General features: G+C 48.2%; 50 protein-coding genes (2 of these 50 only partly in view). 22 read left to right on the top strand and 28 right to left on the bottom strand.

The window, feature by feature from the left end:
• Positions 1 to 1,296, top strand: partial view of a DNA ligase D gene (gene ligD / locus FN124_RS13700; protein WP_142685269.1) — the final stretch only. The gene continues 1,314 nt to the left of window position 1, outside the view; only the last 1,296 of its 2,610 coding nucleotides appear in the window; its start codon lies beyond the left edge, outside the window; the stop codon is at positions 1,294 to 1,296.
• Between the two features lie 73 nt (positions 1,297 to 1,369).
• Here ligD and FN124_RS13695 read toward each other — a convergent pair whose 3' ends face one another.
• On the bottom strand, positions 1,370 to 2,284 hold the full coding sequence (locus FN124_RS13695) for an SDR family NAD(P)-dependent oxidoreductase (RefSeq protein ID WP_142685268.1): 915 nt from the start codon (positions 2,282 to 2,284) through the stop codon (positions 1,370 to 1,372).
• Between the two features lie 133 nt (positions 2,285 to 2,417).
• Between FN124_RS13695 and FN124_RS13690 the strand changes: the two genes are divergently transcribed.
• The 4 genes from FN124_RS13690 to FN124_RS13675 all read left to right on the top strand — a co-directional run bounded on the left by FN124_RS13690 (position 2,418) and on the right by FN124_RS13675 (position 6,108).
• On the top strand, positions 2,418 to 2,936 hold the full coding sequence (locus FN124_RS13690) for a CinA family protein (protein WP_142685267.1): 519 nt from the start codon (positions 2,418 to 2,420) through the stop codon (positions 2,934 to 2,936).
• 147 nt (positions 2,937 to 3,083) lie between these two features.
• Positions 3,084 to 3,338, top strand: coding sequence for a hypothetical protein (locus FN124_RS13685; protein ID WP_142685266.1), 255 nt, complete (start codon positions 3,084 to 3,086; stop codon positions 3,336 to 3,338).
• Between the two features lie 56 nt (positions 3,339 to 3,394).
• The gene (locus FN124_RS13680; protein WP_142685265.1) at positions 3,395 to 5,119 is read left to right on the top strand and encodes a carbamoyltransferase family protein; all 1,725 of its coding nucleotides are present in this window, start codon (positions 3,395 to 3,397) and stop codon (positions 5,117 to 5,119) included.
• A 2-nt stretch (positions 5,120 to 5,121) separates the two neighbouring features.
• Complete coding sequence (locus FN124_RS13675) at positions 5,122 to 6,108, top strand: glycosyltransferase family 2 protein (RefSeq protein WP_142685264.1); 987 nt, start codon at positions 5,122 to 5,124, stop codon at positions 6,106 to 6,108.
• On the opposite strand, the gene FN124_RS13670 is transcribed toward FN124_RS13675, so the two are convergent.
• From FN124_RS13670 to FN124_RS13650, 5 genes are all read right to left on the bottom strand, one after another.
• A complete protein-coding gene (locus FN124_RS13670; protein WP_142685263.1) occupies positions 6,083 to 7,192 on the bottom strand; it encodes a glycosyltransferase family 9 protein in 1,110 nt (369 codons plus the stop codon). The two genes, FN124_RS13675 and FN124_RS13670, sit on opposite strands and share 26 nt — an antisense overlap.
• A gap of 8 nt (positions 7,193 to 7,200) precedes the next feature.
• On the bottom strand, positions 7,201 to 8,679 hold the full coding sequence (gene rfaE2, locus FN124_RS13665) for a D-glycero-beta-D-manno-heptose 1-phosphate adenylyltransferase (RefSeq protein ID WP_142685262.1): 1,479 nt from the start codon (positions 8,677 to 8,679) through the stop codon (positions 7,201 to 7,203).
• Positions 8,663 to 9,247, bottom strand: coding sequence for a D-glycero-alpha-D-manno-heptose-1,7-bisphosphate 7-phosphatase (locus FN124_RS13660; RefSeq protein WP_142685261.1), 585 nt, complete (start codon positions 9,245 to 9,247; stop codon positions 8,663 to 8,665). Before FN124_RS13660 ends, rfaE2 begins: the two co-directional genes overlap by 17 nt.
• Positions 9,244 to 10,512: a glycosyltransferase family 4 protein gene (locus FN124_RS13655; protein ID WP_142685260.1), complete on the bottom strand. Its 1,269-nt coding sequence runs from the start codon at positions 10,510 to 10,512 to the stop codon at positions 9,244 to 9,246. The genes FN124_RS13660 and FN124_RS13655 overlap by 4 nt, the downstream gene beginning before the upstream one ends.
• Before the next feature lie 325 nt (positions 10,513 to 10,837).
• Positions 10,838 to 11,095, bottom strand: coding sequence for a hypothetical protein (locus tag FN124_RS13650; protein ID WP_142685259.1), 258 nt, complete (start codon positions 11,093 to 11,095; stop codon positions 10,838 to 10,840).
• 83 nt (positions 11,096 to 11,178) lie between these two features.
• Here FN124_RS13650 and FN124_RS13645 point away from each other — a divergent pair, with 83 nt between their 5' ends.
• Both FN124_RS13645 and FN124_RS13640 read left to right on the top strand, forming a co-directional pair.
• Positions 11,179 to 12,576, top strand: a complete 1,398-nt coding sequence (locus FN124_RS13645; protein WP_185937188.1) for an MmgE/PrpD family protein — start codon at positions 11,179 to 11,181, stop codon at positions 12,574 to 12,576.
• On the top strand, positions 12,573 to 13,577 hold the full coding sequence (locus FN124_RS13640) for a glycosyltransferase family 9 protein (RefSeq protein WP_260607422.1): 1,005 nt from the start codon (positions 12,573 to 12,575) through the stop codon (positions 13,575 to 13,577). The genes FN124_RS13645 and FN124_RS13640 overlap by 4 nt, the downstream gene beginning before the upstream one ends.
• Before the next feature lie 52 nt (positions 13,578 to 13,629).
• Here FN124_RS13640 and FN124_RS13635 read toward each other — a convergent pair whose 3' ends face one another.
• Together FN124_RS13635 and FN124_RS13630 are read right to left on the bottom strand one after the other, a co-directional pair.
• Entirely contained in the window at positions 13,630 to 14,631 is a 1,002-nt protein-coding gene (locus FN124_RS13635) for a glycosyltransferase family 4 protein (RefSeq protein WP_142685257.1), read from the bottom strand.
• Positions 14,632 to 14,690: 59 nt separating this feature from the next.
• A complete protein-coding gene (locus tag FN124_RS13630; RefSeq protein ID WP_142685256.1) occupies positions 14,691 to 15,197 on the bottom strand; it encodes a low affinity iron permease family protein in 507 nt (168 codons plus the stop codon).
• 246 nt (positions 15,198 to 15,443) lie between these two features.
• Between FN124_RS13630 and FN124_RS13625 the strand changes: the two genes are divergently transcribed.
• The gene (locus FN124_RS13625) at positions 15,444 to 17,180 is read left to right on the top strand and encodes an ATP-binding response regulator (RefSeq protein WP_142685255.1); all 1,737 of its coding nucleotides are present in this window, start codon (positions 15,444 to 15,446) and stop codon (positions 17,178 to 17,180) included.
• Here the strand turns inward: FN124_RS13625 and FN124_RS13620 are convergent.
• Positions 17,177 to 18,130, bottom strand: a complete 954-nt coding sequence (locus FN124_RS13620; protein WP_142685254.1) for a terpene synthase family protein — start codon at positions 18,128 to 18,130, stop codon at positions 17,177 to 17,179. The genes FN124_RS13625 and FN124_RS13620 overlap by 4 nt on opposite strands.
• Before the next feature lie 422 nt (positions 18,131 to 18,552).
• Here FN124_RS13620 and FN124_RS13615 point away from each other — a divergent pair, with 422 nt between their 5' ends.
• Entirely contained in the window at positions 18,553 to 20,313 is a 1,761-nt protein-coding gene (locus FN124_RS13615; RefSeq protein WP_142685253.1) for a hybrid sensor histidine kinase/response regulator, read from the top strand.
• Here the strand turns inward: FN124_RS13615 and FN124_RS13610 are convergent.
• From FN124_RS13610 to FN124_RS13600, 3 genes are all read right to left on the bottom strand, one after another.
• Entirely contained in the window at positions 20,298 to 21,245 is a 948-nt protein-coding gene (locus tag FN124_RS13610; protein WP_142685252.1) for a terpene synthase family protein, read from the bottom strand. The genes FN124_RS13615 and FN124_RS13610 overlap by 16 nt on opposite strands.
• A 403-nt stretch (positions 21,246 to 21,648) precedes the next feature.
• Entirely contained in the window at positions 21,649 to 22,929 is a 1,281-nt protein-coding gene (gene fucP, locus FN124_RS13605) for an L-fucose:H+ symporter permease (RefSeq protein ID WP_142685251.1), read from the bottom strand.
• Positions 22,930 to 23,039: 110 nt separating this feature from the next.
• Entirely contained in the window at positions 23,040 to 23,996 is a 957-nt protein-coding gene (locus FN124_RS13600; protein ID WP_142685250.1) for a bifunctional helix-turn-helix transcriptional regulator/GNAT family N-acetyltransferase, read from the bottom strand.
• 141 nt (positions 23,997 to 24,137) lie between these two features.
• Here FN124_RS13600 and FN124_RS13595 point away from each other — a divergent pair, with 141 nt between their 5' ends.
• A complete protein-coding gene (locus tag FN124_RS13595; protein WP_142685249.1) occupies positions 24,138 to 25,172 on the top strand; it encodes an aldo/keto reductase in 1,035 nt (344 codons plus the stop codon).
• A 30-nt stretch (positions 25,173 to 25,202) separates the two neighbouring features.
• Here the strand turns inward: FN124_RS13595 and FN124_RS13590 are convergent, their stop codons facing one another.
• Complete coding sequence (locus FN124_RS13590) at positions 25,203 to 26,129, bottom strand: AraC family transcriptional regulator (RefSeq protein WP_142685248.1); 927 nt, start codon at positions 26,127 to 26,129, stop codon at positions 25,203 to 25,205.
• A 345-nt stretch (positions 26,130 to 26,474) separates the two neighbouring features.
• On the opposite strand from FN124_RS13590, the gene FN124_RS13585 reads away from it, so the two are divergent.
• Positions 26,475 to 27,704 (top strand): thioredoxin family protein, encoded by a 1,230-nt coding sequence (locus tag FN124_RS13585; RefSeq protein ID WP_142685247.1) that lies wholly within the window; start codon positions 26,475 to 26,477, stop codon positions 27,702 to 27,704.
• Positions 27,705 to 27,999: 295 nt separating this feature from the next.
• On the opposite strand, the gene FN124_RS13580 is transcribed toward FN124_RS13585, so the two are convergent.
• From FN124_RS13580 to FN124_RS13565, 4 genes are all read right to left on the bottom strand, one after another.
• Positions 28,000 to 28,599: a DNA alkylation repair protein gene (locus FN124_RS13580; RefSeq protein ID WP_142685246.1), complete on the bottom strand. Its 600-nt coding sequence runs from the start codon at positions 28,597 to 28,599 to the stop codon at positions 28,000 to 28,002.
• 85 nt (positions 28,600 to 28,684) lie between these two features.
• The gene (locus FN124_RS13575; RefSeq protein WP_142685245.1) at positions 28,685 to 29,056 is read right to left on the bottom strand and encodes a VOC family protein; all 372 of its coding nucleotides are present in this window, start codon (positions 29,054 to 29,056) and stop codon (positions 28,685 to 28,687) included.
• A gap of 84 nt (positions 29,057 to 29,140) precedes the next feature.
• Positions 29,141 to 29,935, bottom strand: a complete 795-nt coding sequence (locus FN124_RS13570; RefSeq protein WP_142685244.1) for a helix-turn-helix transcriptional regulator — start codon at positions 29,933 to 29,935, stop codon at positions 29,141 to 29,143.
• A 56-nt stretch (positions 29,936 to 29,991) separates the two neighbouring features.
• Positions 29,992 to 31,590: a beta-N-acetylhexosaminidase gene (locus FN124_RS13565; protein ID WP_142685243.1), complete on the bottom strand. Its 1,599-nt coding sequence runs from the start codon at positions 31,588 to 31,590 to the stop codon at positions 29,992 to 29,994.
• A gap of 221 nt (positions 31,591 to 31,811) precedes the next feature.
• On the opposite strand from FN124_RS13565, the gene FN124_RS13560 reads away from it, so the two are divergent.
• The 5 genes from FN124_RS13560 to FN124_RS13540 are packed head-to-tail and all read left to right on the top strand — an operon-like array spanning position 31,812 to position 36,083.
• On the top strand, positions 31,812 to 32,447 hold the full coding sequence (locus FN124_RS13560; RefSeq protein ID WP_142685242.1) for an START domain-containing protein: 636 nt from the start codon (positions 31,812 to 31,814) through the stop codon (positions 32,445 to 32,447).
• Positions 32,434 to 33,237: an SDR family NAD(P)-dependent oxidoreductase gene (locus FN124_RS13555; RefSeq protein ID WP_142685241.1), complete on the top strand. Its 804-nt coding sequence runs from the start codon at positions 32,434 to 32,436 to the stop codon at positions 33,235 to 33,237. Before FN124_RS13560 ends, FN124_RS13555 begins: the two co-directional genes overlap by 14 nt.
• A 9-nt stretch (positions 33,238 to 33,246) precedes the next feature.
• Positions 33,247 to 34,221 carry an NAD-dependent epimerase/dehydratase family protein gene (locus FN124_RS13550; RefSeq protein WP_142685240.1) on the top strand — a complete coding sequence of 325 codons (975 nt, stop codon included), beginning with the start codon at positions 33,247 to 33,249 and terminating at the stop codon, positions 34,219 to 34,221.
• Positions 34,222 to 34,239: 18 nt separating this feature from the next.
• Positions 34,240 to 35,316, top strand: a complete 1,077-nt coding sequence (locus tag FN124_RS13545; protein WP_142685239.1) for a sensor histidine kinase — start codon at positions 34,240 to 34,242, stop codon at positions 35,314 to 35,316.
• Positions 35,313 to 36,083, top strand: a complete 771-nt coding sequence (locus tag FN124_RS13540; RefSeq protein ID WP_142685238.1) for a LytR/AlgR family response regulator transcription factor — start codon at positions 35,313 to 35,315, stop codon at positions 36,081 to 36,083. Before FN124_RS13545 ends, FN124_RS13540 begins: the two co-directional genes overlap by 4 nt.
• Before the next feature lie 23 nt (positions 36,084 to 36,106).
• Here the strand turns inward: FN124_RS13540 and FN124_RS13535 are convergent, their stop codons facing one another.
• The 5 genes from FN124_RS13535 to FN124_RS13515 all read right to left on the bottom strand — a co-directional run bounded on the left by FN124_RS13535 (position 36,107) and on the right by FN124_RS13515 (position 45,925).
• Entirely contained in the window at positions 36,107 to 39,319 is a 3,213-nt protein-coding gene (locus tag FN124_RS13535) for a chemotaxis protein CheB (RefSeq protein WP_142685237.1), read from the bottom strand.
• Between the two features lie 122 nt (positions 39,320 to 39,441).
• Complete coding sequence (locus tag FN124_RS13530; RefSeq protein WP_142685236.1) at positions 39,442 to 41,226, bottom strand: SGNH/GDSL hydrolase family protein; 1,785 nt, start codon at positions 41,224 to 41,226, stop codon at positions 39,442 to 39,444.
• A gap of 24 nt (positions 41,227 to 41,250) precedes the next feature.
• Positions 41,251 to 42,165 (bottom strand): TIM barrel protein, encoded by a 915-nt coding sequence (locus FN124_RS13525; RefSeq protein WP_142685235.1) that lies wholly within the window; start codon positions 42,163 to 42,165, stop codon positions 41,251 to 41,253.
• A gap of 33 nt (positions 42,166 to 42,198) precedes the next feature.
• A complete protein-coding gene (locus FN124_RS13520; RefSeq protein ID WP_142685234.1) occupies positions 42,199 to 44,340 on the bottom strand; it encodes an outer membrane protein assembly factor BamB family protein in 2,142 nt (713 codons plus the stop codon).
• Positions 44,341 to 44,473: 133 nt separating this feature from the next.
• Positions 44,474 to 45,925: an alpha-L-fucosidase gene (locus FN124_RS13515; RefSeq protein ID WP_142685233.1), complete on the bottom strand. Its 1,452-nt coding sequence runs from the start codon at positions 45,923 to 45,925 to the stop codon at positions 44,474 to 44,476.
• A 208-nt stretch (positions 45,926 to 46,133) separates the two neighbouring features.
• Here FN124_RS13515 and FN124_RS13510 point away from each other — a divergent pair, with 208 nt between their 5' ends.
• The 5 genes from FN124_RS13510 (at position 46,134) to FN124_RS13490 (ending at position 50,878) form a co-directional block, all read left to right on the top strand.
• Positions 46,134 to 47,156 carry a sensor histidine kinase gene (locus FN124_RS13510; protein WP_142685232.1) on the top strand — a complete coding sequence of 341 codons (1,023 nt, stop codon included), beginning with the start codon at positions 46,134 to 46,136 and terminating at the stop codon, positions 47,154 to 47,156.
• Positions 47,153 to 47,845 (top strand): LytR/AlgR family response regulator transcription factor, encoded by a 693-nt coding sequence (locus tag FN124_RS13505; RefSeq protein ID WP_142685231.1) that lies wholly within the window; start codon positions 47,153 to 47,155, stop codon positions 47,843 to 47,845. The genes FN124_RS13510 and FN124_RS13505 overlap by 4 nt, the downstream gene beginning before the upstream one ends.
• Positions 47,846 to 47,942: 97 nt before the next feature.
• The gene (locus FN124_RS13500; RefSeq protein WP_142685230.1) at positions 47,943 to 49,949 is read left to right on the top strand and encodes a TonB-dependent receptor plug domain-containing protein; all 2,007 of its coding nucleotides are present in this window, start codon (positions 47,943 to 47,945) and stop codon (positions 49,947 to 49,949) included.
• Positions 49,950 to 49,968: 19 nt separating this feature from the next.
• Positions 49,969 to 50,604, top strand: a complete 636-nt coding sequence (locus tag FN124_RS13495) for a hypothetical protein (protein ID WP_142685229.1) — start codon at positions 49,969 to 49,971, stop codon at positions 50,602 to 50,604.
• 19 nt (positions 50,605 to 50,623) lie between these two features.
• The gene (locus FN124_RS13490) at positions 50,624 to 50,878 is read left to right on the top strand and encodes a hypothetical protein (RefSeq protein WP_142685228.1); all 255 of its coding nucleotides are present in this window, start codon (positions 50,624 to 50,626) and stop codon (positions 50,876 to 50,878) included.
• Positions 50,879 to 50,916: 38 nt separating this feature from the next.
• On the opposite strand, the gene FN124_RS13485 is transcribed toward FN124_RS13490, so the two are convergent.
• Genes FN124_RS13485 through FN124_RS13475 form a run of 4 tightly spaced genes read right to left on the bottom strand, consistent with a single transcriptional unit; the run spans position 50,917 to position 53,288 of the window.
• On the bottom strand, positions 50,917 to 51,732 hold the full coding sequence (locus tag FN124_RS13485) for a mechanosensitive ion channel family protein (RefSeq protein ID WP_142685227.1): 816 nt from the start codon (positions 51,730 to 51,732) through the stop codon (positions 50,917 to 50,919).
• A gap of 46 nt (positions 51,733 to 51,778) precedes the next feature.
• Positions 51,779 to 52,519: a metallophosphoesterase family protein gene (locus FN124_RS13480; protein ID WP_142685226.1), complete on the bottom strand. Its 741-nt coding sequence runs from the start codon at positions 52,517 to 52,519 to the stop codon at positions 51,779 to 51,781.
• A 1-nt stretch (position 52,520) separates the two neighbouring features.
• Complete coding sequence (locus FN124_RS31420) at positions 52,521 to 52,745, bottom strand: hypothetical protein (RefSeq protein ID WP_260607421.1); 225 nt, start codon at positions 52,743 to 52,745, stop codon at positions 52,521 to 52,523.
• A 3-nt stretch (positions 52,746 to 52,748) separates the two neighbouring features.
• Positions 52,749 to 53,288 (bottom strand): nucleotidyltransferase, encoded by a 540-nt coding sequence (locus FN124_RS13475; protein ID WP_260607420.1) that lies wholly within the window; start codon positions 53,286 to 53,288, stop codon positions 52,749 to 52,751.
• Positions 53,289 to 53,409: 121 nt separating this feature from the next.
• On the opposite strand from FN124_RS13475, the gene FN124_RS13470 reads away from it, so the two are divergent.
• Positions 53,410 to 54,156 (top strand): hypothetical protein, encoded by a 747-nt coding sequence (locus FN124_RS13470; protein WP_221887772.1) that lies wholly within the window; start codon positions 53,410 to 53,412, stop codon positions 54,154 to 54,156.
• 34 nt (positions 54,157 to 54,190) lie between these two features.
• Here the strand turns inward: FN124_RS13470 and FN124_RS13465 are convergent, their stop codons facing one another.
• On the bottom strand, positions 54,191 to 55,687 hold the full coding sequence (locus FN124_RS13465) for a RagB/SusD family nutrient uptake outer membrane protein (protein ID WP_142685225.1): 1,497 nt from the start codon (positions 55,685 to 55,687) through the stop codon (positions 54,191 to 54,193).
• Positions 55,688 to 55,698: 11 nt separating this feature from the next.
• Positions 55,699 to 57,671: the 3' portion of a TonB-dependent receptor gene (locus FN124_RS13460; protein WP_185937187.1), read on the bottom strand. It continues 1,198 nt past the right edge of the window; only the last 1,973 of its 3,171 coding nucleotides appear in the window; its start codon lies beyond the right edge, outside the window; its stop codon occupies positions 55,699 to 55,701.

Here is a 57,671-nt window from a genome sequence, read left to right as displayed (position 1 = left end):
AACAGCCGCAAACATTTTGGCGCCGTGATACTGGGAAAATATGAAGGAAAGGAATTGAAGTATATTGGTCATACCGGTGGCGGGTTTAACGATCAGCTGTTAAAAGATCTTTTTGCAAAGTTCCAGCCGCTTATTACATCCAAACATCCGTTTAAAACAAAGCCACAGACCAACATGCCGGCTACCTGGCTGAAACCGGTGCTGGTATGTGAAGTAAAGTTTGCAGAAATAACACGGGAAGGCATCCTGCGGCAGCCGGTGTTTATGGGATTAAGGGAAGATAAAAAAGCGGCAGACGAAAAAGATGTAAAGATTGTTAACCCGCCTGCCGTGAAAAAAACAAGCTCACGTAAAAAGGATACAGCGCCATTTTTACCGGAGGGAGATAAACAGGCAACAATAAAAGTAGACGGGCAGTTGCTGAAATTCACGAATCTCGATAAACTATACTGGCCCGATGAAGGTATTACCAAGCGCGATATGATCAATTATTACGCAGCCGTGGCCGATACGATCCTGCCCTACCTGAAAGACCGGCCACAATCGCTCAACAGGTTTCCCGAAGGCATAAAGGGTTTTAATTTTTACCAGAAGAACGTGGAAGATAAAGTGGCAGACTGGATCCCCACTTTCCCATATACCAGCGAATCGGATGGGGAAACAAAATCATTCCTGGTATGTAAAGATAAGGCGACACTGTTGTACATGGCCAACCTTGGCTGTATTGAGCTAAATCCCTGGCATAGCAGGATACAGCATCCTGATGAACCGGACTATTGCCTGATAGATCTTGATCCGGATACCAACTCCTTTAATGAAGTAATTGACACCGCGCTGGTGATCAAAGATATTTTAGAGGAAATAGGCGCACCGTCTTTTGTAAAAACATCCGGGGCTACGGGCATGCATATACTTATTCCGCTGGGGGCCAGGTACAGCTTTGATCAATCGCGTATGCTGGCTGAACTGATCGTGAATATTGCCAATAAACAATTACCGGACAGCACCAGTGTGCTGAGAACTCCATCCAAAAGAAAAGGCCAGATCTATCTTGATTTTATGCAGAACCGGCAGATACAAACAATGGCGGCGGCGTACTCGCTGCGCCCCAAACCGGGAGCAACCGTATCTGCCCCGCTGCGTTGGGAAGAAGTGAAGAAGGGATTGAAAGTAGCCGATTTTAATATTCACAACATGCCGCGACGCATAGCCGAAGAAGGCGACCTGTTAAAAGGGCTGTTGGGGAAAGGCATTAACATGAAAACAGTGCTGGGCAAGCTGCAGCATTTACTATAATAAATGGGCCTGCATGGTTGCAGACCCATTTATTTATCAGGGTTTAAGGATCACATCTTCCTTATGTTAGAGATCAGTTTACATCCTGGTTCAGATCACCATCGCTTCGGCGGCTTTCCTCATTGATATATTCCCGTTCTTTCCGGGAAGCAGCATGCCCCGGTTTTTTTTCACCGAGCGCTTCTTTACTGGGCTCATTCAGTTTGCGCGCATTGGCCGCTGCTTTGGTAGTACCCAGCAGGTCGCTCATCCATACATGCATCTTTGTTTTTGCACCGGAGATGATCTTCCGTTCTCCATTCATCATCGCATTGTAACCATCCTTCGCTACTACCTCCGGCGGAGCCAGTGTTTTCTCACGGTATGTGACGGTGTCTTCCTGGTGGGCCTTGTGGAAGAAATCTGTATCCGTTGCGCCGGGGAGCAATACGGTAACGGTTACATCGGTATCGCGTAATTCTTCCGACAGCGCTGCACCAAAGGAAATAACGAAGGCCTTTGTAGCGGCGTACACAGACAGCAGCGGCATGGGCGTGGTTCCTGCCTCTGAGCCCAACAGCAGGATACGGCCCTTGTTGCGCTGTTGCATGTGCTTCAGATAAAATTTTGTGAGCGACAGCAATGAAATAATATTCAGCTGGATAATGTCTACATCCCTGTTAAGATCTGTTTCAAGAAAAGGTCCCCATTCTCCCTGGCCGGCATCATTGATCAGCACATCCACATTAATACCCATGTCCTGGGTCTGTGCATAAATTTCAGCAGCGGAAGAAGGTATGAACAGGTCTTTTACAATGGGTGTTACTTCTATACCGTACGCGGTTTTCAGTTCATCGGTTACTTCCTGCAAACGGTCCTCGTTCCTCGCTACAAGAACAAGATTGTAGCTGTCGGCCGCCAGCAGTTTAGCCAGCTCATAGCCAATACCGCTGGTAGCACCGGTAATTAGTGCATATTCATTCCTGTTGTTAACATTCACGGTTGCCATAGAAAAAAAATTTGAGCGTGTGGAGAAATGATTTCATTAACTGGCAGCAAAGACGGGGCCGGGTAATTTAGTGAGGTTACTGTTCAGCGTGCTGTTGGCACAGGATTTAGTATGATAAAGAAAACACTTAAAAATGTATCCATCAGAAACTGATACTGAATTACTACGCGATATCCGGCAACTTCTTACCGGCAACCAGCAAACGGTAGCAGTGGCTGAAAGCGTTACTGCCGGCCATCTGCAGGTAGCGCTCTCGCTCGCTGAAAAAGCCATGGAATTTTTCCAGGGCGGCATTACCACCTACAACCTGGGGCAAAAAACCAAGCATCTGAATATTGATCCCATTCATGGACAGTTGTGTGATTGTGTATCTGAAAAAGTTGCCCTGGAGATGGCGGTGGCCGTAGGGCCTTTGTTTGCGGCAGACTGGGGCATTGCCATTACCGGTTATGCCTCCCCGGTGCCTGAGCTGGGAATCCAGGACCTCTTTGCCTATTATGCTTTCAGCTTTAAAGGGCACCCCGTATCACAGGGGATTTTAAGAGCCGGCCACAACGATGATCCGGTAGCGGTAAGGCAGTATTATACCCATGAGCTGCTGGTGCTTTTTAAGGAAGCTTTACATCTTCCTTATTCTCCCGTAAAAAAATAATACAAGCGGTTACATGCTGAAAAATAACTCCCACACTGTAACCGGATTACCCAACGAATGGGTAACACTTTCCGCAGGTACAGAACAATCGCTTTGGAGGGATGGCATGGCGTAGTCTTTGAACCAGCCTTTAAAAAAACTCAGACTATGGAAAAGCAAACATCAAAACAAGCCTCTCCCAACAAACAGGTAAGCGGAGGATTCAGCAGCCATGCTAATACACAAAACGCTGCCCGTGAAGAAGAAGACCAGGATACAGGATTAACTGCTGATGAAGAAGCAGACCAGGAAGTGGAAGACACTGATCCTGTTTTAGATGCAAATGACCTGGAAGAAAATAATCTTTCAGATGAGGAAGCTGATAACATCGACTGGGATGAAGAAAATTCCGCCAGCCAGTGATCCTCAGCGTTCCCCCCTTGCTAACCCATTTTTTATTTTCAATTTAATTTCCGGAGATGTATACATTAGGTATAAATGCCGCGTTTCACGACTCGGCTGCCTGCCTTGTAAAAGACGGGCAGCTGATAGCCGCGGCAGAAGACGAACGGTTCACGCATATCAAGCACGGGAAAAGACCCATTCCTTTTGCAGCTTACGAGCTGCCTTTTCATGCCATAGACTATTGTTTGCGCACCGCCGGTATTCATATTAACGAGGTGGATCATTTTGCTTACTCTTTTGATCCCTACCAGCTCATGGAGCCGGAGGTAGCCAGCTCAGAAGAAATAAGGCTGCCGCTGTTTCCTGCGGGAACACTTACCGCAGAGAAATGGCAATCGCCCTGGGACCCGCTGTTCCTGCAGGCTATTGTAAACGCCAGGGGACAGCTGAACGACGGGTATCCCCATCACCTGCAGTCCAGCTTTTACCAGGGTAACAGCAAACCTGAACAGTGGCACTATATCGACCACCATCTCTGCCATGCTGCCAGCGCGTTCCTTCCTTCTCCTTATCATGAAGCGGCCGTAATGACCATCGATGGCCGGGGAGAAAGAGCTACCACTACTTTCAGCAACGGCTTCGGGAACACCCTGGAAAGGATCAGCCAGGTAAATATGCCGCACTCACTGGGACTACTATACGAAAAGATCACGACGCACCTCGGATTCCTGCATTCTTCCGATGAATACAAAGTGATGGCACTGGCATCCTATGGCAAACCTATTTTTGTAAACGTATTGCAGGATATTATTTCCCTTTCCGTTAACGGGCAGTACCAGGTGAAAGATGTAGACCTCGAAGAGATACTGGGCCCTAAACGGAAAAAGAATGATCCCTTCACTGCGCACCATTTCAACATTGCCCACTCCATGCAGCAGGTGCTGCAGGAGAGTGTGCTGACACTTGCTTCCTGGCTGAAACAGGAAACAAAGAGCGATACCCTTTGCTTTGCCGGCGGCGTAGCCTTTAATTGCGTATTGAATGCCACCATCCGTGATGCCGGTATCTTCAAAAATATGTGGGTGCAGCCGGCAGCCGGGGATGCAGGCACCGCGCTGGGCGCAGCCCTGTGGCTGGATGCCAGGAAGCGGAACCCGGAGGGAAAGGATTTTGTGATGGATCATGCCTATTGGGGACCAGCGTACGGGGATGAAGAGATTGAGCAGTTCCTCAAATGGACCAAAACGCCTTACCGCAGGCTGAATAATATTGCGGAAGAAGCCGCAGAACTGCTGGCCGCCGACAAGATTATCGGCTGGTTCCAGGGGCGGATGGAATTCGGCCCCAGAGCACTGGGAAGCCGTTCCATTCTTGCCTCTCCCTTGCATGAAGATATGCAGGCGAGGCTGAATGAAGTGAAAGACCGGGAGGATTTCCGGCCTGGAGCGCCGGTGGTGACAGAAGAAGATGCCGCCGAATGGTTTGAAAATGCAAAACAATCGCCCTACATGTTGTTTGTATACCCTGTGCGAAAAGACAAGCGGGCCCTTATCCCGGCCGTTACCCATGTGGATGGCACCGCACGTATCCAAACCTTGAATGAGGCCCAGCATCCGGCTTATTACCAGCTGCTGCAGGCTTTTAAAAAGAAAACCGGCGTGCCTGTGCTGATCAATACTTCTTTTAACACATTGGGCAAACCCATTGTATGTACACCGCGGGATGCACTCGAATGTTTCTGGTCGTCCCCTTTTGATGCACTGGTAATTGGTTCTTTCCTTGTTGAAAAAAAACAATAACGATGACAAAAGATATAAAGATCTCCGTAGTGATCCCTACGTATTGCAGGCCACAGCTGCTGATGGAATGTATTCATGCACTGGCGCTGCAACACTTCGACAGTGAGGCATTTGAAGTACTTGTGGTAAGCGATGGCCCTGATGCTGCCACTAAAAAAGTAGTTAACTCATGGAAAGCTACGGGGCTGCTGCAGCTGAAGTACCTGAGCCTGCAGCGTAAAAGCGGACCGGCAGCCGCCAGGAACAAAGGATGGAAAAACGCCGCCGCAAAAATCATTGCCTTTACTGACGACGATTGCCGGCCAGACCCTGAATGGCTGAACCGCATCTGGCAGCATCACCGGAAGGACGACGACCTGGTAGCCTATACCGGTAAAGTAATAGTGCCGTTGCCTGAGCAACCGGCAATCACTGATCACGCATACAATACCTCCCACCTGGCCAAAGCTGAATTTATCACGGCGAACTGCGCATGCACAAAAGCCGCACTGGAACTTACCGGCGGATTTGATGAACAGTTTACCATGGCCTGGCGGGAAGACAGCGACCTGGAATTCAATTTGCTTAAACATGGTATTCCTATCAGGTACCTGCCGGTGGCCAGGGTAATTCATCCTGTGCGCAAAAGCAGCTGGGGAAGCAGTTTAGCCGACCAGCGCAAAGGCATTTTTAATGCGTTGCTTTTCCGGAAATATCCCGACCTGTATAAAACCCGAATCCGGCAATCACCTCCGCTGAAATACTACCTGATGACCGGCAGCCTGGCCGCTTTCATTATTTGCCTGTTAGCGGGCAATTTGCCGGCAGCCGCATTGCTGCTGGGATGCTGGATACTGGGCTGGTTGTATTTTACCGCCCAGCGCTTAATGCACAGCAGCCGGCAGCTGCCGCATATGCTGGAGATGCTGTATACCTCTGCTTTTATCCCGCTATTGTCTATCTACTGGCATTTTTACGGGAGCATTAAATACCGGGTTTTTTTTCTGTAGATGATCCGGCTGGCTGCAGCAGTTTGTCCACCGCCTTCAACACATTTTCCACGGTGGCCTTCTTCAGCCGGTGCTTGGGGATCCGGTGGTAGGAATACTGCAACAGTACATTCCTGCTCTGTAGTGCAGGGGGCACATCAAAATATAATACTTCATTTCTCACCCGCCAGGGCGTATGCTGTAAATTTGTAAGCGCATACAGCACTACTACCGGTGTACCGGTAGCCGCCGCAATATGAATGGTGCCTGTGTTAACAGAAATTACCAGCGGGCTTTTCCTGATCAACAGGGCAAATTCAGCAACAGACAGTGTTCCCGCCAGGTTAACCGCCCCTTCACCGATAGCTTCCTTCAGGGTTTCCGCATCTGCCTCTTCTCCCGTGTTACCGGTGATCAGTAACTGGCATTGGTGCCGGGCAATGACCTGCCGGCCTATTTCCACCCATTTATGAAAGTTGTACTGCCGCTTCGCGTCCTGTACCATGGGGTGCATTACGATCCAGGGTTTAAGATGATCAGCCCCATACAGCCTCATTTTCTTTATGATGCCCGGCCAATGGGTTTCATGTGTTTGCAGCGATAACTTTGTGCTGATCACTTCTGCGCCGGCATAAGCAGCAAGGTTAAGATCGCGCTCAACCTGGTGATGAATAATGTGGAGCGGCTCCTCATCAGGGATCCAGTGGCTCAGGAGCTGGTAGGGGTTCTCGCGGCAATAGGCAAGCCGCAACGGTATTCCGGCTTCAAAAGCCAGCATAGCGGCGGGTAAAGGATTCTGGCTGTATACGGTAAAAATAATAGCCGCATCAAAGCGTTCTTTCCTCAGGGTTTCTACCAGTTCCCGGTAGGTTTCAGGCGTAGCCACATGATCGTGTTTTACCCAGGGTGCATTGAAAATAATGACCTGGTCAATTTCCGGGATATCTGCCGTTACCGGTGCAGCGGCAGCGGAAGTAAGCAGGGCCAGGTGGCAGTGAAAGGACTGCTTTAAGGCCCTGAAAGCGGGTGTGCTCATAAGCAGATCGCCCATATTATCCAGGCGGATGCACAATATTTTCTTACAATCTTTCCAATGTACATTCATAATATGTATTAAGCAGGATGTGATAATTGCCAGGCAGATATTTTTCGGATAATTGCAGTGGTGGATCTTCCTTTTACCAATGGCAGCAAAACCACCTCTCCCTGCAGTTCCTCCACCAGGCGCGCCTCCGGCAGGTCTTCCAGGGAATAGTCCCCTCCTTTTACAAACACCTGTGGCCGCAGCGCAGTGATCAGCGGCGCCGGCGTATCATCGGCAACGTCGCCAAACGGGATGATGTGCGTTACTGCGCCAAGCCCTGACAGCACCTGCATACGTTCAGCAAGCGTATTTACGGGCCGGTCGCTTCCTTTCAGGCGGCGTATACTGTCGTCTGTATTAATCCCCACTATCAGCACATCGCCCAGCTCCCGTGCACGGCAGAGGTAATTCACATGGCCACTGTGAAGAATATCGAAACAGCCGTTGGTGAACACTACCTTCCTACCATTACTACGGTACAGGTTGCCCAGTGCTTCCAGTGTAACCGTATCCGTTAGTACCTTGCTGTCAAGCGCAACTGCCGCCAGCAGGTCGCCGGAAGTACAGCAGGCCGTACTGCTTTTACTGATGGCTATACCGGCTGCCATACCTGCTACAGCAGCAGCTTCCGCCGGGCCTGCGCCATGCAGGCAGGCTGCAGTGAAAGCGCTGATATAACTATCCCCGGCGCCGGATACCTGTGGATATAATACTTTCTTTGCGGGTGTGTGCAACAGCAGCCTGTCTTCCTCAAAAATCAACGCCCCCGCTTCATCAAGTGTTACCGCGGTGATGCGGGCGCCGGTAGCTTTGAATATTTTCCCGCCTGCCTGTTGCAGGATCTCCAGCCTGTTGCTGCTGTTGAGGTTCAGTTGCAGTAAACGGGCAATCTCCTCACTGTTGGGTTTCACCAGTGCCGGTTGCAGTTCGCGGTAAGCGGTCAGATCTTTTGCATCCACGGCAAGAAAAGGCCGGTAACGGGATTGCAGGCGTTCCAGGGCATTGATAACCCGGGATGTTAGTAGCCCTTTCTGGTAATCAGCCAGCACTACGGCATCGAAATTTCCGTATATCCGTTCCAGTTGTTGTATCACCCCGTCTTCCGTGTCAGAGCTGATAGCAGTTTCTGTGCCGGTGTCATAACGTGCAATAAGCTGGGCGCCGGACATCAGCCGGGTTTTACAGATGGTGCGGCGGTTTTGCGGGGAAAGGAAACAAGTGGTAATATGATGACGGTTGAACAGTTGTTTCAGCTGCCTGGCTGCCGGATCATTCCCCGTAATGCCGAGACAGGTCACTTTCATTCCAAGGCCGGCCAGGTTGATGGCTGTATTGCCTGCGCCTCCGGCAGCATACTCCCTGCTTCTCACCTCTATTACCGGCGCTGTGGCCTCAGGACAAAGGCGATGGCTCTCTCCTTTCATGTATATGTCGAGCAACAAATCACCAATTACCAGTACAGATAATTTTTTCTCCGGGGTACACATCTGTTTAATAAGTAAATCCATATACAGGGTTCTTTGAATGTTCTATAATAATATCCGCTGCAGCCGGCCATGAATCTGCCTTGTGCAATGGAGCCCGGTTTGCTTCCAGGTTCCAAACCGTTTCATGACCGTTGTCCAGCAGCAAGGTTTTACATCCCGCACGGTTACCGGCTTCTATATCATCAAGAATGTCCCCGATCATCCAGGACGATGGCAGGTGCACCTGGTGCTCTCTTGCTGCCTGTAATATCATACCTGCAGAAGGCTTCCTGCACTGGCAGATCTGACGGTACTGTTTCAGGGTGGCCTCCGGATGGTGCGGGCAATAGTAAAAGCCATCAAGCCATGTGCCCTCATCACGGAGCAGGCTGTTGATTTGGTTAAACACACCTACCAGCATAATTTCACGGAAATAACCTTTGGCCACGCCTGCCTGGTTGGTAACCAGTATCAGCGCATAACCTGCCTGCCGTAAACGCTGGAGTGATTCTCCCGCAAAAGGCTCCAATACAATTTTTTCAGGATCTACATTATACGGCTCATCCCTGATCAGTGTACCGTCTTTGTCAATAAATACTGCTCGTTTCATACGGCCCTTTTTATGGCAGCCGCTTCGCTTCTTCCTGCACTTCGCGCTAGTACTTCACTATAAAGTTTGTGCATCCTGGAAGCCACCTGCTGCCAGGTAAATAATTTGCGTACCCTTCTTACCGCCTGCTCTCCCATTTCATTTAACATGCCCGGCGCATGCAATAGCTCGCTGATAGCTGTTGCCAGTGCATCAGGATCCCTTGGCGGAACCAGTTTGCCTGTAACGCCGTCGGCTACACTGTATTTTATACCTCCTACATTCGCGCCTATCACGGGCGTTCCACAGGCCATGGATTCCAGCGGCGTAATACCGAATGGCTCATACCAGGGTGTTGTGATAAAGAGATCGGCGGCAGAATAATAATACTTCAGTTCATCGCGGTTCTTATGCCCGGCAAACTGTATCCCCGCAGTTACGCCCAGCTCTTTGGCCAGCATTTTCAGCCGCTGGGCTTCATGATTATGCTGGGTTGGATTAGCATCCCCGCCTACTACAATCAACCGTACGTTCTGGTGCCGGCGGCAGCTTAGTTTTGATAACGCCTGTATTACATTATCGATTCCTTTACGGGGAACAATACGGCCAAGTTGTAACAATATTTTTTCTTCTTTAGGCAACCGCAGCATGATGCGGGCCAGTTGTTTATCTATGGGAAACAGCTCATCGAGATCTACGCCACAGGGAATAACAGCAATCCTATCTGCCGGGGCATCGTAATACTTCAGCAGATCTTCCCGGTCCTGCGGGCATTCGGCCACGATGCCATCTGCCATCATCATTGCCTGTTCTTCAATAACAAGCCTTTCAGGCGGGAAACGGTCATTTTCTCCCTGGTATAGCTGCCGGATATGCCCAAGCGCATGAAAGGTGATGACATAAGGAATATGCAGCAAACATTTTAGTTCCATTGCCACAAGGGCCGACATGAAAAAGTTAGCATGAATAAGCAGGTAGTCCATCCTTTCTTCTTTGATAAACTTCAGCATGTCTTCCCGGAAAGCAGCCATATATGGTAACAGCTTCTCCTTTTCTATAACCTCCGGCGGTCCCGCATCTACATGAATAATCCTGATCCCCTGCCTCCACTGCAAACAGCGGGGATAGTCGCGGTTCTCCCTGCGGGTGAAAATATCTACAGCATATCCTTTTTGGGTAAGTTGTCTTGCCAGTTCCGCCACATACACATTTTGGCCGCCGGCATCCACGCCGCCTAATATTGCCAGTGGGGAAGCATGCTCGCTGATAAATGCTATCCTTTTCATACAATCAATTTTTATCCAGGAAACTAATGGACGTTACCTTTTAAAAAACAACAATAACACCAAGCCACAAATCAATACCGCAAAGCGTTTTCAGCGGCACAGCCATAATATTTCATGAGCCTGATTTAAACGCTTGTATGGTAAAGCGCTTCCATCAAACATATAGCGCCAGCGCTATATATAGCAAGATCGGGCATTGGGGCGCTGATGGGATAGAATAAAATTCACACAACAAGTATTAATCTCTACAATACGCCGGCACGGCATGCGCAAAAAAAATGGATACAGTTCATGTATCCATTTCCGATATAAGGCAACTTAATGGTTATGCCTTTTTATGCTGCTGTATCGCTTCCCAGATCTGTTGTACAATATACCCGCCTTCCATTTCAGTGAGGCGGGGCGAGCAGGTAAAACCATCCCCGTTTTCCATCAGCATGAGGTTATCAGGTACGGCATGATGGAACATTTCTCCTATGTTATTGTTCAGCAGGTAATACACAGAATGACCGTTATAGGTATCCGGCTGAATGTCCAGCGTGTATGCCTGGCCATTCACCGTTGCATTTAAGTGTTGTATCATAATAAAAGGTTTTATCAACCCACCACAACTATTACACCAGTACAACTGGCATGTTTCTGGTCGTTTCCGTTCATAAAAAAAACATGAGCACACAGATCCAGATGATGGCGGAATATGCCGACAGTATTGAGTTTTCTTCGTTACCGCCCGCCATTATCCAACAACTTAAAATCCATTTACTGGACAGCCTGGCATCCATGATTTTTTCTATACGGGAATCTGTTCCACAAAAAGTGGCGCAGGGGCTCGGCAGGTTGTCTGGCGTACAGGGCCCCGGTTTCCCGTTGAAGCTCGCTCCAAATTTTGCAGCACAGTATTACACCACATTAATCAGGTATCCTGATTTTATGGATAATTTCCTGGCTAAGGAATCTACCTGCCATCCCAGCGACAACGTTGGCGCCCTGCTGGCAGCTGCCCACACTAAAGAGATCAGCGGGGCCGATTTCCTGGCAGCCATGGCTTTATCGTATGAGATAGAATGCCGGCTTACAGAGCAGTTACCGGTGATGATCACAGGGCATGACCATACCACCCTGCTGGCATTTTCTGCCACCGCCGGGATTGGCAAACTGCTGAAGCTGCCGGCAGATCAACTGATGAATGCATTAAGTATTGCGGGCTGCAGCTATCATCCGCTGGTCACTTCCCGCACCTCTTATACCACGCAGTGGAAAGGACTGGCATCATCGCTGGTGAATGAAGGCTGTATGACCATTTGTATGCTGGCGCAGGAAGATATTACCGGGCCGGTGCAGTTGTTTGAAATACCCGAAAAAGGGTTCAACGACATTTACGGTATGAAGCTGGAGTACGACTGGACCCAGGATAAATTTGAACTGATTCCGCATTGCTGCCTGAAAACCTATAACGCTGAAGTACATACGCAGAGTGCTATTGCAGCGGCCGTAGAGCTAAGGGAACAACACCATATCAAAGCAACGGATATCAGGCAGGTGGAGGTAACCACTTTTCTTACCGCCTTCCACATTGTTGGCGGCGGCGAATATGGCAACCGTACCCTTGTGCACAGCAAAGAGCAGGCAGACCATAGTATGGCTTATGTAATTGCAGCCGCATTACTGGACGGAGAAGTTACACCGGCCCAGCTTACCCCCGAGCGGATCACCCGCACGGATGTGCAGGAACTGTTACAACTGGTAAAAACACATACCAGGTTCCCCTTGCATAAACCTGTGAAAGTAGCAGGTATGCTGGACCCGTATACAGCGGCTTACCCCGGCAAACTTAAAAGCAGTGTAGTCATCCATATGAAAAATGGTACAATATTTAAAGCGGAAAAAGATACTTATAAAGGATTTTATACAACTCCATTTACCTGGGAAGATGCAGCCGAAAAATTCAAAAGGCTTACAAACGGAAGGATACCGGATAATACCGGCGCACAAATTATGGAATTGGTAGCAGACCTTGAGCACAGCAGTATTAATCAACTGTTACAGATAATTTTTAAATCATGATGTTCAGCCATATACAACGTATTGCAATACTAAGGGCCTTACAGCTGGGCGACCTGTTATGCGCAGTCCCTGCCTTTCGTGCACTGAGAGCGGCTTTTCCACATGCGCATATTACGCTTATAGGATTACCATGGGCCAATACTTTCCAGCAGCGTTTTTCGCATTACATAGATGAAGTAATGGTATTTCCGGGTTATCCCGGGCTGCCGGAACAACCGCCTGATCCGGGAGCGTTCAATACCTTTATGAGCTCAGTGAAAAGCAAACACTATGATCTTATATTGCAGATGCAGGGCAACGGCACCCTGGTAAACCCACTGGTACAATCGATGGGCGCCAGGTATACCGCTGGCTTTACACCCAAAGGCACTGTTCCTGAAAGCGAGCTATTTGTTCTGTATCCGGAAGACCTGCATGAAATTGAGCGGCACCTGTACCTGCTGGAACAGCTGGGCATTCCCCCGGCAGGCAGGCATCTTGAATTTCCGCTAACCAGCGCCGACAGGGATTCTCTCAGGAGTTTACAACTGCCTTGTGACGATTATACTTACATCTGTGTGCATCCCGGTTCCCGCGCCGCCTGGCGGCAATGGCCTCCTCCTTGCTTTGCCGCAATGGCCGACCATCTTGCAGACCAGGGCTGGAAAATAGTGCTTACCGGGAGTATAGAAGAAAAGGAACTGACCCTGGCTGTAAAGAGCTATATGCGCTTTCCTGCATTGGATGTGGCAGGGGAATTAAGTCTTGGTGGCATGGCAATGCTGATAAAAAGATCGAGGGCATTGATATCCAACTGTACAGGCGTATCGCATATTGCCGCCGCCACAGCCACTCCCAGCGTAATCATCAGTATGGATGGAGAGCCGCATCGCTGGGCCCCGTTAAACACGCACCTGCATTGTACCACCGACTGGACGCGGCATAACGACTTTGACCGGATGCTGATAAAGGCGGATGAATTGCTGGCGCGTACGGAGAGCAGGTGTTACCACAGGGCTTAATGTTGCCGGCGGGGAAATACAGGAAGCCTGATGAACAGTGCTACCACAGGGCTTAATGCCCGGTGAGCGCCGGCTCCGCAGAAAACAGCCCTTCAGGTTGCCAGTCGGTACTGGTTACCTGGCGGAACACCTGTTCCCATGCGGTGGTAAAGCGGGTAATATTAAACAACGCATCCGCTGTTTCCTTTGCCCGTGCTCCCAGCAACTTTGCATGATCATGATCGTTTAAAAGCAACTGCATTTTTTCTGTGAGGTAATTTACGTCGGTATGTATATACCCGTTCTCTCCATCTTTAATAACCGTTACCAGTTCCGTGGTGGCCAGTGCTACCACCGGCATTCCCTGCATCATGGCTTCACAAACAGCCAGTGCCAGGCTGGTATGCCTTACCGGGTGAAAATAGAACCTGAACCTGCTGCGGAAAGCGGGAAGGTCCGGATGAAGCACTTCCCCGGCTCCCTCCTGGTTCCCCATCCCTGCAAGCTCCAGCGGCACCTTTCTGCTCACCTGGTCATAAATATCCCAGCCAAGGGTGCGGCCGCGCTGCCTGAGATGATTAATTGTTACCAGGCCCCTGGGCAGATCACCGCAATAGGGATACGGCGAATCCGTAACTCCGTGCGGGATAACGGTAACGGGCGTACGATTGTTGTTCCACATCAGCTTGTTGAAGTGGGTAACATGTACCAGTAATACCATGGGATCGTCTACTACATGCGGCTGGTTCACCGGGTCCCTGGATGGGGTGTTGTGTTCCAGGTAAATACGCGGTAACCGCTGCTGGGCGGCCGAAAGCACCTCAAACTGGTCTGTGAGGTAATTCTTCTCCGACTGGAACAGGATACAGTCGAACGCATAATGCTTTACTTCTTCAAAAGGAATTTCATGCACATTATCACCGAAGGGGAATGTTGCTCCCCTTCCGTAATATCCTTCTTCACGGGTTTCCTTTACCGGGATATAAAGTTCATAATTCCCCTGGGAAAGATAGTACAGGTAACTGCCATGTACATGCCAGGTAAAGATTCTCAGTTTTTCAGAGACATGGTACATAAGTTATTTTTTATGGAGGTCATCAATAATAACACCAAAACAACGGTATCTTCAAGGAGTTATTGTTGCCGCTTATTTCCGTTCTTCGTTTTTTTACGTTTCAGCAGGTCTTCCTCATGCTTGCTCAGGGCATCTCCTATGGCTTCTTCCACTGAGTGTGATTCTCTCATGCTCATTCTTTTCTTTGTTTCTTCCACCATTACACAATAGTATTTATGTAATACATCCAGTTCTTCTTCCGATAAATTCTCCACGTCTATCAATCTGTTACTGGCTGCCTGGTTTGCAGCTATCAGTTCGTTGAGCTTAAGCTGTACTGATTTGGCATCTTTATTCTGCGATTTCTGTATAATAAATACCATCAGGAAAGTGATGATGGTAGTACCGGTATTAATAACAAGCTGCCAGGTGTCTGAGTAGCCGAAAACAGGGCCGCTCACGGCCCATATAACGATCACGGCAAGGGCTATAAAAAAAGCCCATGGGCTGCCGGTAGCAGCAATTACTTTTGAGGCCATCGTTTCAAAGAAATTGGAGTGCCTTTTTTTGTTGATAAGCGCTTTCATAGCATTAGCGGTTTAGTTCCGCTTATCAAGCAGTACAACTTTTGCACCAGCGCTTTTTCCGGAAAAAAACCGGCTATTACGCCCCGGTTTGCCCCTGGTTCGCCACGGGGATATCCCTAAGTGTTCCCGGCTGTTTCCCCATTTCCACGCATGTTCCCGGTAATTCGTATATTGTTTCTGATTTCACACAGAAGACACAACAGAATATATACGTTTAATACGGCATCTACCCCTCAAAAATGACGCATGCATATTTTGAATATTATTAAGAACGCTGGTACCCAGTACGCCACTGAACCAGAAAAGCGTTCACTCGTTATTATCAATTCCCTTGCTTTCCTGACCGGTATGCTGGTTTTTATTTTAGGAGGTGTTTTCTACCTGCTGGTCCACAGTCTGCTGATCCTGTTGCCTTTATTACTGGAGGGAATTGGTATGTTTGGAGTGATTGTATTAAACGGAATGGGAAAACGGAACAGCGCCAATTTTGGCATGTTCGCGCTACATTACGTAGCTGCCGGTTACTGGACAATTTTACTGGGCAATGCCATCCCGATTGAAGTGGTGATCGCCTTTCTGCTGATCCTCCTTATTTGCGGTTCTTTTCTTGTATACAGGCAGCATAAAATAAGAATGCCATTGCTCCTGGCCATCGGGGTATTGCTGTTGATAACACAGGTCAATAGTTATTTCGGTTTTATCAAACCTATCGATCTCAGCCCCACTTCTGCTTATATCATGCGGCTTTGTACCACCAGCGGGATGCTTACTTTTATCCTGTTTGTGATCTTTGAGTTTATGAAAGAGATCATCCAGCTGATGGACGACCTGGGTAAATCGAACAAGGAGCTGTCTACCAACGCCGCATTTCTGCGGGAAACCTTTCACGAGCTAAAAACGCCGCTGAACAGTATCTACGGTATTGCCCAGCTGCTGGACCTTGCCAGGAACGCCAATAAACATGTGCCTGTTATACAGGAAATAGATATGGACCTGAAAAATTTACTGGGCGCAGGCCAGTTGTCGAAAGACATTGTAAATAACGTACTGGACCTGAAACGGATAGAAGCCGGTAAATTCATGGATATTAAGATGGGGACTGTTCATTTGCAGCACTGCATAGAGCAGTGCATGGCAATGAACCAGTACACGGGGATCCTGCAGGGCGTTAACCTGGTGCTGGATTACCGGTTGCCCCAACAATATATAGAAAGTGATGAAATAGTGCTGATCAAAATCATTAATAACCTGACTTCCAATGCCGTAAAATTTTCGCCTGCCGGCGGCGAAGTGATGATCAGTGTTTACCGGGAAGGGACTTCGCTTTGCGTACGTGTGAAGAACGAGGGACAGATAGCGCCTGAGCGGCGGAAAAAGTTATTCCTTCCCTATGAATCGGAGCGGAATCATATTACCTCCGGCACAGGTATCGGCCTGCACCTGACCAAGCAGCTGATCACCCTGCTGGAAGGCAGCATTCGCGTGATCTGCGAAGAAGGGCATACTATCTTTGAGTTTATGATCCCCTACCGGCCGGCGCATCCGCCCACCAGTGCGGGGGGGAAATTTGAGATCGGGAAAGATGAATTTGAAGGCCTGAAGGTATTGATAGTAGATGATAATAAGATGAACCAGTACGTAGTTGAAAAGTTTGTGCGCAAAGGCGGCGCTACCGTGTTATTGAGCAGTAACGGTAAGGAAGCGCTGGAAACCACCCTGGCAGAAAAACCCGATATCATTATCACCGACTCACAGATGCCGGTAATGAACGGGCGGGAATTCCTGCTGGAACTGCGCGCCATCCCGGCCTTTTCGGGGACTCCATTTATCGTAATATCGGGAGATGCTTTCAACAAATACAGTAATGAATCCGAGGAGCTTTTAAAACTGGGCGCCACGGCCTTTTTCAATAAGCCCTTTTCTTTCGAGGAGCTGTATACTGAGATGATGAAGCATCTCCCGGCCAGATCTATAAAAACCTAAACTTTACCTTTGTACCGCTCCGTATCAATAAGGGCCCAGTCGAAATAGGCTTTTATAGCGATGTACAGCCCTTCGATATATACATCCAGTCGCGCATTGATTTCCTGGCTCCAGAAAGGAAGACTGGCCCTGTGCTCTTCCAGGATCCGCAAATTACCATGGTATTCATCTGAGATCTGCTGAATAGCTTCTTCCAGGGAAATGTTCAGTTCCTGTTCATAAATCAGCACCAGGTTCAGCCCCTTTGTTTTCAGTTCTCTCTCCCGTTCCAGGGAGTGCAGGTCGTTCGCCAGGTTGGCCGTAAGGTTCAGCAGGAGCTCTATCTTCTTCACCAACCAATGCTCATACACTTCTTCGGGCAGGTCAATCTTCCCGAAAATACTTACCAGGGGAAACATAATATAGAACCCGGTTTTAGGGCGCCACTGCAGGTATTCACGGATAGTGGGACTATAATCTCCTTCCTGCATTTCTGTTTCCCACAGGCATTCTTCAAAATAGGAAACCATTTCTTTGCAGAAGAGAGAGTAAAGGAAGGGGGAACTGAGACCGGAGAAACGGGTGCGGATGTTGATCAGGGCATCATTGAGCGGTGTTTCCACGGTACTTTCCCGGTGTTCCATAATGGCGATAAAACCGTTCAGCATTTTGCGCAGCCAGGCGCCTTCCAGGGTACCGGAAGAGAAGCGGTCGCATTTATCGTCGATGGTGAACAGCCAGGTAATCAGATCGCCTACCAGGCACAGTTCTTCGTAATTGGCGGCGGGATATTCCCTGGCCGCATACCAGCCGAATTTCCCTTTGTTGAACCGTTTGAGCTTTTCGGGCGATTCCAGGCGGAATTCGTGGGCCCATTTGAAAGTGTGCGCCTGCACTTCTTCCGCGAGCGGGCTAATGGCAGAAGGAACCGGGAATTCCAGGGCAGGAATGAAAAGGGTTTGTGTGTCCATGTGTTAGTGTTTATTAAGTGAAAAGAATCGGCATACGGAATTAAACCGGCAAGGACCGGTAAGCAAAGGGCATCAAAATGGATAAATAGTTGATATTCAGACAATCAGCGTAATATACGGGTCAGCCGGTATGGGTGACCCGGTACGTCATAACAAAAGTCTGTAAAAATGTTTTAGCAAGGGAATGGTTCAGGGTATTTGCGTACAGGAAGCCTTCCCGGACAACGGCATCAGGATAAAGGAAGCATACCTAACATATTCATGTTTTATCGGATATAATATTCTTTTTTTGAAAAAAAAATATGTTTATATTAACATTCAATTAACTCATTCCGACGCATATCTCATTAGATTTACCTGAACCCAATGAAATCTAAACGCCCTGTGATGACACATTCGCCTAACCCTCTAAATAACATTACATGAGAACTGGTAACTATCCTGCAACTGCGGCCATTAGGGCCATGTTTATCAAACCCGTCCTGGCTGGCACCTCGCATATAGGTAAAGCTGAAGAAAAACGCCCTGTTATTATTATCAATGCAATGGCTATTGTGCTAAGCGCCCTGGTTGTTGGTGTTGGCAGCTATTTTTATTTTCTTAAAAGCTCCGTATTTTTCCTGATCGGGATCCCCCTGGAAACGCTTAGTTTCTTTGCCGTGATCCGGCTAAACCATATACGGCAGTATTTTAATGCCAACCTGCTCATGCTGAGCACCAATGCTATCTTTATCGCTTACTGGTCTACCGTTCTGGGATCAAGCATTTCCCTGGAACTATTGCTGGCATTTAATACCATCATCATATTCCATCTCAGTTCTGCTTTTTTCCTCTATAAAAGAAGCGGCGCCCTGCTGGCCTGTATCATAGCTACCGTTATTTTCGCGGCATGGATGGTGGCCAATTCACATTATAACTTTATCCAGCCGTTACAGCTGTCCCCGGATGTGTCCTTAACCATGAAATGGTCTACTACAGTGGCCTTGCTGGTATTTATATTATGCGTGATGATGTCTTACGTGGCACAGATCAGAAGCCTGCTGGCATCCGCCCAGAAACACCGGGAGGCCTCCGAAAGGAAAAGTGTTTTTTTGCGGGAGGTATTCCATGAAATACGGACGCCCATGAATGCGATCTTCTCTATCGGGCAACTGTTTGAATTGCGGAAATCGCAATATTCCATGGCCGAGAGAAAAGAAATCAACCAGCTGTTTGCCTCCTGTTACCTGGCCCGCAATATCATTAACCACGTGCTGGAAATGTCGAGGATAGAGTCGGGGAATTTTTATTCCATCATGAAAGAATCGGTGAGCTTAAAGGATTGTGTATCTCACTGTATAGCGGTTAACAGTTACCTGGCGGCTTCGAGAGGAATTAAGATCGACCTGCGGTTCGACCGGCAGCTGATCCCCCCTATTAACAGCGACAGCCTTTTACTGATCAAGATCCTGAACAATATACTGTCGAATGCCGTGAAATTTGCCAGCGGCAATTCCATGATCTATGTGAGCTGTGTGAAAGAAGATGACCAGATCATTTTCAAGGTAAGGAACCAGGGCGTAGTGGAGCCGGAGATTGCCACCAGGATGTTCGACCGGTTTGTATCAAAACGGGAACAGTTTGAGGGCACCGGGCTTGGCTTATCCATCACCAAACACCTGGTTGGTCTTTTTGGCGGGATTATTACACTGGAACCTCTTGACCCCTCCGCTCCTGCTACCACCACCATTGCATTTAATATTCCCTATGAAGCAGGTACCGGGAAAATCAAGCAGCAGTTACCGCCTAAGTTTATGAAGGGTTGTTTTACCGGCGCGAAAGTAGTGATCATTGAAGATGACCTGCTGAGCGCTGAGCTGCTGATGAAGTTCCTGAAAGAAATGGGTATTGACCCGGTGTTATGCAGCGATCATAAATCTGTTGCCAGCATTATCCGGGAAGAAAAACCTAACCTCATCATTTCTGATCTGAATATGCCTGGATTCGGTGGCGGGGATCTGCTACAGTACATAAAAAATGATATAACACTAAAAGGCACCCCCGTACTGATCGTTTCAGGAGATGCCTTTCTGAAAGAGGATATGTTGCAGGCCGGCGCCAGTGGCTTTATCACAAAGCCCGTTTTTATCAGCGACCTGCATCTTGAACTGGCGAAGTACTTACCACATCACTTGTTATCATAACGACCGGTATCTATTACGGCCCAGTCATCGTATCCTCTTACGATGGTATAAAGCCCGTCGATGTAGCGGTCTACCTGCTCGTCGATATACTCGCCCCAGTGAGGAAGCTCCCTCCGGAGTTGCTTAAACCGGCGCAGGTGTTTTTTGTGCTCATTGATCACATACTGCACCGCTGCATCGTGGCCCAGGTTCAATTCCTTTTGTGCAATAAAGATCAGGTTGAACCCGGGTTTCTCCAGTTTGGCTTCGCGGGCAATGGAATGCAGGTCGTTTGAAAGGCAGCCGAGCAGGTTTAAGACCAGCTCTATCTCCCCGATAACGCTATGATCATATACTTCATCGGGCAGGTCCAGTTTTTCAAAAATGGCCACCAGCGGGAACATAATATAAAAACCGGTGTAGGGTCGCTCTTTATAGTACCTGCTGATGGAAGGCATGAGCCCGTCGATCTGCATATCTATCTCAAAAAAACATTCGTTGAGATAATCTGTCATATGCATGCAGTATTTACGGTATAAAAACGGGCTGCTTATTTCCCGGAAGCGGTGTAGTATATCTTTCAGGGCAATACTGAGACTGTTATCGTCTTCTATATATTTACCACTGAGGATAGTGATAAATATTTCCAGCTGGCGGCGCATTTCCAAAGCCGTGCCCTCGTCTGCAGAACCGCGGTCGCAGCTGTCATCCACCGTAAACAGCCAGGAAAGCAGATCCCCGGCAAGAGTTACCTGTGCGTAGGATGCATCGGGGTATTCCCTCGCAGCCTGGAATCCAAACCTGGCCTTGGAATACCAGCTAAGGGGTTTAAATCTTGGGGCCATATCAAATTTCTGTACCCATTTCAATGTGTCATTTTGAGTGTCCTCGTAGCAGGAATTGATCCTGGACTTTCCCGGGATAGTGACGCAGGAAATTAAAGCATTTGACATACATGTAATTTTTAAGGTGAATAAAAGATTGAGAACTAATATGTAGAGTAGTAATAGTTTTCAGTGAGGTTCAACCATTTATTTACGTGATATTCCCGCGGCCATGATTTTACAGACTAGCTCAGCATTATATATACTAAAAAATAATACTGGCTGACAATGAAGTAATCCCGAAAAAGCTAAATTGGACAAACTAATATTACGAAAAAACCACCCATTTGGGATCAATGGAATTTTGGGCGGTATCAGGATGCTGTTCAGGCGCAGTAAAATGTGCCGGGAAAAAGGGAAAGGAATAAGGTCTGTATCCATGGATCAACAAACCTTAACAGGTATAAGAAGGGCCGCCCTGTTAGCAGAGCGGCCCTTCTTATTTTATATTTATTTATACAGAACGGTACAATTATCTGAGCTTATACAGCCTGTAACCAAACAGGAAAATAACTGCGTAGCATACAATTGGTAAGTAATAGGCAGTAGCGATATTGGTATCTGCAATACGACCCATGATAAAAGGGAAAATGGCGCCGCCAAACATACCCATTACAATAAATGAAGACGCCTGTTGTGTTTGCGGCCCCAGGTCTTTTAAACCAAGACTGAAAATAGTAGGGTACATAATACTGAAGAAGAAGTTGATCATGAGCAGCGCAATGAAGGAAGCCCAGCCCCAGCCCTGTGCCACGAGGAGGCACATCAGGATGTTGCCCACCGCAAATGCGGCAAGGAGTTTATTGGGGGCGATATAACGCATCAGGGCCGTGCCCACAAACCTGCCGGCCAGCATCATACCCATGAATACGGTCATGAAGTAACCGGCTTTCTGATCGGAGAAATGCATCACTTCATGGCCATAGTTAATAAAAAACGCCCAGGTACCTGCCTGCGCCGCCACGTTAAAGAACTGTGCGATCACTGCAAATACAAAGTGCTTTTGCTGGAACAATTTTTTGCGCACTCCCACGGCGCCGGATACATCAGAAGGGCCATCGTGCGGATCGGTGAGCGCAGGCACCTTTACCATGGCAAATGCAATGGCAATAGCCGCAATCACCGCTCCTATGCAGATGTATAATGTTTTTACCGACAACAGTTCCTGACCAGCGTCATGCCCTGCGCTCAGCAGGAAATAGGATCCCAGCGTGGGGCCAACAATAGCGCCTACGGCGTTAAATGACTGGGCAAAGTTGATACGCTGATCGCTGGTGCGCTGATCACCTAATGCTGCCATAAACGGGTGCGCTACCGTTTCCAGGGTGGCCATACCACAGGCCAGCACAAACAGGGCAATGCGAAAAATACCAAAAGAGGCTGCATTAGCTGCGGGCACAAACAGGAAGGCGCCCAGGGCATACAGTGTGAGCCCCAGCAGTACCCCGTTCTTATATCCCATCTTTTTGATAAACAAACCCGCCGGGATCCCCATCAGCGCATAAGCGCCAAAGATGGAAAACTGCACCAGGCCTGATTGGGATTTTGATAATCCAAGTACGTTCTGGAAATGTTTGTTGAGCACATCGCCCATCGTTAATGCGATACCCCAGCACATGAACAGCGAGGTAACGAATATGAGGGTGATCACATATTTTTTCTCAGTAAATTTTGCGGGTAATGACGCGGCAGATGAACCGGAATTTTTAGCGGTTTCCAAGGCTTCCTGTTCCAGGGAGTCAGGTGATATCATGATCTGAGTTTTTAAATTTTTTTTATAACGTGGAATGATGGTTTGAGCATTCATCCGGAGCTCTAATATACATTTCCATTTTTATAAACTCCAATCATCTGCCGTGGAAATCATACCGGGAGTGCCAGTTCCATCTGGATATTGCAGCGCTCATATGGGGTAGCCCTGCCGGTCACTTTTTTAAAGCCCAGCTTATTATACAGGCTGATAGCCGGTTTCAGGATGGTGTTACTTTCCAGGTAAATATTCCTGGCGCCCAGTGAAGCGGCTTTTGCAATAATAGCCTGCCCTAATAAAAAGCCGATGCTTTTTCCCTGGGCTTTGGGAGATACCGCCATTTTAGCCATTTCGTAATCGTAGTCCGGGTCGTCCATCTTTATTAATGCGCAAACCCCTACCGGTTCATCGTTGTAAAGCGCTACCAGAATATGCCCGCCTTTTTTCAGGATGTTTTCTTCCGGGTGGTCGAGCGACTTATGATCTGCCGCCTCCATTTTAAACCACCGGGAAATCCATTCTTCATTCAATGCTTTAAAGACCGCTTTGTATCCGGGGCTGTAATCCACAATCACTACGTTCCCGGCTTCCCGTTTTTTATGCGCCTCCACCACCCGGCTGAACAGGGATTGCTGTTCCAGCAGGTATTCCCATTCTTCCATTGCCTTCCACAGATCATGCGTGGTTTGGGCGGAAATGGCTTCTATGGCGGTGTTTACGTCTGTCAGCTGGTCCTGTATACGGGTGTTGATCTCTAATCCCTTTTTAGTAAGACTTACCATGTTCCTCCGCCCGTCTGTCTTATCCTTTTTCTCTGTTATCAGTCCTTTCTTCTTCATCTCTCCTATTATTTTACTGACAGAAGGATGGGAATGGCCGATCTCCTTTGCGATCGCTGTAATGGTTTTTTCCTCCCCAACGGACAACACATAAAATACGGGGAACCATTTCGGCTGCATGTCGATGTTATACAAACTATAGATCCGGGCGGCGTCTTCCGTGATCTTTTCTGTAAGCATGCGCAGCCTGCTGCCAAGGGCCACCTTGCCCGCTTTATTGAAGAATTCCATATTGTAATAAATTACGTAACCAGTTACGCAAATATAGCTGGAAATTTAAAATCAGCAAATTTTTATGTGAAAAGGTAAGTTCCGGTTCCTTCAATTCCCCGACCTTTATACTTTCATAAAACCCTTTTATAAATTTATCCGATGGAATACAGACAACTGGGAGCATCCGGCTTACAGGTACCGGTGCTTAGCTTTGGTACCGCCACATTTGGCGGAGGCAATGATTTTTTCAAAGCCTGGGGCAGCACCCTGGCAGAAGAAGCAACACGTATGGTGAACCTTTGCCTGGACGCAGGCGTAAATCTTTTTGATACGGCCGATATATACTCCGACGGGCTTTCGGAAGAGATCCTGGGAAAAGCTATTTCGGGGAAAAGGGATCAGCTGCTGATTTCCACCAAAGCTACTTTCCCTTTCGGTAAAGGCCCCAATAACCAGGGATCTTCCCGTTTTCATTTGCTGCGGCAGATAGAAGGCAGTTTAAAGCGGCTGCAAACAGACTATATCGATATTTACCACATGCATGGATTCGACGGCAATACGCCCGTAGAAGAAACGATGCGTACCCTCGACGACCTGGTACAAAGTGGTAAGGTACGTTACATCGCCGCCTCCAATTTTTCCGGCTGGCACCTGATGAAATCGCAGGCCATTGCGGAAAGGTACGGATGGAACCGTTATGTGGCTCACCAGGTATATTACTCCCTGGCCAACCGTGAATACGAATGGGAACTGATGCCGCTGGGCCTCGATCAGAGAGTAGGCGCTATTGTTTGGTCGCCGCTGGCGGCAGGCAGGCTTGGGGGTAAGTACCGCCGTAACAGTCCCCCGCCACAAAATGGCCGGATTGCGCAGGGAGGCAGCCCTGTTCCCGAAGCAGTGGTGAACAACGAAGTATTTTACAATATCATTGATGCACTGGATGAAATAGCAGCAGAAACAGGCAAAACAGTGGCCCAGATCTCCCTGAACTGGCTGTTGCAACGGCCTACTGTTTCCAGCATTATTATCGGCGCCCGTAATGAGGAGCAGCTGATCCAGAACCTGGGCGCTACCGGCTGGAACCTCAGCCCGGAGCAGGTTAAGAAGCTGGATGCGGCCAGTGAGATACCTACCATTTATCCTTACTGGCATCAGCGGCAAAACCTGACATTGAATCCTCCGCCGGTGCTTTAAGCGGATCTTGTCTGACGCGCCGAAGGCGCACTACTGCGAGCAGATGAGCTGATACGTGCCCGGCGTAATGCCTTCAGCACTGCGGAACAGGCGGATAAAGTAGTTGGTATCATTAAATCCGCAGAGGGCGCTAACCTGTCCTACGCTGTTATTCCTGTCGGCCAGCAGTTGTTTGGCCAGCTTTAGTCTTTCGCGGTTAATATACTGGAGGGGAGTGATCCCGAACTGGTCTTTAAACCATTTGAAAAATATATTACGGCTCAGGTAAGCCTTGCGGCAAAGGGTATCCACAGAAATATTTTCCGTGAGATGTTCATTGATATAATGCAGCACAAAATGCAGCCTGCTGTTGTTGCTGTTGGTATCTTTTTCGTCTGCAATCAGCTGCAGGTGCTGGTTCTGTAAAATGCGGATCAGCAGTTCCTTCATACTCAGATCTGCGTAGATATCCCTGGAAAGATCTGTACTGCTGCAAATACGTACCAGTTTATTGATCACCTCTGTGAGGTCTGCATCGTTATTGAAGTGATAGCTGTTAAATTGCAGGCGCCAGTTGTTCTGATCGGTGTATTCGCTGTTATAATATTCGTTGAGATATTGCAGGGTACTCCGGATATAAGCTTCATCCACAGAGAAGGCTACGCACTGGGTAGGATTATCTGTGGTAGCTTCCGGGAAATCAATAATGATGGTTTCATTGGCCGGCAGGATCACCGTTTCCCCGGGCCGGTATTCAAAAGAAGGCTTATCAAAAAGATGCATGATCTTTTTGCCCCGCATCATACTGGAAATCACAAAGTCGCCAAAAGTAAGCGGCACGCGGTAATCCTGCTGATAACTTTCAAATATATTCAGCTCACAGTTATTCAGGTTGTAAACCCGCCTGTTCTCAACCAGGCGTTGCAACTGTTTGGGATGAGTAAGGTCTATCGGTTGTACAAAATGTTTTACCGGCATGGCTAATGTTTTTAGCTACAACAAGTTAGTATAATTAACCGAACTCCGAAAATCAGGTACAAATGTGCTAAAGATAGATACGAAATTCTGCCATGAAGTGCCGGATCTTTACCATATTGGTGCTGCATAAACGGAAACCATCCTTTCTCTCAAATAACATCCGCCTATGTAACCACATCTTACAAAAGGACAGCCGTTTCAGGGGCGGATTTTTATAAAACTCTTCCGGAACCATCCTATGGGGCGTGGCCGCCAACTTATCCAGTTAAATTAATTACCCTCTCTTCCGGTTTTCTTCCGGAACTACGTTAAATTACATGTTAATCAAAACCAACAAACAACATAATGAAAAAACTATTCCTCCTGGCCTTCCTGTTGCCCCTGCTGGCTGTAGCGCAGGACAAAGGCATGCATTTCGAGCATGGTAGCAGCTGGGCCGATGTAAAGGCCAAAGCCAAAGCTGAAAACAAGTACATTTTTGTAGACTGCTTCACGACCTGGTGCGGCCCCTGCAAATCTATGTCGGCCAATGTTTTCCCCCAGGAAAAAGTAGGCAGCTTTATGAATGACAAATTCATCAACGTAAAAGTACAGATGGATCAAACGGACAAAGACAATGAAGAAGTGAAAAGCTGGTATGCAGCCGCCAAACAGTTTGAAAAGGACTATGCCGTCCGCTCCTATCCTACCTTCCTGGTATTTGCACCGGATGGTCATATCGTAGACCGCCACGTGGGCGGCTCCGATGCAGACCAGTTCATTGAAAGATTTGCTGCTTCCCTCAACCCGGCTACACAATACTATACACAGCTGGATCTTTATAAGAAAGGGAAAAAAGATACCGCTTTCCTTCGCCAGATGGCGCTCATGGCATTAAACAAAGTTGACGAGCCAAATACTTTGCTTATTTCAAAAGAATATATCAGCAAGCAGAAAGACCTGTACTCCCCTGTGAACCTGGAGTTTATTGCCAAATTTACCAACAGCAGTAAAGACCCCGGTTTTAATATGTTCCTGCACAATGCGGATAAAGTGAATAAAATACTTGGCCCCGGTAAAGCGGAACAAAAAGTAATGGACATTGTAGCACAGGAAGAAGTATATCCTAAGCTGATGAAGAAAGACGGCAGCAAACCTGATTGGGCAGCCCTTGAAAGCAGCCTGACAAAAAAATATCCTTCTTTCGCGGAAGAGCTGATCCTGAAAACCAAAGCGCAATACTTCAGCTATGTAAAAGATGCAGATAATGCAGTGGCTAACATTGTTGCCTATATGAAAAAATATGGCCACAAAGCAGATCCGCAGTCGCTCAACGAATTCGCCTGGACCATCTTCGAAAAATGTAATGATATGCAGTGCATAGAACAGGCCCTGGAATGGAGCAAACGTTCTTTCAAAGACAAGGAAGTGCCCGCATTCATGGATACCTATGCCAACCTGTTGTATAAATCCGGTAAAAAAGAAGAAGCCCTCGCCTGGGAAGAAAAAGCCATGAACAAAGCCAGCGACGACGAAAAGAAAAACTACGAAACCACCCTGGAGAAAATGAAGAAAGGGGAGAAATATTGGGAGTAGAGCGGAATTTGTCTGACTCAGGATTATGATGATTATAATGATTAATTTGATTTTATTTTTTTAGGATTTTTATAAGGATAACTAAGGGAGATAAGAGCAGGTGATATTTGCTTCTATCTCCCTTAACTATTTTAAAAAGAATTTTATAGGGATAACTAAGGGAGATAAGAGCAGGTGATATTTGCTTTTATCTCCCTTAACTATTTTAAAAAGAATTCCAAAACAACAAAACCAAAAGTAAAAATCAAACTAATCATTATAATTATCATAATCCTGAGTCAGACAAATTCCGCGATCACTTCGCTACAAGCCTGTACACAAAGGCAATACGCGGTTGCTCCAGGTCCCAGGTCCTGACCTCCTCCTCCACCAGCGCCCCATGCTTTTTGCTGATGTCGCGCAGCGCGTTGCCTACAGATTTGCGCAAGTATTCGCTTTCCTTTGATTTCAGCCTGCTGATCATTTTAATAACCACATCCGGATGCTCCTTAAAATAAGGACGGCTGGTCCAGATGCGAAGGCCTTCCACTACAGCCCTGTTCAGGTTAGGCTGCGGATCATTCAGCCATAACCTGATTTCCGGAAGCGCTTTTTCATAGCCAATACTGCTGCAGTAATGATCAAAGGCTTTTGCCAGCATTTCCTGTACCCGCCAGTTTTCATCTGTCACCACTTTTGTTTTCAGCAGTGTTAATGCCTTGTTGCTACGGGGCGATAAAAGCCCCAGCAACCACGCACCCAACATACGTTCCTGGTAGCTTTCACCGGACGTAAGTTTGATGGCTGTTTCCAGGGGATCATGGCTCGTGTCTTTAAGCAACTGATCTCCTGTTTCCAGGATGTGCTTAAAACCATGTTCCACCTTTTTTATGGAGTCGATGAGCCTGGAAAACATATGCGGATAATTTGATTTGTTATACTAAAATATAAAAAAGGACCAGCAATATGCCGGTCCTTAACATGTAAAATTATTCTCCCTTTCATGCCGCTGTGATCCACCAGGTATTTCCAAACGGATCTTTTACACCACCGGACCTTCCATACGATTGGTCCGTAACCGGCATCACTTCGGTGGCGCCTTCCTCCAGGGCCTTTTTAAACGTAGCATCGGCATCGTCCACATAAATAAACAACCCCGCGTTATCGGTACCCCAATCAGCGCTGGACTGGCCAAACATAATGATACTGCTGCCTATACTGATTTCGCCATGCATCAGTTCCTTGTTACCGTCTTTATAACTGCGGTGATGCTCCTTTGCACCAAATACCCTGGCGGTAAAATCAAAAAAGCCTTCTGCATTTTTCAGGATCAGATACGGCATTACCTGTTGATGTCCTGCTGGTAATTTCATAAAAACTTGTTTTAAGGTTAAATGTCTCTTGCACAAAATTGCAACAGTATCTCCTCCTAAAATTGGAAAAACGCGACATTCTTGTTAGTCGCGCCAATCGGTAGCCCCCGAGCGGCCGGAAAAGTACTGTTTGGGATGCATGCCCGAAAACTCGCGGAAGTCGCTGATGAAATGCGACTGATCATAATACCCGCATTCAAGCGCCAGGCTTCCCAGGCTCGCCACCGGCCGGTTGTAAAAGGCGGTAGCCGACTGGAAACGGACGATCCGTGAAAACAGTTTGGGCGATAGTCCTGCATACTGTTTGAACTGGCGCTCAAACTGCCGTTGCGACAAATAGTATGCCTGTGAAAGCGACTGTATATTCAGTGAAGGTTTGTGATGGATGATATCCCTTATTGCTGCAAAAACCGGCAGATCAGCCACCCGGCTGGCGGCCAGCCGTTCTTCTGTGAAGCGGCAAAGGATGGCGCAGCGCTCCTGGTTATTCTTTGCCAGCATGATCTTTTCTTCAAGTATGCGGCCCCCGTCTTTCAGCAGGTCTTTCAACTCAGCGGTATTATTCGCCATATCAGCAGCAGATATGGCAAACAGCAGGGGAATGGCCTGGGGATAAAAATACACACCAAAGATGCTGAACCCCGCATCAATGGTGTACCTGCGCAGGGTATGGGAAGGCCCGTGAATACCGGAAGTGTAGGACTGGGTGATGTTACCGCTGTTTGTTACTTCATCAAAAAGACCGCGGTAATGAAACAACATTTCCACGCAGGCATCTGCCATGTTATAGTGCGTATAACCTGTGTTGCCCTCCAGTATCCAGAAAAACCGGATAACATGTGCAAGATGGGGCGGCGGAGGAATAGTGTGGTAATGCATCTCTATAAAATTACAAAAACCAGCTCAACTTTTAATATCCCGTTGCTGGCAGACCATCAGTCGATATAGTTGCTGGCCGCTTTACCGGATTCCACATGTTTCCCCGGTTGGAAAATATCAAAATAGTAGATATAGTCCTTTGCATATAGCGGCAACTGCGCTTTTAAACGGGCTTTAAAGCCGTTAAAGTCTTTCGACGAAGGATGGCTCCAGGCTGTTTCCGCCAGCGCTGCTATGCGGGGGAAAAGCAGGAAATCGAGCCGGTCATTGCTGTGGATGGTTTCCGACCACAGGCAGGCCTGTACGCCCAGTATATGGGATTCATGTCCCTTTGCAGCAGGAACAGCTCCGGCAGAGAAATCATATACTGCCTGCAGGGGATTGAATTCCCCGTCTTTCCACCTGCGGCCTATCTTATGGGAACTGTCCTGTACAAAATCGAAATAGAACGGCAACCGGGGGCACATCACTACGGAGTATCCCTTTTGAAAGGCCATGGCCAGGTTCTCCGGTTTATCATGACGCCACCAGCAAACGATGGTGCTGTCGGCCGGCAAGGTAGCAGTAGCAATTTCATCCCAGGCCATCACTTTGTTATGCAGTTTCAAAACCGTATCGGCCATGCGCTGAATGAAATAATCTTCAACCTGCTTGCGGCCTTTCAGGCCATGGGCCTGTTTTAACCGGATAATACCAGTATCCTGGTCCCAGCCGGCATTGCCAAAAGTTACCTCATCGCCGCCAAGGTGAATGAGTTGAGCGGGAAACAGTTGAGCCGTTTCCGTTAGTATATCCGCCAGGTAAGCATAAGTGCCTTCCCTGCCGGGGTTAAAGGTGAACTGCGGATATCTGGCCGTACCGCCGCCGTCGAATGCAGGGTATGCCCTGTTGGCCGCCCCGGCATGACCAGGCATATCGATTTCAGGAATAATTTCAATGCAACGTACCCTGGCATAGGCTACTATCTCGTGGATATCATCCTGTGTATAATAGGCCGCCGGCGCTTTAGGGTCGGCAATATTACCTATGCCGCCCACCGTAGTCAGCAATGGGTATTTCTTTATTTCCAGCCGCCAGCCGGGCATATCTGTCAGATGCCAGTGAAAGCGGTTTAGTTTATAAAAAGCCATCCAGTTGAGAACAGACTTCACTTTCTCTTTACCAAAAAAGTAGCGCGACTCATCCAGCATCACGCCCCGCCATGCATATTGCGGTGCGTCTGTAATATTCCAGCAGGGCACCTGCAGGGTATTGCCCGATGGGGGCGCAACCGCTGCCAGCTGCAGCAGGCTCACAATACCGTTAAGCACTCCTTCTGTGCCGGCGGCTGAAATAACAGCAGTTTGCCTATTCATATTAAGCGTGTATGCCTCCGCGTTAGTACCTGTTATTTTCTTCAGTAAAATAACCGTGCTCCCGTTCTTTTGCTGTAGCGGTACATTGATATGACAACGGCGCAGCAGTTCCTCCTGCAGCCAGGTGGCCTGCGGCATCAGCGAAGTATCTTCCAGGCGGATGGTGGAACGTACGGTGATCTTAAAGGCGCCGCTCCCCTTTTGTGCTTTTACCGGTAAAGGGATCACCGGGCAGTTTTGCTGTGCTACAGCGGGTATGATGGCAAACACAATGGCAATGGCCAGCATGTATTTTTTCATGTTCAATGCATACAATTTTAACAGGTACATTGGCTGCCCGGGCAACCGGCGAACAAAATAGTAAAATATTCCCGGTACTTCTTCATAAAATAATATATAAATATTTCTCCATCATTTATAGCGTCGGTTTAATAACAGGTCAGCGGCTTAATCCTACAGTTCAACAGTTAATCGATGGCCGGCCGGCATCCCCTTGGCATATTTGCAGTAAATGATAATGTATGCAACACCTACCTGTTTTACTGATCAGCAGCATTATGTTCTTCCGGTCATTATCCGGCGACACCAGGGAGTTTAAGCTGGTGAAACAGGATAACGCCATCTCTTTATATGAAAGATGGATCCCGGGCGCCGGTGGTGAAAATGTAAGGGAGATCAAGGCCGTTTTCCTGGTGAAATCTGCCGTACCGGCAGTGATCGGCCTTTTCAAAGACCAGGCCCATGGCCGCGAGTGGAATGCAAACGCCAGCGAATACCGGGTAGCGGCTGCACCGGATCCCAACCACTGGATCACGTATATTAAGTACGACATTCCCTGGCCGGTAGACGACCAGGACTGCTGCCTGCTGTACCGCTATCATGAAACTCCCGGCGACGCAGCAGAAGTGGTGTTTGAAAGCATCACGGATAGCCGCTTCCCGTTATACAATAAAACAACACGGATCACCGGCACGCGGGGGAAATGGATCATAGCGCCGTTGGCGGACGGCCAGCTGCGGATCACCTATATGGTAACCACTGATCGCAGCAAAAAGATCCCCCGCTGGGTATCCGATCCCATTATTCACGATAACCTGTTCAGGACGATGACCAGGTTCAGAAGCCTGCTCGAAAATAAAACATATGCCAGACAATAAATATACGCTCATCACCGGGGCCAGCTCCGGGCTGGGCAAAGAATTCGCCATTCAGTGCGCCAGGAAAGGCATGAACATCATCCTCATTGCACTGCCGGGAAGCCGCCTGCAGTCGGTGGCCGAAAGCCTGGAACTGGAGTACCGCGTAAGCGTGAAAGTGTTTGAATTTGACCTGTCGGACAGTCACACGCTGAAGCAACAGCTGCCGCTCATTACCCGCGATCATGATATTGATTTTCTGATCAACAATGCCGGTATCGGCGGTACCTCCGCAATTACAGACACCTCACTGGAACGCATAGACGATATTATCATGCTTAATGTAAGAGGCACTGTATTGCTTACACACCTGCTGATCCCCCACCTGCTGAAACATCCGCAGAGCTATATCATGAACATTGCCAGCATGGCGGCTTTTACACCTATTGCGTATAAAACAGTGTACCCCGCATCAAAGGCATTTATTTCTTCGTTCTTCCTGGGGCTAAAGGAGGAACTGGCAGATACCGGCCTGTCTGTAAGCGTGGTATATCCCGGGCCTATTATGACCAATTCCCATACCTCCCGGCGCATTATCAGCCAGGGGCTCAAAGGAAAAATGGGATTGCTGCCGACCCCCGATATAGCCAGCATTGCCCTGAAAGGCACACTGGCAGGGCGCCCGGTGATCATCCCGGGGCTGATGAATAAGATCAATCATGTGCTGATGCAGCTGCTTCCACTGTCGTTCCGGATGAGGATCGTATCCAGGGAAGTAAAAAAAGAAATTCCATATAGTTTATCTGTCTAAAAAAAATCCATGAAAAAAATATTGATCACAGGGGCCAATGGCTTCCTGGGCTCCAACTTAACACGGGAGCTTTACCGCATGGGGTTTGATATAAAAATTCTGATCAGGCCTTCGGCCGATGTGAAAGGCATTGAAGACATTCCCTGTGAAATCTTCTACGGGAGCATCAGTAATAACGATGATGTACATGAAGCGGTAAAAGGCTGCGATACGGTGATCCATACCGCCTGTATTACAGAGCAGTGGGGCGTTTCCTTTGCCGAATATGAGGACGCCAATTTCACTGCTACCAAATATATCACAGCGGCCTGCCTGGCGCATAAGGTGCAGAAATTTATTTACGTGAGCACTGCCAACACCATTGGCCCAGGCGATAAAAGCTGCCCGGGGAATGAGCTGAACGGGTTTACACTGTTCAATGCCAACTCCGGTTATATCAACAGTAAATACCTTGCGCAGCAGTATGTGCTGGAACAGGTGGCCAGCAAGCATCTTCCTGCCATTGTAGTGAACCCCACCTTTATGATAGGCCCTCATGATGTAAAGCCCAGCTCCGGGAAACTGATCCTGTACGGGCTGAAGCGCCGGCTGCTGTTCTATCCGCCCGGGGGTAAAAACTTTGTGCATATTAAAGATGTATGCCGGGGCATTATCAACGCCATTGAAAAAGGCAAAACAGGCGATTGCTATCTGCTGGCAGGTCAGAACCTGAGCTATGAGGAGTTTTTCCGGCTGCTGAAAAAAGTTTCCGGTAAACGGCAGCTGCTGATACCCATCCCTGCCTTTATCCTGAAAGCGGCCGGCATCATAGGTTCCCTGCCGGGCATCTCCGGGAAATTAAATTACACCACTGCCTACATGCTGTGCCTCGACAACTACTATTCCGGCAAGAAATCAGAACGGGAACTGCAACTCAGCTATACACCGGTGGAAGCCGCCGTTACCGGGGCATTTACCTGGTTTAAAGAAAATAACTACATTTAGTAACAGACAAAACAGCAAATGAACTTCCAGGAAAATGAAAAATTATTCTCCAGCAAACTATTCCTGTATCTTTCAAGGATACTGATACTGTATACTTTCAGTGTGATCTTCAAATCCTTTGATCATACGTTCACCACCGGATTGCAGATCATGGACCTCAGGAGCCAGATGTTCAGCCTGCTCTATGTACTGTTTGGCCTGGCTGCCTGGGAAGGCGCCGCCTGGCTGGCCCGTACCGTGGAAATGAAAACCATGAACAAACATACCTCCCGCAAACTGGTATTCCTCTGCGCCTCTCTCCTGGTGTATGGTATGCTGGTGGCTTATCTTTTTGGCCTCTTCTATTCGGCAACGGATATCCTGTTATTTAAACGCTACGAGGCATGGGAAAGTTTCAGGCATTTCAGCTACGATCTGAACTTCGGTACATTTATGTTTTACCTGCTCATCCTAACCTTCAACGGCATCATCTTCTATTATTCCGGCTGGAAAGAATACCAGCTGCAAACTGAACGGCTGATGCGGGAAAATATCCAGGCCAGGTATGATGCGCTGCGCAACCAGATAGATCCGCATTTCTTCTTTAACTCCCTCAGCGTGCTCACTAACCTGGTATATAAAAGCCCGGATCTTTCCGCCGATTATATCACCCAGCTGGCAAAAACATACCGCTATATTCTTGATAAGAAGTTTGAAAACCTGGTATCCGTACAAACAGAACTGGACTTCCTGGACGCCTACCTGTTCCTCATCCATATCCGCCACCAGCAAAGCATACAGTTCAGCGCCGACATACCGGAAAAGATCAGGACCAAAGGCATGATACCACCGGTAACATTGCAAATGCTGATAGAAAACGCCATCAAGCATAACCGCTTCTCCTTACAGGAGCCGTTACTGATCACCATTAAAGCCGACGATCATTTCCTGGTGGTATCCAATCACAGAAAACCTAAAGTCCACCCGGAAATATCATCGGGCATAGGACTGGAAAATATTCAGAAAAGATATGCGCTGATCAGCAACAGTAACATAGAGATCAGCGAAACAGAAAATATGTTTATTGTAAAATTACCCATTATCAGCGCCGCATGAGAATAGTTATTTTTGAAGATGAAATGCACAATGCCGAACGGCTGATCCAGTTACTGCAAAAATATGATGCAGGTATACAGGTGGTAGCTGTGATAGCTTCGGTAGCAGAAGGGATCCGCTGGCTGGAACAGCAACAACCGGTAGATCTCATGCTGATGGACATACAATTGTCTGACGGCAACTGCTTTGAAATATTCAGCAAAACAAAAGTGCGCACGCCCATCATCTTTACTACCGCATACGACGGCTTCGCCTTACAGGCATTCAAGGTAAACAGCATCGATTACCTGTTGAAGCCCATCGACCCCGATGATCTGAAGAATGCACTGAAAAAGTATGAACAGTTCAGGCCAGCCAATAACTATACAGTAGACATCGGCCGCATTGCAGAAGAGTTCCTTCGCCGCGACAGCGCCCGTTTTATTGGCAGGATCAACAACCAGCTGATATACGTAAAAGCCAAAGATATTGCCTGGCTGCAATTTGCAAGAGGCACTACCTGGGCTACCACCAGCGCTAACCAGCGCGTACCGCTGGACTATTCACTGGATCAGATAGAGCAGCTGCTGGACAAACACCAGTTCTTCCGTATTAACCGGCAGTTCATTATCCAGATAGATGCCATTAAAAAGATCACCACTTATTACAATAGCAGATTAATTCTTCAATTAGCACCCGATGTTGATACTGATGTTATTATTAGCCGTGAAAGGGTTACTGAATTCAAAAACTGGCTCGAAGGGAAAAGTGAAAATGCCGCGGGGTAACGGTGAGAAAATAAAAAATGTTGTCAGTCCTGCATCAGCTTGGAATTGAAGAGGATTCTAAAGGTAGTTCCCTCCTGTGGTATGCTGTTTACCTCTACCATGCCGCCGGACGCGTCTACAATTTTCCGGACAAGGAACAAGCCGATACCTAATCCCTCCATCTCCGGATGCAGGCGCTTATACATATGGAATACGGTTTCCAGCTTATTCCGTTCTATCCCGATGCCATTGTCTTTTACTTCCAGCAACAGGAATCCGTTTTCTCTGCGGGTACTGACATGAATTTTGAGCGGCCTGTCCGGCGACCTGAATTTGATGGCGTTGGTCAGGAGATTATAGATGATGCTGCGAAAATTTTTCTTAGAGAAAACCAGGTGGCTTTCTGTCAGACTACTTACAATTACCGCATTAGCAGCCTTTACTTTATCCTGGATGCTAAACAACACTTCATCCAGTATGGAAGTAATGTCAACTTCCGGGGTTTCCTTCATCGATTCGCTTTCAATTTTTGCTACTTCGGCCAATTCCCGCAGGTTTTCCTTAAACCTGACAATGGAGGTCTGGATCATATCTGTATACAGAAGGATCTCACTGTCTCCCATGTCCAGCTTCTCATTCAGCAATTTCACCAAGCCTTCTATATTGGTAAGTGGTCCTAACAGATCGTGAGATGCGGAATACACAAAATTATCCAGGTCCTCATTAATACGTTGCAAACTCAGGTTAGAGCGCTTCAACTCCATTTGCGCTTTATTCAACAGGGTGATATCATTAAAAGAAATAATCGCTCCGTTCTGTACATGATCCAGTTGCCGGATATAGGGCATTATCATCATCTGGTACCAGTTGCCATTTAACGATTCCACTACTCTCTGCAATACCGTACCATTTTGAATTACCATCCGGAGGTCGTCTTCCAGGGAATCGTATTTAAAATTGATAGTAATATGCTGAATGGGTCTGCCGATGTCACTTTCCTGCAGGTTGATGTGCTTTACTGCAGCAGGAGAAAACTTTTTCAGCAGCAGGTCGTTGTCTACAAACAGTTGCCCATTGAGATCGCTCCTGAAATAATTGTCCATGTCATCGTTCAGTGCATTGAGCTCCTTTATTTTCAGCTGGTAATCGGTATTAATGGTTTGCAGCTCTTCATTTACCGATTGCATCTCTTCATTGGCGCTTTGCATTTCTTCGTTGGCGGAAACAAGTTCTTCGTTAAACGACTGCATATTTTCATTGGAGGCTTCCAGCTTTTCTGTAGCTTCCTGTAACCGTTCGCGGGTATCTTTTAGTTCCTCTTCCAGGCTTTGCATGCCAGCATTAAGATATGTTTGCACGTCGAAAGGCTGTACTTCCTGTTCTTGTTTTTCTTTATTTTCGCTGAAAAGCACCAGGAAGAGAGAGCGTCCTCCTTCCCTTGCCTTGAGCGGGCGGATCGTAAGATCTACTACTTTTGCGGGGTCGTAATCTGCCACCCGAATACCTGTTACGGTTACCCGCTCATTATCTTTTTTAGCCTGCCTGGCGGCTGTTACATATACCACGCCAAGCGATTTTGGCAGCAGCTGTATCAGGTCAAAGCTGAAAATCTGCGGTAACAGGAAGTGTTCTACCTTGCTGAAATATTTAACGACCTGGTTATCCTGGTCCACACACATACCGGCAACGTTTACTTCTTCCAGCAACATTTCATTTACTTCTTCCAACATAATACTTCTTTTTCCAGTATTACCACTTTTTTTTGATGGAATTAAAGGCGTCAGGCTGTTCCCCTCTATCATCACAGGAGTAAATATGTCGAACCTTACTGACCTGGCCGATTCCTGGTTACGGTATACTTTCCATTTCTTACTAATTTCTGTGAGATGGGGTAGTAACATACCGGGATTCTCACTGGCACCCAGGAACAGGTATCCGCTCGGACTAAGCCCAAAATGCAGCATCGAAAGCGCCTTCTTCTGCAGGGATACATTCATGTAGATGAGCAGGTTACGGCAACTGATCAGGTCCATGTTACAGTACGGCGGATTCTTTACCACATTATGCTGTGCGAAAATCAGCATTTTGCGGATATGCTGTTTGATGCGATAGCTATTACCTTCCCGGTTAAAATATTTCTCCAGCCGTTCTGTTGATAGCTCGTTCCGGATGGTATCGCCATATAAACCTTTACCGGCAAACTCCAATGCAGATTTATCGATATCAGTAGCAAATACCTTTACAAGAATATCCTTACCTGTTTTTTCTAACTGTTCGTGTACAAGGATCGCCATAGTATAGGCTTCTTCCCCGGTGGCGCAACCTGCTACCCAGATCTTCATTTCTTCCCCTTCCTTCTTTCTTTCCGCTATTTCAGGCAGCACGGTTTCAGCCATTACTTCAAAAGCCTCCAGATTCCTGAAGAAAGCAGATACACTGATCATAAAGCTCCGGGCCAGCGTTTCCACTTCTCCGGGGTGTACCAGCAGGTATTGATAATAGGTTTCCACTGTATCTAAAGCCAGATATACCATGCGCCGCCTTATACGCCGCAAGATGGTGGTGGGCTTATATTCTGAAAAATCAAATGGTAAACGCTCCCTGATCAGGTCAATAATAGCAATCACACTTTTATCTTCCATTGCCTGCGTAGCGGGAGGCAAAATACTTCTCTTCGCCTTGTTTACGTACTGTGTGATCACCAGCGGCATATCTGCCGGCGCCAGTATATGATCTGCTACCCCGGTAGCGATGGCCTCCAGGGGCATGCTGTTGTATTGTGCAGTATCCGGGTCCTGTACAATGATTAACCCTCCTGCCCTGTTGATATTCACAATACCTTCGCTGCCATCATCACCGGAGCCGGAAAGTATCACAGCAATAATATGATACTCACTATCTGCAGCGAGTGAGTTGAAAAAAGTATTGATAGTTCTATGGGGAGCGGAGCTGCTGTTCTTATCTTTCAGCAACAGGCGTCCATCCTGTATAGTCATACACTGCTGACTGGGAATCAGGTATACCTGGTTTGGCTCTACGAGCAGATTATTGACAGCTTCCGTTACCTTTAACTGACTATGCCGGGAAAGTATTTCCGCCATCCGGCTTTTATAATCAGCAGAAAGGTGTTGTATAATCACGTAAGAGGCTTGCGCCAGCGGCGTATGATCAAAAAAAGACTGTAATTCCTCCAAACCACCGGCAGAAGCACCTATGGCGATAATAAAATGTGGCGACTGATTATAATGAGTGCTCATGCAAAATATTTATGCTGACTTTCCTTCCTATTCTGATGAGACTGTCAAGAATTGCCGGTTATTTTCATCGAATGTAGGGAATAATAACCGGTCGCCGTTTTTTTATTACTTCTTTTTAAATACTAGTTATTCTGCACCTTTAGATACCTGTTAATCAAGCTGCCTAATTTCTCATACCCCGTTTCGTTGGGATGCAGCCCGTCGGTGAAGAGCTGCTCATTAATTTTGGCGTTGGGTTGCAGGAACAGTTTACCCGCATCCACGAATTGGATGTTCTTACCGGATGCCTGCTTTGCGATCAGTTTGTTAATGGCCACTACCCTGCTTTCCATGTTGCGGCGTGGCAAAATACCCATCAGGATGATCCTGGCGGAGGCTTGCCGGGCCTGGATCTGTTGCAGCAGGTATTTAATGCCCGAGGCAATTTCCTCATCGGTATTAGCCTGGAGATTATTGGTGCCTATCATTAACACAATGTACCGGGGCGTGATGCCATCCAGCTCACCGTGTTGTACGCGCCATAATACATTTTCTACCCTGTCCCATCCAAAGCCCATATTAATGGCCTCTTTGGGCTCAAAGTATTTATCCCATGAGCTGGTACCCCTGCGTACTTTAGCCACCGGGTTGCCGCCCCAGAAATGCGTAATGGAGTTGCCCATGAACACCACTTTGGGCGAGTGTGTTTTGTTCCATGCCAGCACCTCTTCATGCCGGGTTTCCCAGTCGTAGGTAGCGGCATCGCGGCGTTGGGTAATGGGCGTGGTAGTAACGGTATTACCTCCTTCCGCGTGAAAAATGCTGCGGATCTTTTTCGTATAGGCGTTGGCGTAGTGCATCATGCCGATATCGTTGGGGTGCGTGCCATCCACCATGCTTTCTATGTCCTGCCCTATTTCATCTTTTGTTAACAGACTGATATTTTTTACGCCTGCTTTCAGCAGGGAGTCCATTACTTCCCGCAGGGTAGCGTTTACGTTTGTGTAGGAGGCTTTGCGGCTGGAGTCCATTTCACCGTCTGTATAGCCGTCGTGCTCCGTCAGCAAAATAGGGATACCCGGTTTTTGCTTTTGCAGGAATGTAACGGCATTGGTTATACGTTTTTTCAGTTCTGCACCGGCATATTCTGCGCGGGTGAGGTTAGGCAGGCAATCCAGTACAAACAGCTGGGCGTCCAGTTCTGCCACCCTGTCCAGCACTTCCTGTTCCAGGCGGCCGTTGCCGGAGAAGGCCAGGTTAATGACCGGCGTTTCCAGCTGCCTGGAAAGGATGTTGGTCCATGCCATTCCCGGGCGCGATGCGCAAGCGCCCTGTGCAATGGAGGTGCCGTATACTACTACAGGCGCTACCTTACGTACGGGCAACGGTTTCAGCATACTTTCCTCCGGCACCGATATGGAGAGCCACTTAACGCTGTTATACAATGGCAGGTAAAGCGTATAGTCTATATTCTTTACATGCTGATCATACTTTTTCAAACGGGAGAACCGGTATTCTATGGTATCACGGAAATTGTATTTCCCGTTGCACCACATCCACTGGCCGTCGATGCTTTTGGCGTACAGATCTACACCGCTCACGCCGGTGGCAGCCATATGAGGCATGGCTACAGGGCCGGTCACGGTGTACTTCACTACTATTTCATCGGCGTCTGTTCTGAAGCGCAGACTAAGCCCCGCACTGTTATTAGACAGGTTCCATACGGGCGGCCGTACTTCTTTCTCCGATCTTGCTGGCAGGCGGTCGTAATAATTCTTTATCCCTGTTTTCCACCCCTGTCCTTCCAGTGCATACACGCTGTCGGTAGCCGCCGGCGTCCATGTTTTAAAAGCGCGGGGTGTTTGTGCAAAGCCATTGCTTACGGATAACAGTAACGCCGCCATAACGGGCATCATTTTCATCTTCATAACATTATCGTTGTACTGTAAAATTTAGTATCCCCACTTCTTCATCACGGCCAGGTCGTCGCGAACTGCATCCAGTGGCGCCTGTCCCTGGTAGGACTCCTGTTCAATAATAAAGTGTTTGGTGCCCCCGGATTTTTTGCCGAGATCAATCACTTCTTTCACCGGTATAATGCCTTTACCTAACACGGTACTTTCATACTTACCACCCATTTCACCTTTGTCTGTTTTAATTTCATCTTTCACATGCATCAGCTCAAAACGGCCAGGGTATTGCTTAATGATATCCAGCGCAATACCGCCTGCATGATACATATTACCTATATCCAGCTGCTGCGCTACCAGGGAAGGATCCGTATTCTGCAAAATGAGATCGAAGATCTTTTTGCCATTCAGCTGCTGGCTGAACTCAAAATCATGGTTATGATAACCAAACTTCATCCCTGATTTTTTACATAGCGCGCCGCTTTTGTTGAATACATCCATATAGGCTTTGAAGTCGTCGTAGTTTTTACGCAGACTTTCATCCAGCCAAGGGCTGATCACGTAGTGCTGCCCTACAATAGCGGCATCTTCCACGGTATATTTCCATTCATCGGTAAAATCGTTCTTTGCCGCATCCCAGTGTTGTTTGCCCATTACGGTATGACCGCTTGGCATCAGCAGCCCAAGATCGTCCAGGAGTTTTTTGAACTCTTTGGCGGAGTAACCATAGAATTTCCGTTGGCTGTACCCTGCGTGCTCCACATTTTTATACCCCATTGCCGCCAACTGTTTCAGGGTTCCGGATGGATCCTTTTTCATGTCGTCACGAATAGAATACAGTTGTATGCCCAGCACCGGTTTGCGTGCGGCGGCTGCCAGCAACTGGTCAGGCAATAATGCAGCGCCGGCAATAGCGAGGCTGCCTTTCAGCAGGAAATTTCTTCTTGAAATACTCATAGCAAAGCGATTTTAAACGTTGAATAAATACTATTAAAGTGAAAATGCGAGATAGGCATCTCCCGGTTTCTTTCCCAGTTTACCACCGCCGCAGGCAATCACTACAAACTGTTTTCCATCCACTTCATATACCGCTGGTGTGGCAAAACCACAGGCTGGTAAATCAGTTTCCCATAGCAGCTGCCCTGTTCTTTTATTAAACGCCCTGAATTTGCTGTCGGCCGTTGCGGCTATGAACAGCAGGCCGCCGGCGGTAACTACCGGCCCTCCGTAATTTTCCGTACCGCTGTGAATGCCTTTTGCCTTCAGTTCGGGATAATCGCCCAGCGTATCTTTCCAAAGCAGATTTCCCGTGTTGAGGTCAATGGCGCTCAGTGTGCCCCAGGGCGGCATTACAGCCGGGTATCCTTCTTTCGTTAAAAATTTATTATAGCCGGTAGTATGATAAGGTAAGTTCGTATATGCATCTACGTTCCTGTGTGGCGCAATAAACGGATCCTGTTGTTTTGCTTTCAGGTCCAGTACAAAAACGGCCAGCGCTTTTTGCTCGCTGCTGTCCAGTTGCCTGAAAGCTGGCATCATCCTTCTGCCGGTGTTTACCAGCTGTGTGAAAGTGGTAGCGGTGTATTTGGTATGGATATTTAAGAGAGATGGGAAATTACCGCCCCCTTTGCGCTCCGGGCCGTGGCACGACATACAATTGGCGGCGTACAACCGTTTCCCTGCCTGGAGCTGTGTTTCCGTGGCTGGGGGCTGCTGGTTCCTTGTATCCACCATGGTGAGCACCCAGGGCATTTCGCTGGCGTTTACATACAGGATGCCCGTTTCCGGGTCAGCAGCAGGGCCTCCCCATTCTGCGCCGCCATCGAAGCCGGGAAAGATCACCGTGCCTTGTTTGGAAGGCGGCAGGAACAGGCGGCCGGTTTTATAAGAGGCCAGCCGCGCGCGGATATCCGCATAGGAGGAGTCCGGTACCAGTGTGTTCAGGTCCTTCTCCAGCAGCGATTGCCGCACAAACGGTTGAAAGAAAGTGGGCACGGGCTGTGTGGGCGATACCCATTCGCCGGGCAGCGCGGAATCTGCCGGCACCGGTGTTTCCGTTACGGGGTACAGGGGTTGGCCTGTTTTCCGGTCAAGCAGGAAAATAAATCCTGTTTTGGTCACCTGCACCAGGGCTTCCGTTTTGCGGCCATCTTTCTTTACAGTTACCAGCATCGGGGCCGTTGGCAGGTCCCTGTCCCACAGGTCGTGATGCACCGTTTGAAAGTGCCAGATCCTTTTACCGGTGGCCGCATCCAGTGCCAGCACGCAATTGGCGAAAAGATTATTGCCGGGGCGTTTGCCCCCGTAAAAATCATCTGTAGCAGATCCTACCGGGGCGTAAAGGATACCTTTTTCTTCATCCAAGCTGAATCCTGCCCAGGAGTTGGCGCCGCCGGTATGTTGCCAGGCATCTTTATCATTCCAGGAATCATAGCCATCTTCCCCAGGTTGCGGAATGGTATGAAAGATCCATTTCAGCCGGCCATTATGTACATCATAAGCCCGGATATAGCCTGGAGCGGCGCCTGCTGCCTCTCCCACGCGGGTGCCGATGATGAGCAGGTTTTTATAGATAATACCCGGCGTGGTGGAAGTGATGTCCAGCTGGTCCATATTGCGGCCCATATCCCGGTGAAGATCCACGTGACCGCTATCGCCAAAGGCTTTAACCGGCTGGCCGTTTTGGGCATCAATACAATACAGCCGGCCGCCGGCGGTATAGAAAATATATTGTTCCTTATTATCTCCTTCATACCAGGTAACGCCCCTGCAGGGGTTGAACTGGAAAGTGTTCTTATCGCTGGCCTTTACGGGGTCAAACACCCAATAGGGCTTACCGGTAGCCGCATGTAAGGCAAATAGTTTCAGCTGTGGTGAAACGCCGTAAAGCCGCTCCCCCACTATGATGGGGTTTACCTGGATCTGTGTACGGTCTGCCGAATCACGGGTGTGGTACTCCCAGGCTATTTTCAGCTGTGCCACATTACTGGTGTCCAGCTGTGTTAAGGCGCTGTAGTGGATATTTTCCTTACTGCCGCCATACACCTGCCAGCTGCGGTGGGCAGTGTTCTTTGCGGTGCAGGATAGTAATAACGTGGAAACTATCAACCCGTAGCTGTATTTCGAAAACATCGGAAAGGAACTGGTTTTCTGTTCCTTTAAAAATATACTTTTTAAAATTCTTTTTTAAGAAAACTACGGTAACGGTAAAAATAGCAAAGAGAAGGCGGGATGCCTTCTCTCTGCAAATGATATAAGGTTGATGTTATCCTTTCATTTTCACCACCAGCAAGCCATCCGGCACATCTCCGGGGCGCAGGGACGAAAGGTCCACCAGGCAGTCTTTCCCCTTCTGCTGCCATTTAATGGCTTTACTGCTGCCCAGCACGGTGGCTACTGCACCTTTTGCCGGTGTATAGTCGCGGATCAATACCTGCTGCCTGTACCCTGGTACAAAGCAATACAATGCGCCCGGTTTCCGGGTAAAGAATAACTCCACGTTGGCATGCTGGTCTGATTTCTTTACGAGGTTGGCAATGTTATAGCCGGACATAAAGCTGGCTTCCTTTGCTTCCGGGCGTTTGCCTGCGCTCCACTGCTGGCTTACTTTCCAGGGTTTGGAGTCGTAAATGGCTTCACCGTTTACTTCCAGCCATTTGCCAATGTCCAGCAGTTTCTGCTGCATGATCACGGGAATGCGGCCATCGGCAGTGGGACCAATATCCAGCAGGAGGTTGCCACCCCTGGATACAATGTCTACCAGCATCAGTACCAGGTCGCTGCTCTTTTTATAGTCGTCTGCAGTTTCCATACGGTTATAGCCGTACGATTGCCCTATGCCCTGGCTTTCTTCCCAGATCACCCCGGGCTGCATACCGCTGCCGTATTCAGAAGTAAGATAGGTAGCGCCGTTGTTTTTGCCGCGGGTATTGCTGCCCCAGCGGTCGTCTACCACTACTTCGTTCTTTACCGGCGATTCGTTGAACAGCCAGGCCAGTAAGGAAGGGCTTTGCCAGGCGGTATCGCTCATCTCCCATTCCCCGTCTGAAAATATAACGGAAGGTTTGTATCGGGTTACCAGGTCTTTGAACTGCGGCGTCATCACTTCTTTTACATAACGTTGCCTGTCTTTAAGCCAAAGCGGGTTAAACCATTCATACAGGGAATAGTAATATCCCATTTTTAAACCTTCTTTACGCACTGCTTCTGTAAGGTCGCCCAGCAGATCACGTTTAGGCGTTCCCGTAACAGCGTTCCAGGAGTGGCCCCAGGACTCGTTGGCTTGCTTGTTATCCCACAGGCAGTAGCCTTCATGGTGCTTGGAAGTAAGTACTACGTATTTAGCGCCCGAGCGGCGGAACACTTGCGCCCACTGCTGCGGATCATACAATGAAGCGGTGAACTGGCTTTCGAAATTCTCGTACGGTGTGCCTTTTCCATAATTCTTATCATGAAAGGCCTGCACTTTATCATGGGAACCTTCTTTGGTTCCACGCAGGTTATACCAGTACCATTCTGAATAGCCGCCGGGCCCTACCACGGCATAGGAAGGTACGGCATACACGCCCCAGTGAATAAAGATGCCGAACTTGGCGTTGCTGAACCACGAGGGGATGCCCCGTTTGTTGAGCGAGTTCCAGTTGGCTTCATACTGCTGGGCAAAAACCAGGGAGGTGCTCAGTAACAATAAGAGCATCCCGATACTGCGTTTAATCATAACAGGAAATTTAGATCGTAATGATCCCTCAAAATTAATCATTGTACCCGCCTATAGTAATGGTATTTTCCCTGAATATAATAAATACTTCCCTGTCGTAACATATGCAGATGTTGCCGGCACATTTACCGATGATGTCTATTCCTGCACCCGGGAGCCGTTAATGCGGGTAGCTTTATAAAAATCAGTAGCTTTATCCATACAGCTGATGGAAAAAAATATCTCCGTAAAAAAAATCACGATCGCGCTGCATATACTTATATGGGGCATGGTCCTGCTGTTGCCCTACATAGTGTCCAACGCATCCAGCGGGTACCGCTTAGGCAACCTGCCCGGCCTGTTCTTTACTATTTCCGGCGTCATCCATATGGCCATCTTTTATATCCACGCCTTTGTATTATATCCGCGGTTATGGAACAGGCGTTACTGGTGGCTTTATTTTCCGGCGGTAGTTGTACTGATAGGATGTTCGTTCCCATTAAAGTACACCATTATGGCGCACTGGTTCCCCGGTATAGTGCATGATGTAGCGGCGTATAAATTTGTATTCGGGCCGTCGGTGGGCATTTACTTTATCAGCCTTATATACTGTCGCGTGGCGGATATGCTGCGTGCGGAGCGCCGGCAGAAAGAACAACAGGCGGAGCAGCTCAGTTCTGAGCTGAAGTTCCTGCGCTCACAGGTAAGCCCTCATTTCCTGTTTAACGTGCTTACCAATCTTGTATCCCTTGCCAGGAAAAAATCAGACCAGCTGGAGCCAGCGCTCATCCGGCTTTCCGACCTGATGCGTTATATGCTGTACGATACGGGGAAGAAGGTATTGCTATCGCAGGAGATCCTTTATCTCAACAGCTATATTGCTTTGCAACAGCTGCGCTTTGGCAGCGAAGTGGCGGTTACAGTACAGATGGCCGGCAGTGAAGCGGCAGGAAATTATACAATAGAGCCTATGCTGCTGATCCCTTTTGTAGAAAACGCATTTAAGCACGGTACCGGCTATACGCCACATCCTGCTATTGATATACGGCTGGCTGTAAAAGATGATGTGCTTATCTTTGAAGTAATGAATGAATACGACAATGACCCGGATGCGAGCAAAGATGGAAATTCAGGCATTGGTTTGGCGAATGTTAAAACAAGGCTACAGCTGCTTTACCCGAACAGGCACCAGCTGCTGATCAGGGATGAGCCACCACTGTTTCATATCACCTTAACGCTAACACTCACATGATACGTTGCATAGCCATAGATGATGAACAACTGGTAAGAGAGCTGCTGGAAGATAATATCCGGCAGGTGCCTTTCCTTCAACTGGTAAAAACCTGCCGCAATGCCATGGAAGCCCTGGAAGTATTGCAGCAGGAACAAATTGACCTCATTTTCCTGGATATACAAATGCCCCGGCTGAACGGCCTGCAACTGCTGCAGTCGCTGCAACAGCCTCTTTTGGTGATCCTTGTTACCGCCTATGAAGAGTATGCGCTCCAGGGCTTCAACCTGCAGGTAGTGGATTACCTGCTCAAACCCTTCTCTTTTGAACGATTCCTGAAAGCGTGTAACCGTGCCAGTGAGTTGTTCCGCCTGCGGAAACCGGTAGCGGCGGAAGACCATTCCTTTTTTGTGCACGTGGAATACACCCAGGTAAAGATCCATACTGCGGATATTAATTATATAGAAGGATTAAAAGACTATATCAAAATACATTTGTCGGGCAATGCCAGGCCCGTGCTTACCCGTATGACCATGAAAGTCATGGAAGAGAAACTGCCCGCCGGCGCTTTTATCCGTACCCATAAATCCTATCTCGTGGCGGTAAAGAAGATCACTGCCGTAAAACGCGACCTGGTATGCATAGGCAGCATTGAAATACCTGTAAGCGAATTCTATAAAGAGAATGTAAACAGGATGCTGCAATCATAAAGAGTGCCTGTTTTGTCGCCACACTTTCCCATCCCGTCTACTCTCCAAAATTACAGTAGCACATCCCGGTAGCTTTGCGGTTATAATACTAACTGTCATGAAAACAGGGCTCATTTTTATTATACTGCTTCCTTTTGCTGTGCATGCACAAAGCAAACAGGATACTGCCGCAAAAAGCAAACAGGACACTACTATAAAAAGTAAACGCCCCCTGCAGGAGGTAGTGGTAAGCGCTGGCAGCTTTGAAGCCAGCGACCGCGCGAAAGGAGCTTCGCTAACGCCTATTGATGCGGTAACCGTGGCAGGCAGCAATGCAGATATTTCTCAGGCACTGCGTTCTCTCCCGGGAGCGCAGCAGATAGGAGAACAATCAGGGCTTTTTGTACGGGGTGGTACCGGGGATGAAACCCGCCAGTTCATTGACGGCACTTTGCTGAAAACACCCAACTATCCCGCCGTTCCCGGCGTGCAGCAATATGCGCGGATCAATCCCTTCCTGTTCAAAGGTATCCTCTTTAGTTCAGGCGGCTACTCCGCGTTATATGGCTCCGCCATGAGCAGTGCACTCATCATGGAAAGCACAGACCTGCCGGAAAAAACATCCGCCAGCTTCAGCGTATTTCCTTCCAACCTGGGCGCAGGTTTCCAACACCTGGCAAAGGATAACAAAAGCAGCTACGGCGTGAACCTGAATTACAGCAACCAGTCGCTGTACAACAGCATAGTAAAACAAGTACCGGATTATTTTGCAGGCCCTTCCTATTCCGATGGCAACTTCAATTTCAGGATCCGCACCGGTAAAACAGGTATGCTCAAACTATACAGCAACTGGAGCTACAGCCACGTAGGTATGCGCAAGCCGGACATCGACAGCGCTGCGCTTTATGCAGGCTATGATGTACGTGGCTGGAACAGTTATAATAACCTTAGCTTCAGGAGCTACCTGGACGATAACTGGAAAATGGAACTGGGCGCCGTGTACAGTTATAACCGGGAAGCTACGGCCAACAGCCTCACAGATGCCAAAGGCAACAACGCCTCTTCATCTCTCCCCTATAAAACAGCCAGCAGGGATATTCATACCAACTTTGCGCAGGCAAGGGTAGTATTCACGCGCTTTTTCTCCAAAGGACAGGCACTGCGTTTTGGCGGGGAGCATTTCTATACGGGCGACAAAGGCCGGTCGAACGACAGCGTCCTTGCCTTAACAGACCACCTCTCCGCCGCCTTTGCGGAAGGTGACATTTACCTGGCGCCTGATCTTGCCGCCAAAGCCGGCCTGCGGGTAGAGTATTCATCCGTGCTGCGCAAACTGGTGGCAGCGCCCAGGATAAGTCTTGCCTACCGCCTGCCGGATGCCAGCCAGTTCAACCTGGCCTATGGTATCTTTTACCAGGAACCAGGCAATGAATTTCTATACCAGCAACGTAATCTTGATTTTTCCAGCGCTACCCACTATGTACTGAACTATACAAAAAAGGCGAACAACCGTTTCTTCCGGGCGGAGCTGTACTATAAAAAATATCATACTCTGGTAAAAACCGTACCGGCATTAAGCAATAACGGAAACGGCTATGCGCAGGGACTCGAGCTTTTCTGGCGGGATAAAAAAAGTATCAGGGACCTTGACTATTGGATAACATATACCTACCTGAACACCAAACGTGATTTTCTTGATTATCCCTACGCGCTCCGGCCTTCGTTTACGGCGCCTCACACTACCACGGTGGCTATCAAAAAGTTTTTCCGTGATATCAGCACCAGCGTAAATGTTTCCTGGGCGCTGGCAACAGGCCGCCCCTACTACAATATCCATGCAGGCAGCATTAGCGATCAGGGCACCACCAAAGCCTACAACATTGCCAACCTGCATATAGCTTACCTCTGCTCTTTTTTCAAAAACCGCAAGTGGAAAGATTTCTCGGGGTTTGCCATGGGAGTTAACAATCTCTTTGGCACCAAACAGGTGTTCAGCTATCAATACAGCGCAAACGGGCAATTCAGGGAGCCTATAACGTTGCCGGCTACACGTGGTTATTTCATTGGGGTATTTATGAGTTTCGGTATAGACCGTACCGATGATTTTCTTAATAATAATTTATAAACACTAAACACACATTAACATGAAAAAGCTGATCTGCGTATTACTGTTGATATCAGGTTACTATGGCGCTATGGCGCAATCAGATGCCCTACAGCAAGCCGTTAACAAACTGGACCAGGCGCAAACGCTAAAGGATTACACCGCATTGGAAAAAACATTCTCCGGTATTACCGCCCAGCCGGCATGGCTGCCGCCTTATTATGCAGCTTTATGCAATGCAAAGACCGGCTTCCTGTTGCAGGATGACGGTGACAAAATAGAAGCATTTGCCAACCGCGGTGAAGAACAGGCACAAAAAGCATTATCGCTGCTGGATAGTACCACGCAGAAAAAGGAAATGGCAGAAGTATACACGGTACTGAGTATGATATACCGTACCAAGGTATTCATCAACCCTATGACATACGGCCGTAAATATGGCGTACTGTCCGGGCAGATGCTGCAAAAGGCGCAAACACTTGAGCCAGGTAACCCCAGGGCATTGTACGTAGCCGCATGGGTAAAATATTATACGCCTAAAATGTGGGGCGGTGATAAGGAACTGGCAAAGAAACTGGCTACGGAAAGCCTGCAAAAGCTGGCCAACCCCGGAACAGGTGTATATCCACACTGGGGCCGGGCAGATGATCAGCTGTTACTGAGTAAAATTAAATAACCTTTAAAAAAGAATGATCATGGGATTTGGAATTATTATCCTGCTGCGTGTGCTGTTTGCTGCCAGCATGGTATTTATTATCGGTTATGTTTTTGGCGGTTTTTCAAAAAAACCGTCCCTCCGTACCATCACTAAGATAGCATCTATACTGGTGATCGTATTATTTATTGCGGCCAATGTGATACTCACCCGCATGGCTATACGCCAGTGGAATGGCAACGGGCACTGGTGCGACCGGAACCACGAGGTTAAAACGGAAGTACAGCGACCATAAAAAGAACAGGGCCAGCTGCAGTAGCTGGCCCTGTTCTTTTACATCAGGCCAGCCGCTTTTAAAGAAGTAGTTACTTTGGTAATAAGTTCATGGGTAATTCTTTCATAGGCATCGTCCGACTTATTGCTCACCCAACAGCTAAGGGCCACCTTAACGGCCGTTCCTTCAATACCGCTGTACCAAACGGTTTTAGGCTTATCGGGTACTACGTCTTTCATTTCCTTCACTATATCTGTCATCATTTTCTCCGCCTCTGTCAGCTTATCAGACAAGGGAATGGTGAAGTTAAGCGCAATACGCCGCAAGGGTGTAAGTGAATGGTTAATAATAGGCTTCTGGAAAATTTCCTTGTTGGGAATAATAACATGCAGGCCATCGGCGGTGATCATTGTTGTGGATCTTAACTGTATAGCGTCAACTGTGCCGGTGAACCCGTTGGTTTCTATAATATGCCCTACATCAAAAGGTTTTTTGAAAGTGATAAAGATACCGGAGATGAAATTGGCAGTGAGATCCTGGAAAGCAAAACCAAGTGCCAGTCCTATGATACCGGCGCCGGCCAGCAACGAAGTAACGGCTTTATCCAACCGCAGTATATTCAGCGATATAAATAATCCCAGCAACAGGAACAAACCATAGAACAGGCTGGATACCAGGCCTGAAATGGCGGATGATTCAGACAGTTTGCGGGAAAAACCATAGGAGAGCTTTCTCGTGAGGCGCGCCAGCAATAAGAACAGGGTAAAAATGATCACTGCCAGTACGAGATTGGGGGTCATTTTCACCGCTGCTATCAGCCAGTTATGCAGTTTATCGAAGATCAGCTCACTATAGCTTGTAAATTGTCTGCTCATATACTATAGAATAAAATGCACAATACCTGTAAATATCTCTACAAACCTATACTTCATATAAAAAAAAGGCTGGTGAATAACCGGCCTCAGACAGGATAGGTTTGGCCACATTAAACACTTTGAGGCCATTGATCTGCCCTTCCAGCTTTCCCACATGTGCATGGCCATGGAAGGTTGCCGCTACTTTACGCCTTGTAAGCGGTTCTGCCAGCCGGGAGCAACCCAGGAAAGGATAGATCTGTTCAGACTCCCCTATTACCGTATCCAATACAGGTGAATAATGCATCAAGGCGATCTTTGTAATATCAGGATGTTCCTGATCCAACCGCGCCAGCGCCCTGTCAAGCCGCAGTGCCTCATCCACACCGGTTTGCACAAAAGCTTTCATCTCCTCTTCGCCAAACATGGATAGCATATGCCCGTCGAACCCTCCGCCAAATCCCTTTACACCAGCGAATCCTATGCCGTTAACCATTGTACATTCCCCATCCAGGATATGTACCTCACGAACCTCCTGAATAATTTGCCTGATCAACTTATGTCTTCCTTTTTCATAATCATGATTCCCCAATACGGCTATTACCGGGATGGTGCATGCCGCCAGCTCACCGGCCAGTACCCTCGCTTCCGATTCATCGCCGGTATCTGTAAGATCGCCGGCAATAAGCAACACATCAGCCTTTGAGGATATTTCCCCGAAGTAATCGGTCCATTTACCTTTGTCGCCGGAGCCTATGTGCAGATCCCCCACTGCTGCTATCCTTGTTGCTTTTTTTTCTGCTGCCATGTCAAACGGTTTTTATAGTAGACGATTTATAATCCCATTCTTTTATATCGGTAGCGTATTGTGTCTGGTCTATCACCGGTCCCCGGCAAACCCTTTCTGTTGGCGGTGGTAGCTCATACTGCTCCAGCGCCCGCTGCATCATTTCCGCAAAAAGCCACCGGGGAATGATGCGATGAAAATCTGCCGGGTATACAAACTGGAAATTGATCAGCTGCTGTAACAGCAAATGTCAGTGCTGATCAAGGCGGAACAGGATCCGTTTCCAGTTCAGCGGGTGATACCGCAGGATGATATGGTTTACATCTGCCCCGTCGTACCGCTCCCTGTTCTGTACATAAATCTTGCACCAGATGAGTTCTTCCGGCGATATCAGCTTTACCGGCACTCCTTCAAAAATGGCATCTACTGCATGTTCATACCAGGTGTCATCTACCCGGCAAATGTTATTGACGGTATCAAAGATGATATCAATGAAGTATTCACCTTTGAACACCTTTGCCAGCCAGCGAACATCGGTGAGCTCTACTTCATAACCATCCAGCTTACTGAAATATTTCAGGATTTTGGGATATTCTGTCCATTTGCAAAAGATATCCAGGTCTTTGGTGTCGCGGTAAATACCCGTATAGTGGAACATGGCAAACGCCCCACCCAGCATAAAATCCGCCCCGCTTTCATGTAAATGCAGCAGCGCCTCCCGGTAAAAAGCATGCGCTTCACTGTTGTGTACTGCCGCTTCAAAAACCATGTGTCCGTTTAAATTTGCCATAGTCGCCAGGTATTGATAGGAAAAGTAAAATCCAAACGTTATGCCACGCATGCAACATGGTTTGTTTTTTGGACACTCTCTTATGTATACCCAACTTTTGTTACTTATAAATCCGTATACAATGGCTACTACTCAAACCAGGAAACCCGGTACGCGAAAAAGCAGCCGCAGTGCTGCGCCGAAAAAAGCAGCGCCTAAGAAAGCAGCGGCTAAAAAGGCAGGTACCATTACCAAGAAAAGAAAGGTTACTTCATTTGACCGGTTCAAAACATTTGGCGACAAACAATATACCGGCGTACAAATAGGCAGGGGGCATCACTGGCATTATGATCAGGGCGACTGGAAAGAAACCAAGATCACTCCTGATCTCTGGGAAATATCCTATGCAGTCACCAAACGCAGAACCGGGCATGCACCGGAAGGCTCGGGTGTACCGGTGGGCACGGCTTATCACTGGTATATCCTGGCGCATCAGAGCGCGGTGAAACTGGATGCTAACGATTACGCCACTACGATGACGGGGCTTAAATTCAAAATCGCCCACAAGCGCGCTGATAAAAATAAATGGAGCGCCTCGGGGCCAACACAGCGAAAGCACCTGATCGCCTTCCTGAAAAAATTCATTGCACAACTGGAAAGTGATGTGATCCCGATTGAATTTGAACTGGATGGTAAAAGCTATAAAGGAGAAGCAGTGCCTATATCGGAAACCTGCGCCAATGGCGTGTGCTATGAAGCGGAAGTGACGCTCAATGATGAAGCCATCGGGATTATCCGTTGTGCCAAAAGCGGCTGGAAGATGGACCTGGTAAAAGACAGGAAGCTGATAGATGCCATAGGGAACTGTATCACACTATGGTTTGAATAGCAGGGAGGACGCTGTTCCCCCCTGTTTATTCTTTTTATAATTTATAGCCCGGGTTCTGTACCAGGTTAGGATTGGCATCCAGTTGTGCCTGGGGAATAGGGAACAACTGGCGGAAAGGCTGATCAGCCGGGTGGAACTGCCAAGCGCTGTTCCATTTACCAAAGCGGATCAGGTCCTGCCGGCGGCAACCTTCCCATATAAACTCACGGCCACGCTCTGCCAGGAGATTATCGGGAGTAAGGGTAAGCAGCGGTTTAGGAGTGCCGAAGTTGCGGGCACGCACCTGGTTTACCAGGATGAGCGCAGGACCGGCCTGGCCGGTACGCAGCAATGCTTCTGCTTTGAGCATGAGCGCATCTGCATAACGGAAAATAACAAGGTCATTATCCTGGTCTGCATAAGCGGTATTTTTCTGGATCTCATATTTAACGATACGCACCCCTTCTGTTTGCGTAGCATTGGCCAGGTCGCCTATAGTGCTGGTAAAGATCAGCGGAGCGCCCTGCTCTGTTTTCAGCGGGGTACCATCCTGCGCGTATTGCTGTCCTTCCAGGAACATGGTTTTACGCTTGTCGTCGTTGTCGAACGATTCATAGAACGCTTTCAGCGTGCACCAGCCATTCCAGGGCGAACTGGGCAGCCCATAGGTATAACGGCTGTTGTAGTGCAATGTAAGATAGTGCAGCATCATGCCTTTGGCGTTGATGGCATCATAGGGTACCACGAAAATATTCTCTTTTGAATTTTCATTTTTGGTAGAGAAATTAGAAAAATAATCCGGTTCCAGCTGGTACCCCATGGCAGTAACGGAATCGCACATACGAATACAATCGGCCCAGCGCTGGGTACCGGTATATACCTCCGCATTGGCATACAGTTTTGCCAGCAGCATGAAAGCCATGCCTTTGGTTACTTTACCATAGTTCTTTGTATCCAGGGCAGATGGCAGTACGGCCAGGTTATCCTTTATCTCCTTTTCAATGAACGTAAACACTTCTGCGCGCGGCGTATTCTTTGGCGGCGTTGTTTGTTCAAAAGAAGTAACAACCGGCACATTTCCAAAGGCATCCATAGCAAGGTAGTAGTGAAAAGCCCGCAGTACTTTCATCTGCCCAATGATCTGGTCTTTGGTAGACAGCACCACGGAAGAACCTTCCAGCTTTTGCAGGATGGCATTCACAGGGTTCACCCCATCGCGGTAAATGAAGTTCCACATGTCGTTGATATACTGGTGGGTGATGGGAAATTCATGGCTGATAAGCACGCGCCAAAGCCCACCCTCGTTCCAGTCGGCCCCCCGCGATGGCACGGTAGTTTCATCGGTGGTTACTTCATTCATTTTCCAGTAGCTGTCGCGGTACCCGCGCATTTTAGCATAAGCGCCGTTGGCAAATGCGTTGAGCTCATCTTCTGTTTTGAGGAAGTTCTCATCAGTGCCCCTGTCGTAAAATGTTTCGTCCAGTTTGGTGCAGCTGAACACCGAACAGATCATGCCGGCCAGCAGTGTATATTTAAAGAATACTGATTTCATGTTGATCGTTTTTATTTAAAGTTTACCGTAAAGCCTACTGCAAAAGAGCGTGTTTTCGGATATACGTTACGGTTATCAATACCCGGCGCAAGACCATCGATAGGCAGTTCCGGGTCCAGGCCGGAATACCTGGTGATCACGAACAGGTTCTGCCCCGAGATATACACCCTCGGGTTGGCAAACAGCTTGCTGCCGGCAGCGGGGATGCTGTAACCAAGTGAGAAGTTATCCAGCCGCAGGAACGCGCCGTTTTCAATAAAGCGGTCGGATACATAGGTGCCGCGGATATCGCTGTTCGCATACTTTGCCATGGCATTGCGGCCGGGAAGGCGGCTGAAGCGATCGCTCAGCACCAGGTCGGTAGCATTGAAGATCTGGTAGCCAAAAAGACTGCGCAGTAAAAAGTTCAGGTCAAAGTTTTTATAGCGGAAGGTGTTCGCCAAACCTGCCTGGTATTTCGGTAGTCCGTTACCCGCCACGCGGCTGTCGCTACGGAAATCGAAACTGCCGCTGCCGTCAATATCTTCAAACTGCTGGTTACCGTTGGCATCAATACCGGTATAATGCGGGATGTAAAAGGTACCAATGGAATAACCCGGCACTACTTTCACGATCTGCACAGCGGTAAGCCCCCGTGCGCCCACGGTGCCATCATAAATGGCATCGCTTTTAAACTGGTCGTTGGCAATAGACAGGATCTTGTTGTAGTTGCGGGAAATATTGAAGGAAGCGCTCCAGCTAAAGTCTTTGTGGTCAATGACAGCGCCGCTGAGCGACAGCTCCACTCCCTTGTTGCTGATCTTGCCCACATTGGCCAGCATGGATGGGAAAAGGTAAGGCGGCGAGGGCACATTGTAATTGAACAGCAGGTCTTTAGTGCGCTTATCGTAGTACTCCAATGTTCCGCTCAGGCGCCCTTTAAACATGGTGAAGTCAAAACCCGCATTAAACTGTGCCGCAGATTCCCAGCGGAGATTGGGATTTTCATTTTGCCCGATCTGGTAAGAGGTAACCCAGCGGCCGTTGTCCAGCACTTTACCACCGGGGCTGTAAGTGAGCGGCGACTTATAGTTCTGGATCTCCTGGTTACCGGTAACGCCATAGCCTACACGAAATTTCAGGTCCTGCAGCCAGCTGCTGTTCTGCAGGAAGGGCTCCTGTGTAATACGCCATGCCAGTGAGGCAGATGGGAAGGTACCCCATTTCCTGTCTTTACCAAAGCGGGTAGAGCCATCGCGGCGCACCGTACCGGTGAGCAGGTATTTATCGTTGTAGCTGTAAAACACGCGGCCGATAAAAGATACCGGTGAGTTCTCTTCTGCACCGGAAGCTACAGCCGGCTGATCGCCCTGGCCTGCGCCGAGATTATTATAACTGAAGATATCGGATACGAACTGGGTATTACCTGCCGACATACTGTTCCTGAAAAAGTTCTGGTAGGAATAACCTGCTGTTACTTTCACTACATTTTTCTGCCATTGCTGGTTGTAGGTAAAATAGGTTTCCAGTGTTTTGTTATCCCAGGTCTGGGAAGCGCGGGTAGCGGTTCCGTTACTGCCTGCGCCTTCTATCACCGGCGATTCTTTTGAATAATACAGACCGCGGTCGCTGGAAGCGCGTTCCAGCCCAAGCAGCAGGTCGTAGGTAAGGTGACTGGTAATATCATAGGTAGCTTTTGCAGAACCGATAAATTTATTCAGGGCGCGCTGGTGTCTGATCTGGTTGGCCAGGGCAACGGGATTGTAGTTATCGTTGATATCCAGTTTTTCAAACCAGGAACCATCTGCATTATAAACAGGCGCTGTGGGATTGTAAGCAATGGCCTGTTCCCAGATGCGGTTATCGCCGTTGCCATCCGGGTCCGTGCCTACGTATTTGTTCTTCTCTCCTACATAGTTCATGGAGAGGCCCAGTCGCAGGCGGTTGTCGAAAACGCCCTGGTCCAGCGTGATGCGCCCGATGATGCGTTCAAGGCCGGAGTTCA

This window comes from Chitinophaga polysaccharea, from assembly GCF_902150045.1.
In the GTDB taxonomy this organism is placed as follows: domain Bacteria; phylum Bacteroidota; class Bacteroidia; order Chitinophagales; family Chitinophagaceae; genus Chitinophaga; species Chitinophaga polysaccharea_A.
This window is presented reverse-complemented; position numbering and strand designations above follow the sequence as displayed.

Bases quoted from the DNA above. Each gene is read 5' to 3' on its own strand.
- FN124_RS13465 (WP_142685225.1), bottom strand. From the start codon at position 55,687: ATGAAATCAGTATTCTTTAAATATACACTGCTGGCCGGCATGATCTGT.
- FN124_RS13625 (WP_142685255.1), top strand. From the start codon at position 15,444: ATGCATATTTTGAATATTATTAAGAACGCTGGTACCCAGTACGCCACT.
- FN124_RS13670 (WP_142685263.1), bottom strand. From the start codon at position 7,192: ATGAATGTACATTGGAAAGATTGTAAGAAAATATTGTGCATCCGCCTG.
- FN124_RS13695 (WP_142685268.1), bottom strand. From the start codon at position 2,284: ATGGCAACCGTGAATGTTAACAACAGGAATGAATATGCACTAATTACC.
- FN124_RS13610 (WP_142685252.1), bottom strand. From the start codon at position 21,245: ATGTCAAATGCTTTAATTTCCTGCGTCACTATCCCGGGAAAGTCCAGG.
- FN124_RS13680 (WP_142685265.1), top strand. From the start codon at position 3,395: ATGTATACATTAGGTATAAATGCCGCGTTTCACGACTCGGCTGCCTGC.
- FN124_RS13520 (WP_142685234.1), bottom strand. From the start codon at position 44,340: ATGTTTTCGAAATACAGCTACGGGTTGATAGTTTCCACGTTATTACTA.
- FN124_RS13675 (WP_142685264.1), top strand. From the start codon at position 5,122: ATGACAAAAGATATAAAGATCTCCGTAGTGATCCCTACGTATTGCAGG.
- FN124_RS13630 (WP_142685256.1), bottom strand. From the start codon at position 15,197: ATGAAAGCGCTTATCAACAAAAAAAGGCACTCCAATTTCTTTGAAACG.
- FN124_RS13530 (WP_142685236.1), bottom strand. From the start codon at position 41,226: ATGAAGATGAAAATGATGCCCGTTATGGCGGCGTTACTGTTATCCGTA.
- FN124_RS13635 (WP_142685257.1), bottom strand. From the start codon at position 14,631: ATGTACCATGTCTCTGAAAAACTGAGAATCTTTACCTGGCATGTACAT.
- FN124_RS13540 (WP_142685238.1), top strand. From the start codon at position 35,313: ATGAGAATAGTTATTTTTGAAGATGAAATGCACAATGCCGAACGGCTG.
- FN124_RS13685 (WP_142685266.1), top strand. From the start codon at position 3,084: ATGGAAAAGCAAACATCAAAACAAGCCTCTCCCAACAAACAGGTAAGC.
- FN124_RS13505 (WP_142685231.1), top strand. From the start codon at position 47,153: ATGATACGTTGCATAGCCATAGATGATGAACAACTGGTAAGAGAGCTG.
- FN124_RS13515 (WP_142685233.1), bottom strand. From the start codon at position 45,925: ATGATTAAACGCAGTATCGGGATGCTCTTATTGTTACTGAGCACCTCC.
- FN124_RS13595 (WP_142685249.1), top strand. From the start codon at position 24,138: ATGGAATACAGACAACTGGGAGCATCCGGCTTACAGGTACCGGTGCTT.
- FN124_RS13490 (WP_142685228.1), top strand. From the start codon at position 50,624: ATGGGATTTGGAATTATTATCCTGCTGCGTGTGCTGTTTGCTGCCAGC.
- FN124_RS13600 (WP_142685250.1), bottom strand. From the start codon at position 23,996: ATGGAATTCTTCAATAAAGCGGGCAAGGTGGCCCTTGGCAGCAGGCTG.
- FN124_RS13690 (WP_142685267.1), top strand. From the start codon at position 2,418: ATGTATCCATCAGAAACTGATACTGAATTACTACGCGATATCCGGCAA.
- FN124_RS13480 (WP_142685226.1), bottom strand. From the start codon at position 52,519: ATGGCAGCAGAAAAAAAAGCAACAAGGATAGCAGCAGTGGGGGATCTG.
- FN124_RS13570 (WP_142685244.1), bottom strand. From the start codon at position 29,935: ATGCATTACCACACTATTCCTCCGCCGCCCCATCTTGCACATGTTATC.
- FN124_RS13525 (WP_142685235.1), bottom strand. From the start codon at position 42,165: ATGAGTATTTCAAGAAGAAATTTCCTGCTGAAAGGCAGCCTCGCTATT.
- FN124_RS13470 (WP_221887772.1), top strand. From the start codon at position 53,410: ATGGCTACTACTCAAACCAGGAAACCCGGTACGCGAAAAAGCAGCCGC.
- FN124_RS13645 (WP_185937188.1), top strand. From the start codon at position 11,179: ATGAGCACACAGATCCAGATGATGGCGGAATATGCCGACAGTATTGAG.
- FN124_RS13615 (WP_142685253.1), top strand. From the start codon at position 18,553: ATGAGAACTGGTAACTATCCTGCAACTGCGGCCATTAGGGCCATGTTT.
- FN124_RS13640 (WP_260607422.1), top strand. From the start codon at position 12,573: ATGATGTTCAGCCATATACAACGTATTGCAATACTAAGGGCCTTACAG.
- FN124_RS13500 (WP_142685230.1), top strand. From the start codon at position 47,943: ATGAAAACAGGGCTCATTTTTATTATACTGCTTCCTTTTGCTGTGCAT.
- FN124_RS13560 (WP_142685242.1), top strand. From the start codon at position 31,812: ATGCAACACCTACCTGTTTTACTGATCAGCAGCATTATGTTCTTCCGG.
- FN124_RS13660 (WP_142685261.1), bottom strand. From the start codon at position 9,247: ATGAAACGAGCAGTATTTATTGACAAAGACGGTACACTGATCAGGGAT.
- FN124_RS13650 (WP_142685259.1), bottom strand. From the start codon at position 11,095: ATGATACAACACTTAAATGCAACGGTGAATGGCCAGGCATACACGCTG.
- FN124_RS13545 (WP_142685239.1), top strand. From the start codon at position 34,240: ATGAACTTCCAGGAAAATGAAAAATTATTCTCCAGCAAACTATTCCTG.
- FN124_RS13590 (WP_142685248.1), bottom strand. From the start codon at position 26,129: ATGCCGGTAAAACATTTTGTACAACCGATAGACCTTACTCATCCCAAA.
- FN124_RS13575 (WP_142685245.1), bottom strand. From the start codon at position 29,056: ATGAAATTACCAGCAGGACATCAACAGGTAATGCCGTATCTGATCCTG.
- FN124_RS13580 (WP_142685246.1), bottom strand. From the start codon at position 28,599: ATGTTTTCCAGGCTCATCGACTCCATAAAAAAGGTGGAACATGGTTTT.
- fucP (WP_142685251.1), bottom strand. From the start codon at position 22,929: ATGATATCACCTGACTCCCTGGAACAGGAAGCCTTGGAAACCGCTAAA.
- FN124_RS13585 (WP_142685247.1), top strand. From the start codon at position 26,475: ATGAAAAAACTATTCCTCCTGGCCTTCCTGTTGCCCCTGCTGGCTGTA.
- FN124_RS13565 (WP_142685243.1), bottom strand. From the start codon at position 31,590: ATGAAAAAATACATGCTGGCCATTGCCATTGTGTTTGCCATCATACCC.
- FN124_RS13620 (WP_142685254.1), bottom strand. From the start codon at position 18,130: ATGGACACACAAACCCTTTTCATTCCTGCCCTGGAATTCCCGGTTCCT.
- FN124_RS13555 (WP_142685241.1), top strand. From the start codon at position 32,434: ATGCCAGACAATAAATATACGCTCATCACCGGGGCCAGCTCCGGGCTG.
- FN124_RS13510 (WP_142685232.1), top strand. From the start codon at position 46,134: ATGGAAAAAAATATCTCCGTAAAAAAAATCACGATCGCGCTGCATATA.
- FN124_RS13475 (WP_260607420.1), bottom strand. From the start codon at position 53,288: ATGGCAAATTTAAACGGACACATGGTTTTTGAAGCGGCAGTACACAAC.
- FN124_RS13495 (WP_142685229.1), top strand. From the start codon at position 49,969: ATGAAAAAGCTGATCTGCGTATTACTGTTGATATCAGGTTACTATGGC.
- FN124_RS13550 (WP_142685240.1), top strand. From the start codon at position 33,247: ATGAAAAAAATATTGATCACAGGGGCCAATGGCTTCCTGGGCTCCAAC.
- FN124_RS13655 (WP_142685260.1), bottom strand. From the start codon at position 10,512: ATGAAAAGGATAGCATTTATCAGCGAGCATGCTTCCCCACTGGCAATA.
- FN124_RS13535 (WP_142685237.1), bottom strand. From the start codon at position 39,319: ATGAGCACTCATTATAATCAGTCGCCACATTTTATTATCGCCATAGGT.
- FN124_RS13485 (WP_142685227.1), bottom strand. From the start codon at position 51,732: ATGAGCAGACAATTTACAAGCTATAGTGAGCTGATCTTCGATAAACTG.
- rfaE2 (WP_142685262.1), bottom strand. From the start codon at position 8,679: ATGGATTTACTTATTAAACAGATGTGTACCCCGGAGAAAAAATTATCT.